Source organism: Isoptericola aurantiacus (genome assembly GCF_044769875.1).
GTDB classification, from domain to species: domain Bacteria; phylum Actinomycetota; class Actinomycetes; order Actinomycetales; family Cellulomonadaceae; genus Isoptericola; species Isoptericola aurantiacus.
Window position 1 is genome coordinate 910,104 of sequence record NZ_JBJBAE010000001.1, and the last position, 57,671, is coordinate 967,774.

The following is a 57,671-nucleotide window of genomic DNA, read 5'->3' on the forward strand; positions in this document are numbered from 1 at the left end:
CTTCTGCACCGCGCCGTCGACCTCGCCCCACATCGTCCAGTGGGCACGGGCCGGGTCGACGCGCACGCCGCCATGTGTTCTCTTGTCGTCCACAGTCACCTTCGCTACGCGCTGGATGGCCGCGGCTGCTTCACGACCGGTCATATGATGCCCGACCGGAGAGCGTGTCGCGACATCCGCCCTGCACGGGAGCGCGCGTCGCAGGCCGACACGGTGCCCGGCGTCGGCGCCGCGTCGAGGGTCGGGCCGCCGTCGCCCTCAGTCCGACGGCGCGTCGATCTCGGCGAGCAGGGCGTCGCGCCGGTCGGCGGGCAGGAACGACGCCTGGATCGAGTGGGCCGCCAGCCGACGGCGCTGCTCGTCGGTCATGCCGAGCGCCGTGGTCAGGGCCGCCAGGTTGTCGTCGAGGTACCCGCCGAAGTAGGCGGGGTCGTCGGAGTGCACCGAGACGTGGAGCCCGCAGTCCAGCATCGTCAGGACCGGGTGGTCCTCGATGCGGTCGACGGCGCGCAGCGCGACGTTCGACAGCGGGCAGACGGTCAGGGGTACCTGGTCGGCGACGAGCCGGGCCACGAGCGCGTCGTCGTCCAGCGACCGGATCCCGTGGTCGATCCGCTCGACCTGCAGCAGGTCCAGCGTGTCCACCACGTACGACGGCGGCCCCTCCTCCCCGGCGTGCGCCACCCGGTGCAGCCCGGCCGTCCGCGCCCGGTCGAACAGCCGCACGAACTTCGACGGCGGGTTCCCGACCTCGGCCGAGTCGAGCCCGATCCCGACGATCGGCGCGTCGAGGGCGAGCAGCCGGTCGAGCACGTCGAGCGCCTCGTCCTCGTCACGGTCCCGCAGGAACGCGGCGATCAGGAGCGTCGAGACCCCGTGGTCGCGCTCGCTGGTTGCCAGCACCGAGGCGATGCCGTCGACGACCGTCTCGAGCGGGACGCCGCGCGCCAGGTGCGCCTGCGGGTCGACCATGATCTCGGCGTGCCGCACGCCGGACGCGGCAGCCCGGGTCAGGTAGGCCCGGGTCATGTCGGCGAAGTCCTCCGGCCGCTGCAGCACGGCCATGTTCGCGTAGTAGAGGTCGAGGAAGGACTGCAGGTCGGCGAACGCGTAGGCACGCCGCAGGGAGTCGACGTCGCGGAACGGCAGGTCGACGGCGTTGCGCCGGGCGAGCTCCAGGACGAGCTCGGGCTCGAGCGTGCCCTCGAGGTGCAGGTGCAGCTCGGCGAACGGCAGGGTGGAGGTCATCTGCCGATCCTCACACCCCGACGAGCACCCAGGCCATCGCACCGATCAGCACCAGGCACACCGCCGCCACCGGGAGCGCCTGACGCAGCACCTGCCCCTCACGTCCGCCTAGACCCACCGTCGCGGCGGCCGCGACGACGTTGTGCGGGCAGATGATGTTGCCGATCGCGGCCCCGGCACCCTGGGCGCCCAGGAGCGGCACCGGGTCGAGGTCGGCGGCCAGGGCGGTCTGATCCTGGAACTCGGTGAACAGGATGTTCGACGCCGTGGCCGATCCGGTCATGAACGTGCCGAGCGCCCCGACGAACGGTGACAGCACGGGCCAGAGCACTCCCGCGCCGGCGGCCGCGACCGCGAGCTGCGTCGTCATCCCCGACTCCGACATCGTGAACGCGACCGTCACCATCGCCACCAGGGCGACGAACACCGGCACGACCTGCAGGGTCGCCCGGCGGAACGCGGCCCCCATGTCCGCGAGCGCCGCACGCTGCCAGACCGCGCCCGCGAGGAACGCGAGCGCCAGCAGCAGCCCGGGGTGGTACAACGGCTCGATGCTCTCGGAGAAGTGGCCGAACAGCTCCCACTGCCACACGACCGACCGCGCGGCGTCCCGGACCGGCACGATCAGCCGGGTGACGAGCACGAGCACGACGAGCACCAGGTAGGGCGCGGTCGCCGCGAGGAAGCTCATCCGCGGCGGGTGCTCGGCCACCGCGGCGTCGGTGACGGCGTCCTCGGCCGCCACCTCCGCCGGGGGCGGCGGGGGCCGCCGTCGCACGGCCCACCGGACGGCGAGCACGAAGACGACGGCGCCCCCGATCGCACCGACGAGCGAGGGCAGCTCCGGGCCCACGAACCGCGCGACGAGCAGGTTGGGCACGAAGAACGCCAGGTAGGCGACCGCCATCCAGCGCCACGGCGGCCCGGCCGTCGGCAGCAGCGTGCCCACCAGCCGCGCGACGACGAACGCCAGCACCAGGCCGGTCAGCGCCATGTACGGGGCCACGGCCCAGGACAGCTCGCGGGGCGCGTCGTCCACGATGGCGAGCTGGGCGAGGGTGGGCGTGCCGACCGCGGCGAACGGCACGGCCGAGGCGTGGCCGACCATGGCGGCGACGACGGCGGTGACGGGTCGGAAACCGGCCGCCACCAGGAACGGAGCGGCGAGCGCCACGGGGGTGCCGAACCCGGCGGCGCCCTCGATGAGCAGGCAGAAGAACCAGACGATGAGCAGCGCGGCGACGCGTGGGTCGGGGGTGATCCGCGCCAGGCCGGCCTCGAGGGCCTTCGTGGCTCCGGTGCGCTGCTGGAGGTGGTGGATGCCGAGCGCCGGGCCGATGATCAGCATCACGGTCAGGGCGACCCAGGCCGCGCGCGCCAGCACGCCGACCACGCCCTGGACGGGACCGAACGGGAAGTCCGGGCCGCCGAACCCGAAGGCGGTCAGCGCCAGCGCCATCGCTCCGACGGCGGCGGTGCCGCCCGCTGCGGCGGCAGACCACCTGACCGCGACCATCAGGACGAGGATCGCGGCGATCGGCAGCACCGCCAGCAGGGTCAGCACGCCGGGGCCGGACGGATGATCGGGGTGGACTCCCAGGTCATGGCGTCCAGCGTGTCACGGGAACCCGCCCACGGCGCGGCGACGATCAGTCGGAGAAGCGCTCCTTGGCGAGCGCCACGACGCGTCCGACGTTGACCGTCCAGCCGACGCCGAAGACGTGCGGGCTCAGGAGGTGCTCGCCCTCGGGGTCCCACACCCGCTCCTTGAAGCGGCTGATGGTGGGGATCCGGAACTCGTAGGGCACGAACCCGGCGACGGTGCCGTGCCACTCCCGGTCCTCGGGGTCCTTCTGCAGCTCCTTGGTGACGGCGGCCACGACCAGGGCGAACATGATCGCCTGGAACAGCTTCGGGGGGCCGGGCTTCTTCCGGGACTTCTGGGTGCTCATCTCGTCCTCCTCGTGGGATCACGACCATCCTGCCGCGCACCGGCGCCGCGGTCCACACCGGTGGACGAGCGGCGACTTCTGTCGGCGCCTTGCTGGCTTCTGTCGGCGGAGGGATGACTTCTGCTGGGATCCGGGTTAAGTTGAACGGGTCAACGAATGCACCATGCGCAAGGGAGCGTCATGAGCACCAGACCCACCACAGCCCGCCGCCTGGTCGCGGCCACCGCGACCACCGCCGTCACCCTCGCCCTGGCGGCCACCGCCGGCCCCGCCGTCGCCGGCGGTCACGACGACGGCGACGACTACGAGATCCTCGTGGTCGGCAAGACCCTCGGGTTCCGCCACTCCCACATCGACGACACGACCCACGCCCTCATCGACCTCGGCGCCGAGCACGGGTTCACCGTGGACGTCTGGGACCCGCCCAACGACTCGGGCGGCTGGTGGGGCCCCGGCTCGCCGGGCCAGCCGGACCTGACGATGGACTCCACGCCCTTCACCACCGCCGAGGATCTGGCGCAGTACGACTCGATCGTGTTCGTCTCCCCCGTCGACAACACCAACAACCTCGACCCGGCCCAGCCGCGGCTGCTCGACGACGCCGAGCTCGCCGCGCTGCAGGGCTACGTGCACGACGGCGGTGGCGTCGTCGGGATCCACGCGGCCACCGACACGATGCACACCTCGAGCTGGTTCACCCGGCTCATCGGCGGCGGCGCCCGGTTCGCGGGGCACCCGCAGCAGCAGACCGCCACCATGCGGGTCGAGAGCCCCGCCCACCCGTCGATGCGGGGCGTCCCGCTGGAGTGGGAACGGTGGGACGAGTGGTACAACTACACCCTCAACCCCCGCAGCGACGTGCACGTGCTCATGACGCTGGACGAGTCCACGTACTCCGGCGGCACCATGGGTGAGGACCACCCGATCGCCTGGTGCCAGAACTTCGAGGGCGGTCGCTCCTGGCACCAGGGTGCCGGGCACGTCGACGAGGCCTGGACCGACCCGACGTTCCTCACCTCCGTGCTCCGCGGCGTCCAGTGGACCGCGGGCAAGGTCTCCGGCGGCGGGAACTGCGTCACCTGGTCGGAGGTGGACGGACTGGTCGACGACCTGCCCTCCGACTCCGCCCGGGACCGCGCCGCCGTGCGCATCCTCGAGCGTCGCCTCGACCGCGCCCAGGTCGCGGCCGACGACGGCAGGCCCGTCAAGGCCGTGCTGAACCTGCGCGCGACCGCGGTCCTCGCCGACGTGCTCGTCCGCGGTGACGCCGGGGACGTGCTGCGGGACAAGGTCGACGACCTCGCCGACTGGCAGCGCGGGCTGGCCCGCGCCGGCCTCTGACAGCTGGTCGACCTCGCGGGTCCCGGGGCGTCGGGCCGTTCCGCCCGTCGCCCCGGGGCCCGCGACCTGCGTCGACGCGGCCCGTCGCGCGAACGCCCGCCGTCGTGCCTAGCGTGGGACGCCCGTGACGAGAGGAGCGCACCCATGCCTGACACGGACCTGACCGGACGGACCGTCCTGGCGATCGTGACCAGCTACGGCGTCGAGCAGGACGAGCTCGTCGTGCCCGCCGAGCACCTGCGCGAGCGCGGCGCGGTGGTGACCGTCGCCTCCCCGGGAGCCGAGGAGGTCACGACGCTCGTCGGCGACAAGGACCCGGGACGCACCGTGCCCGCGGACGTGGACCTCGCGGACGTCGACCCCGCCGACTTCGACCTGCTGCTGGTCCCCGGCGGCACCCTCAACGCCGACTCGCTGCGGCTGGAGGAGGCGACCGGCCGGATCGTACGGTCGTTCACCGGGTCGGGACGCCCCGTGGCGGCCATCTGCCACGGACCGTGGGCGCTCGTCGAGGCGGGCGTCGTCGCCGGCAAGACCCTCACCACGTACCCGTCCCTGCGGACCGACGTGCGCAACGCCGGCGCCGCCCACTGGCGCGACGAGCCCGTCGTCGTGGACGACGCCGAGGGCTGGACGCTGATCACCTCGCGCACCCCGGACGACCTCGAGGACTTCCTCGGCGCGATCGACACGGCGCTCGGCGCCGGCTGACCGGGGCGCGGACCGCTCACAGCGTGCCGGTCGGGTGGGGCCGGGGCGTCCGGTCAGGCCGGTGCCTCCGGGCGCAGGCGCAAGATCTCGGTCACCCCGAAGACCCGGGCGACCCGACGCTCCCCCGCGGAGAGCGCGGAGCCGGCACGTGCGACGTCGAGCACCTCCGGGGAGCCGACGCGGTGGGTCACCCCCGCGACGGTGACCTCGGCACGACCGGCGGCGAGCACGTTGCGGACCCAGTCGGCCCCGGAGCCGTACGGCAGGAGCGTGAGGAAGCCGTCCTTCGTGACCTCCACCCCGATCGGGGTGACGTACTCGCGGCCGGAGGTGCGGCCCACGTGGCGGATCGCCGCGGCGGAGGCCCCGGGCCGGCCGGCGGTGCGCAGGGCCCGGGGGTTGGTGAACCGTCGGTTCACCCGCCGCACGAACCGCAGGCCCGGCTCCCACCGGGTCCGCATCGTCACGACGAGCCCGGCGAGAAGCGCCGCCCCGACGGCCACGACGGCGCCCACGACGCCCAGCAGCTGTCTCATGACGCCCCTCCTTCGCACGACGGCCCGTTCCTTACAACGTAAGGTACCGCCGCCGCGCCGCCGCGGCAAGGGTCGTCAGGACTGCAGCCGGAGCTCGACGACGGGCACCACGCGCCGCCAGTCCTCCTCGCCCTGCTCGGCCGCGAGGGGTTCCGCCCACTCCGTGACGACCGGCTCCAGCGCCGACCACGGCGCCGGGTTGTCCTTCGCGTACCGGCGGAGCATCTCCGCGCCCTGGTCCGGCGGCAGCGGGTGCGCCGTCGCGCGCACGTCCCGCCGTCGTCCGGTCGAGACCAGGACGCGCGGCTCGGCCAGCACGTTGCGGTACCACTGCGAGCGCGGCCCCAGGCCCGCCACCACCCGGATCGTGCCCGGCGTCGGGCGCTCGCTCACCTCCAGGACGACGAACCGCGGCTCGCCGCTGCTGCGCCCCCGGTGCTGCAGCAGCAGCATGCGCGACCCGAGGAGGAACCCCAGGCCCGCGCGGTACAGCCGGATCGGTGCGCGGACGGCCCACCGGGTGTGCAGGATCCGCGAGAAGACGGTGCGCGCCATGGGCCGAGCGTAGCGACCGTCGCGGAGCGCGGCTCGGCCGCGACCTGGAGGCGCTAGCGACGCTCCGGCGTCGAACGCCGCAGGTACCCCCACGCGAGCACCACGCACACCGCGCCGTTGACCAGGCCGAACGTCACGTCCGCCGGCCCGTGCATCCCCCGGTACAGGCGGGACACGGCGACGGCGAAGGGGATCAGCACGCACACGACGGTGACGACGGCGCGCAGCACCGGGTGCGTGATGCGCTGGGCCAGCAGGGCGAGGGTGAACCACAGCGCGGTCGAGGCGCCGGTGTGCCCGCTGGGGAAGCTCGACGTCGGCGGCGCCTCGTCGAGGTGCTTCACGTCCGGGCGCTCCCGCGTGACCAGCGCCGACGCCGTGATGAACACCAGCGACTGGACGGAGACCGCCAGCGCCGGCACCGCGGCGAACCACCACTGGCGGGTGCGCCACCACACCAGCGCGACGGTCAGGACCGTCACGCCGATGACGACCTCGGTCATGCCGAGCCTGCCCACCCACTCGCTGACGGTGTTCATCGTGGGGGTCCGATGGTCCGCGAACCACTGCTCGACCGGGTTCCCGGCCGGCAGGTCGTTCAACGGCCCGACGATGAGGAACCCCACCCCGACCAGGGCGGCCCAGAGCGCGACGGCGGGCAGCAGCACCCGCATCGCGGCGTCCCGGGCGGCCTGCTTGACGGTGGGACGGGACGTGTCGAGCTCGTAGCGGTGCACGAACGTGCTCATCGGACCTCCTGGTCGTCGATGGTGGTGGTGGCGTTCCACCCGGAGTAGCCCAGGTAGGAGGCGCCGGCGACGGTCGCGCCGAGCAGCATGCCGGCGACGATGTCGGACGGGTAGTGGACGCCGAGGAAGACGCGGTGCGCCGCGGTGACCACGGCGAATACCCCGGCAGCCGCCGGGACGACGACGCGGCCCCGGCGGCCCAGGAGCGGCCAGACCAGCAGGGTCAGCGTCACCGCGGCGTTGGTCGAGGCCATGGCGTGCCCCGAGGGGAAGCTGTAGCCGGGCGCGGTGGTGATGGCGGCGTCGACGACGGGGCGGACGCGCCCCACGACCTCCTTGGTGAGCGTGGCCAGGCCCCACGAGGCGAGCATCGTGCCGAAGGCCCACAGGGAACGGGTCGCGAGACCGTGCCGCCGCCACGTCCACAGGCACACGGCACCACCGGCGAGGATCACCCAGCGAGGCTGCGTCAGCTCCTGCCACACCAGGAGGGCGCTCTGGAACCCGGGGTGCTCGCGCGTGAACGTGGTGGCCGCGGCGACGGCGGCCTGGTCGGCGTCCTGGAGGTCGCCGTTCGTGCGCACCAGCCAGGCCAGCACGAGCACCGGCACGAAGCCGGCCAGGCCGAAGGCTCCGGCGCGCATCAGGGCGCGGGTGCGGGTCGAGGTTCTGGGCATCAGCGGACACTAGCCCGGTGTCCGGCTGATCGCAGCCGGACGGATGCCGAGGTGTCCCGGACGAGACGGTTCGGCGGCCTCAGGATCCCCGGCGCGGTCCGGGGCGCCCGGGTCGCACGGCGCGGAGCGAGTTGAGGATCGCCAGCAGGTCGACCCCCTCCTGGCTCAGTGCTCCCAGCACCGCGGGGACGGCACCGGTCGCCGCCACGAGCATCAGCACCACCGACAGCCCGATGCCGAGCCAGATGCTCTGGAGCGCCACGGTCATCGTGCGCCGACCGACCTGGACGGCGGTGGCGACCTTGGTGAGGTCCTCGGTGAGCACGACGACGTCGGCGGACTCGCTCGCCGCCGTCGAGCCCCGCGCACCCATCGCCACCCCGACGTCCGCGGCCGCGAGGAACGGGGCGTCGTTCACCCCGTCCCCGACGGCGAGCACGGGCCGCACCGGGAGCGTGCGCACGATCCGGACCTTGTCCTCGGGAAGGCACTCCGCGTGCACCTGGGTGAGCCCCACGGACCGGGCGACGTGCTCCGCCGTCGAGCGGGCGTCACCCGTGACCATGAGCCGCTCGGAGACTCCCAGCCAGGCCAGCTCGGTCATCGTGGTCGGGGCGTCCGGCCGGGGCAGGTCGCTCATCACCAGCGCCCCCGCGAAGCCGCCGTCGATCCCCACGTACACGGCCAGCTCCCCCGGTCCCAACGCTTGCTCCTCGACGTCGCCGACGGCCCGGGCCACGCGGGCGCGCTTGCCGACGACGACGTCGTGGCCCCCGACCTTGGCCACCACACCGTGGGTCGCCTCCTCCTCGGCCTCCGAGGCGGTACCGAGGCGCAGCCCCCGGTCCTCGGCGGCCGCACGGACCGACGTCGCCAGCACGTGCGACGAGTACTGCTCGGCCGAGGCCGCGAGCCGCAGCACGTCGTCCGCGTCCCACGGCGCCCGGGGGTGCACGGCGCGAAGCTCGGGGCGTCCGGTGGTGATCGTCCCGGTCTTGTCGAAGGCGGCGGCGCGGACCGCGGACAGCCGCTCGAGGGTTCCGGCGTCCTTGACGATGACGCCGGCGTGGGCCGCCCTGCTCATCCCCCCGAGGAACGCCACGGGCGCCGCGATGAGCAGCGGACACGGGGTGGCGACCACCAGCACCTCCGCGACCACCGTGGCGTCGCCGTGGTACCACCAGGCCAGACCCGCCACCAGGAAGGCGAACGCGGTGAACGGCACCGCGTAGCGGTCGGCCAACCGCACCACGGGCGCCCGGGACTCGGCCGCCTCGGTGACCATGGCGACGATGCGGGTGTACTGGCTGTCCGCGGCGGCCGCGGCCGCCCGGACCACGACGGCGTGCTCGGTGTTCAGCGTCCCGGACAGCACCGGGTCGCCCGCGTAGCGCGTGACGGGGAGGCTCTCGCCGGTCAACGACGACTCGTCGAGGTCGACCTCGGCGCTCAGGAGCTCGCCGTCCACCGGGACGACCTCCGCCGGGCGGACCAGCAGACGGTCCCCGGGCAGCACCTCCTCCACCGGGACGTCGGTCACGAGGTCGTCGCGGTCGAGACGGTGCGCGCGGTTCGGGGCGCGCTCCAGCAGGGCGCGCAGCTCGTGCCGCGCACGGCGGGCGGCGTAGTCCTCGAGCGCCTGCCCACCCGTGAGCATGAGGACGACGACGAGCGCCGCGACGTACTCACCGACCACGACCGTGGCGACGATCGCCGTGACGGCGAGCAGGTCGACCCCCCACCGACCCGCCAGGAGGTCGCGGGCCATGCGAGTGGCGACCCGTGCTGCCACGAGGAGCGCCCAGCCGGATCCGAGCCACTGCATCGCCTCCTGCTGACCCGCGGCGAACAGCACGAGGACGACGGCGCCGACCGCGAGGGTCGCGAAGACCAGCGGGTAGCGGCGCAGCAGACGGCGGCCGCGCCGCGCGGAACCGGTCGCGACGAGCGTCTGCGACGGCGGCGGGTAAACCATGCTCCATCCTCGCGCCCTCCGCACCGACTGGCTCCCGGGACACCCTCTGCGACGGTCGGCGGGCACGTCGCGCCGGGCGACCGTGACCGAATCGTGACAACTCGAGGTCGCGGGGATAGGGTCCAGACATCTCACGTGCCGTGAGCCGTCCGGGCGGGCGCCGAGCCCTGTCACCGCCCCGGACCTCCGACGACATCGACGACAGGGACGGGGGACCCACTTCCGGGCACCAGAGGTGCCCTCGGGGTGAAGCCGTGCAGGCACCGCCTGCCGGCCGGGTCAGTCTCCGACCCGAACCCGACAGCTAACCCCGCAGGCGCCAGGAGATCCGACATGCCCACGCGAACGTACCGGCGCGGTACCGCGCACACCGGGCCCGAGGCCGCACCGCACGCCCTGCCCCGGGGACGTCGATGAGGCACGCGCGCGAGGCGAGCGACCCTCGCCCGCCGGCCCTGCCCGCCACGAGGTCCGCACGTCACGGCCGCGGCAGGCACGTCGCCGGCCCAGCCCGACGCCGCGGGCCGACCTGGTCCTCCCTCGCCCCCACGAGCTGGCCGCTGAGCCTCGGCATCGGGCTCGTGGTCACCATGGCCACCACCACGGGCCTCGCCGCGACCCCCGGTGCCACCGGCGCCGTCCCGGAGGCGCAGCGCGCGGACCCCGACCCGGCGGTGTCCGGCGTCCGCGCGCCCCACGACGTCGCGGCCGACGACGGCGTCGTCCAGCGCGCCGCCCTGATGGCCGATCGCGGTCAGGCCGCCTCGCGCAGCGGAGCCCGGACCGCACCCCGGTCGTCCGCCGTCGTCGTGCCGAAGGACGCCACCCTGCCGGCGGAGCAGCTCACGATCGACGTCGACGCCGCTCCCGAGCCGCCGGTGCTGCCCGGTTGCGACGGCCAGGCCACCGGCGCGGGCAGCAACGGGTACATCTCCTCGAGCGAGATGTGCTCCCTGTGGGACGGCGGACCGTCGGTCCGCGCGGACGCCGCGGTCGCCCTCGCCCGGCTCAACCAGGTCTTCCGCGCCACGTTCGGCGAGAACATGTGCGTCACCGACGGCTACCGCAGCTACAGCCAGCAGGTGGCGACCCGGGCGGCCAAGGGCAGCCTGGCGGCCCCTCCCGGCACGTCGAACCACGGCTGGGGCCTGGCCGTGGACCTGTGCCCGGAGACCTACTCCGGGAGCCGCTACGACTGGCTCCGCGCCAACGCCCCGGCCTTCGGCTGGGACAACCCGGCCTGGGCCCGCACCGGCGGGTCCAAGTACGAACCCTGGCACTGGGAGTTCACCGCCGCCGTCACGGCGATGGGCGGGGTGTCCTGACCGGAGGCCCTCGCCTCGACGCACGAGCGCCCGGACCCTCCGACGAGGGTCCGGGCGCTCGTGGCGCGGGGGCCGGATCAGCTCCGGCCGGCGTCGATCAGGCGCGGACGCGACGGCGCAGGAACAGGAAGCTCCCGCCGGCGGCGATCAGCAGCACGGCACCGAGGGCCAGCCAGGCCGTCGGGGCACCCGTCGTCGCCAGCTCCGACCCGGTGGCGGAGGCGTCCGCGGTGTCCGCGACCGGCTCGGCCGAGGTGTCGGTGTCGACGGCGACCGCCTGCTCGGCCACGGCGTCGTCCTCGGTCTCGACCGGCTCCAGCTCCTCGACGCCGTCGGTGACCTGGGGCCCGGCGTCGGTCGGGTAGGCGATCTCGACCTGCAGCTCCGGGTTGACCCGCAGGGTCGCGGAGACGTCGCCGAGCGTCCAGGCGTACTCGCCCTCGCTCCGCGTCCAGGTCCCGTCCACCAGGGCCCAGTCCGGGAAGGCCGACGGCGTGCCGTCCTCCTCCAGCTCGGCACCGGGCCACAGGACGCTGCCGGTGAGACGGCCGTCGACGAGCTCACCCAGCTCGATCTCCGTCGTGTTCGTGCCGTCGGTCAGCTCGAGGTAGGCCGTGTTGCCGGTGGACTCGTTCTGCGGGTCGGACAGGTAGACGTCGAAGAGGATCCACGGGACGCCGTCGACGCTCGTGGACGAGACGGTCGACCCCTCCAGCGAGAGCCCGTCACCGGTGTCCGTGCCGTCGGCGTCCTCACCCTCGGTGCCCTCGGACTCCTCGATCACGATGTCGACGTTCGCACCGCCCCAGTTGCCGGCGAGGTCGAACGCACCGACCCGGACGGTGTAGCTGCCGGCGGGCAGGTCGGTCGGGAGCGCCCAGCTGCCCGTCCACGACGCCTCGCCGATCGCGGTGGCGGCCGACGTCGACCCGATCGGCCCGTAGAACGTGCCGTCCTTGTAGAGGTTGGCGCCGATGCGGCGCAGCAGCGTGTTGTCGGTCGCGGTGAGGACGACGTCGCCCGCCTCGTCGGCCGACGTCGACGCCCCGGCGGTCGGCGCGGTGATCTCCACGACCGGGCGCTCGTTGTCGAGGACGAACTCGACGGTCGTCGTGTTCCCGAGGGCGTCGCTCACGACCAGCGTGTTCGTGCCCTCGACGGCGCCGAAAACGCCGGGCTTGACGAAGTTCAGGTCGGACCAGACGTCGTCCGTCAGGTCCTTCTCCACGCCGTTGAGCGTCAGGCCGGCGACCTTCGAGGCGTCGTGCAGCTTGAAGCTCACGGAGCGGTAGTGGCCGTCACCGCCGATGGTGTCGTCCTTGGTGGTGACCGTGGGACCGGTCGTGTCGAGCACGAACTCCATCGCGGTCGTGTTGCCGAGCACGTCGAAGGCGACGATCGTGTTGTCGCCCTCGACGCCGCCGAACGTGCCGGGCTTGACGCCGTTGACGTCCGACCAGACGTTGTCCGTGAGGTCCTTGACCACACCGTTGAGCTCGACCTTGTCGACCTTCGAGCCGTCGTGCAGCTTGAAGCTCACCTCGCGGAAGCGGCCGTCCGCACCCTGCGAGCCCGGCTTCACGGTGATCTCCGGGCCGGTCGTGTCGAGCACGAACTCCAGCGTGGTCTCGTTGCCGAGGGCGTCGCTCACGACCAGCGTGTTCGTGCCCTCGACGGCGCCGAAAGCCCCGGGCTTGACGAAGTTCAGGTCGGACCAGACGTTGTCCGTGAGGTCCTTGACCACACCGTTGAGCTCGACCTTGTCGACCTTCGAGCCGTCGTGCAGCTTGAAGCTCACCTCGCGGAAGCGGCCGTCCGCACCCTGCGAGCCCGGCTTCACGGTGATCTCCGGGCCGGTCGTGTCGAGCACGAACTCCAGCGTGGTCTCGTTGCCGAGGGCGTCGCTCACGACCAGCGTGTTCGTGCCCTCGACGGCGCCGAAAGCCCCGGGCTTGACGAAGTTCAGGTCGGACCAGACGTTGTCCGTCAGGTCCTTCTCCACGCCGTTGAGCGTCAGGCCGGCGACCTTCGAGGCGTCGTGCAGCTTGAAGCTCACCTCGCGGAAGCGGCCGTCCGCCCCGTCCGAGGAGTCCTTCACCGTGACCTGGGGCCCGGTGGTGTCGAGCACGAACTCCAGCGTCGTGGTGTTGCCGAGGGCGTCGTAGGCGACGAGCGTGTTCGCGCCCTCGACGCCGCCGAACCTGCCGGGCTTGACGCCGTTGACGTCCGACCAGGTGCTGTCCGTGAGGTCCTTGACCACACCGTTGAGCTCGACCTTGTCGACCTTGGAGGCGTCGTGCAGCTTGAAGCCGGCCGTGCGGTAGCGGCCGTCGGCGCCGACCGACGAGTCCTTGACGGTGATCTCCGGTCCGCTGGTGTCGACCGTGTCGGCGGACGCGGGGACCGCGACGGCCATGCCGAGCGCGACGAGGGACGTGGACAGCAGGGCGGCGAGCGGGGCGCGGCCTGATCTGGGTGTCATACGGGGCGTGTTCTCCGAGACGTGGCGGGTGCGCCCCTCGCGGTGCAGGAACGCTCTGTGTGCGGTGCAGCGGCCCGGCGGAGGATGGCGACGGCGCACGGCAGAGCCCGTGAAGAAGCAGCCCCCGACATGACGGATATAACCGATCATCCACCGCAGAACGCTACGGCGAGACGAGGCTATCCGGACGGCATTGTCCGCTCAAGGGTCGGTCAAGACCTTCACCCGCCCCGGGCAACCCGCCGCGCCTCGGCGGCAGCCGGGCATGCCTCAGGATCCGCGTGATTCCGCGGCAGAGGAAGCGTTATCCCACCGTGATGCAGCGGCAGATTTCACCCGGTCGAGCGGGCGGTGACCGGGGTCGACGGCGCGGTGGACCCCGGCAGGCGGCCTACCGGGCGTCGGGGTCGGGGCCGCCGGACGTCTCCGGGTCGGGGATCTCGTCGGGGGTGTAGCCGGGCAGCCGGCTCGCGGGCAGGATGGCCGTCGCGCTCACCCCGGCCAGGATCAGCAGCCCGAGCCGGAGCGTGTCGAGCCGCGTCTCCTCGTTGACCTGGACGGCCGCCTCGACCTGCTCGGGCGTGGCGTCGGTGCCCTCCAGGACCCCGCGCAGCTCGTCGTTGCTGACGAAGTTCACGGCGTCCAGGTCCACCTGCGCCACGAGCGACGGCGGGATCTCGACGTGCTCGACGACGGCGCGGCCCACGTTGAACGACAGCAGCGTCACCAGCAGGGCCCCGGCGATCGCCGTGCCGACCGCCGAGGCGAGGTTCTGCGTCGTGCCCCGGATCGAGCCGACGTCGCCGGCGCGCGACGTCGGTGCGGAGGTCACCAGCACGTTGAACACCAGGGTGACCAGCGCGCCCTGGCCGACGCCGAAGACGAACAGCCCCAGGATCGTCGGCAGCGTCTCCCAGTTGTTCGTCACGACGAACGAGAGCCAGAGCAGCGCGGCGGTGGTCAGCACGAAGCCGAACACCCCGATGGTCCGCGGCGGGTAGCGGCGGTAGAAGCGCACCACGAGCGTCGCGGTGACGAACACCGTGAGGTTGAACGGCATCATCGCGAGCGCCGTGTCGAACGGGGTGCGGCCCTGAACGATCTGGACGTACAGGGGCACCGTGAAGTTCAGGGCGCCCTCCAGGGCGACGATGATGAACATCGCGTACACCGCCGCCCGCTCCCGCGGCGATGCCAGCACGCTCAGGTCGACCAGCGGCACCCTGCCGGCCGCCATCCGCCGCCGGGTCCACCAGAAGAACGTCTGGCCGAGGACGACGCCGCACAGCACGAGCACCGGCGCCGGCGAGACGCCGCCGACGTCGAACGGTGCATCCGGCGTGGCGTAGAACAGGCCCCAGGTGTTGAGGTTGTTGAACCCGAGCGTGAGCAGCATGACCGCCACGCCGATGAGGACGGCGGCGACGACGTCGATGTGCACGTCCGCGTTGCCGCCGTCGGACCGCAGGGTGAAGCTGAACGCCAGCACCGCCACCGCCAGCAGCAGCACGATGCCGAACACGGGCCGCCACCCGACCAGCGTGCCGAGGGCGCCGCCGAGGAAGAACGCGGACACCCCGGAGATGGCGCGCGCCGACCCGAGCGCACCGATCGCCGTCGCCTGCTGCGCCCCGCGGTAGTTCTCCGCGATGAGCGCGACGAGCGCCGGCACGATGATCGCCGCCGAGGCCCCGGCGAGCGACTGCCCCGCGATCGCCCACCCGACCGTCGGGGAGAAGATCATCAGCAGCGCGGAGACGCCGAACGTGACCACCACGACGCGGAAGACGAGCACCCACCCGACCCGCTGGCCGATCTTGGCGCCGGTCATGACCAGCGCCGCCACGACCAGGCCGTAGACGACGATCGTGGAGCTCACGACGGTCGGCGGGACGCCGAAGTCCTCGACCATGCCGCCCAGCGAGACGGGCAGCGCCGCGACGTTGAAGGACATCAGGACCTGGGCCAGGAACAGCGACACCATGGGCAGCCAGGAGCGTCGCTCCACGGTGGCGGGCGTCGTCGCGACGGGATCCGGTGCGGTCATCGGTCGTCCTTCGTCAGCTCGGCGGGAGGGACGTCGCGCTCCGGCACCCGTGCGGCGGAGGCGAAGACGTTGAGACCCAGGGCGCGGGACAGGTAGCCGGTGGCCTGCTGGCCCCGGACGCTGTTGCCCGCCGGGTCGAGACGCGGGGAGAACGTGCCGATGGCGCCCTTGCCGGGGGCGACGGCGACGATGCCGCCCGACACCCCGGACTTGGCGGGCAGCCCGATCTCGAAGAGCCACTCCCCCGACCGCTCGTACATCCCCGTCGAGGCCAGGACCGCGAGGGTGTCCCGGCAGACCTGGCCCGAGACCACCCGCTCGCCGGTGAGCGGGTTGACCCCGCCGTCGGCGAGCGTGGCACCCATGACCGCGAGGTCGCGTGCCGTGACGAGGAGCGAGCACTGGCGGGTGTAGACGTCGACGACACCCAGCGGGTCGAGGTCGATGCGACCGTAGCTCTGCAGCAGCCGCGCGATCGCCTTGTTGCGCATGTTGGTCGCGGACTCCGAGCGGTACACCTCGCCGTCGAGCGTGAGCTGGCGCCCCGCGAACCGGGACAGCCCGGTGCGGACGTTCTCCCACTGCTCGGCGAACGAGCTGCCCGGCATCATCGCGGTGGTGGCGAGCGCCCCGGCGTTGACCATGGGGTTCATCGGGTGGCCCTCGTTCAGCTCGAGGGCCATCACCGAGCTGAATCCCAGCCCCGTGTTGTTCACCCCCACGCGCTCCCGCACGGCCTCGTGCCCCAGCGCCTCGCACACGAGAGCGTAGACGAACGCCTTCGAGATGGACTGCACGGAGAGCTCGACGGCGGTGTCCCCCGCCTCGTGGATGCCCCCGGAGGTCTCCGCGACGCACACCCCGAACGCGCCCGGGTCGGCGTCGGCCAGCGCGGGGATGTAGCTGGCGACGACGCCCTCGTCGAGCGACCGGTACCGGTCGTGGACGACGTGGACCAGCTCGTCCACCAGGTCCCAGCCCGGCAACGAACCGGTGGAGACCGCCTGCTCGACCTCGCCGATCACCGTCTTCACGTCGACCCCCACGCGCTCTGCACCCCGGCCAGTCGCGATGCTTCCACGCCTCGGCCCGGACCGCAGGCCGAACGTGCAGGCCAGAGCCCCGACGGCCCGGCCACGGCTGAGGCCCCCGCCGTCAGGGTGAACGGACGCAGGGTCAGAACAGGTCGCGCAGGTCGAACCCGTCCGCCAGGTCGGTCAGCGACTCCCCGGCGCCCGAGACCTGGTCGCCCAGTCCGGACACCTGGTCGCCGACGCCCTCGAGCCCGCCCAGGTCGACGCGCGAGGCGAGCTCGTCGAAGCTGACGCCGAGGCCGGCGGGCGCCACCCGACGACCGCGGCCACGATCGCCAGGCACAGCCAGGCGAGCCCCGCGACGAGCGCGTCGTGGGCGCCCACGAGCCGCTCGACCGCGAGCAGGTCGCCGCTCTCCGCGCCGCCGAACATCGTCGAGACGTACCAGCGGTTGCCCCACCGGAAGCCGTCGGCGATCGCCAGCCCGGCCGCCACGACGGCGGCGATCCGGGCGGTCCGCTGCAGGAGACCGAGACGCATCCCCGGACGATAGCGGCGTCACGGCCGAGTCGGGTCGCGGCGCGCCTCGATCAGGTGCCGCGTCGAGTGCGCGACGAACGGCCCCCCGGCCGCGATCAGGTCGTGCAGGTCCCGCAACCGGTCGCGGTAGGCCTCCACGGTGAAGCCCGGCACCCACCAGATCACCTTGCGCAACAGGTACACCACGGCGGCCACGTCGTCGATCTCGATACGCAGCCGCGCCGTGCGCAGATCCACCACCTCCAGACCGGCGGCCTCGGCCGCAGCCACCTCGTCGTCGGGGTGGCGCCCGCGCCGCGCCCCCGGCTGCGGACCCAGGAAGAACTCGACGAGCTCGAAGGCGCTGGCGGGCCCGACGTGCTGGGCGAGGTAGGTGCCGCCGGGTCGCAGGACCCTGGCGATCTCGTCCCACCAGATCGTCGCCGGGTGCCGGCTCGTGACCAGGTCGAACGCCGCGTCACCGAACGGCAGGGGCGGCTCGTCCGGGTCGGCGACCACCACCACACCGCGGGGGTGGAGCAGCCGGGTCGCGTGCGCCACGTTCGGCGGCCACGACTCGGTGGCCACCGCCGTCGGCGGGAAGACCGGTGCCTCGGCGAGCACCTCGCCCCCGCCGGTCTGGACGTCCAACGAGGCCGTCGCCGTGCCCAGTCGGTCGGCCAGCAGCCGGGCGTAGCCCCACGGCGGGCGCTCCTCGGTCGCGCGACCCTCCAGCCAGGCGAAGTCCCACCCGGACACGTCGGCGCGCGACCCGGCGTCGAGCAGGTCGTCGAATGTCTCGTTCACGTGACGACCCTGACAGACCGTCGGGTACCGGACCAGCACGATGCCGTCCGCACGGCTCCGGGAGGCCGGCTCACGGCGCACCGACGTCGCCGAGATCGTGCGGGACGAAGGTGCCGAGGTCGACCGTGGCCTCGGCACCCCCCGCGACGGACCAGGCCAGCGACGCCCCGCCGGTGGCCAGGTCCACCTCGAGGCGGGCGACGGCGTCGGGCTCCGCGGCGCCACGGCGCTCCAGGGTGAGGTGGGACCCGTCGAGGGAGGCGGCCACGTCGCCGTCGAACGCGGGGAACGTGCTGCGGAACCGGCACAGGGCGAGCAGGCGCTGCACCAGCGGGGTGGCCAGGGCGGCGTCGACCTCGGCGGCCGTGTAGTGGTGCCGGTTGACGTCCCGGCCCACGCCGGTGCGCTCCAGCAGCTCGACGTCGTTCTGGCCCGCGAGCAGCCCGACGTAGTAGACCTGCGCGATCCCCGGGGTGAAGAGCTGGATCGCCCGCGCCGCGAGGTACCGGGCGTCGTCGCGGCCGAGCGCATCGTAGAAGGTGGAGTTCACCTGGTACAGGTCCAGGTTCGACGCCGCGGCCCCGGTCGCGTGCGCCGACGCGCCACCGGTGCGTGCGTGGATCCCCTCCACGAGCGCGTCGATCTGCTCGGGCGTGAGGAGCCCCGGGCGCTCGGGCTCGCCCGGCGGGGTGGTCTGGTCCGGGCCGACGTCGATCACCCCGATGCCGTCATGGGTGTCGAGCACCGTGACCGCGTTGCGCGGCCGCTCGCGCAGCCAGTCCACCAGCGCCGTGCCGTCGCCGGTGTACAGGGCGTGCAGGACCAGCGGGGGCAGGGCGAAGTCGTAGACGAGATCGACCGCGCGGGCGATCTCGACCTGGCGCCGGTAGTACGAGTGCACCTCGACCAGCAGGTCGACACCGCGCTCGCGCGCCTGTGCGGCGAAGTCCGCGATGAAGTCGAACGTCTCGGGCGTCATGAAGCAGGTGGTGCCCGGCGTCTTGACCGCGTAGCCGACGGCGTCGAGACGGACCAGGCGGACGCCCGCGCGGGCCGTGGCGTCGAGGATCGAGGTCAGGTACTCGCGGCCGAGGGCGGAGGTGACGTCGACGTCGATCTGCTGCGGCGTGAACGTCGTCCACACGTAGCGCAGCCGGTCCCCGAGGCGGATCGCCGTGAACGGGAGCCCGGGCCGGGGCCGGTAGATGCGCGCGAGCTCCTCCTCCCGCGCGCCGTCCGGGAACACCGACGACATCGTCAGGAACATCGGCGCCCACGGCGAGGCGTCACCCCGGGCCACGACGTCGCGGAACGTGGCCGAGTCCGCGGACACGTGGTTCACGATGAGGTCGACCATCACGTCGTGCGTGCGCGCCAGCTCGCGCACGTCGTCCCACGTGCCCAGCCGGGGGTCGACGGCGGTGTGGTCGACCGGGTCGAAGCCCGCGTCCGCGCCGTCGAACGGCGTGTAGAACGGCAGCACGTGCACGCCGCCGAACGCGCCGGCGACCTCGTCACGACGCAGGAAGTCGGCGAGCCCACGCAGGTCACCGCCGAGGCGGTCCGCGTACGCGATGAGCTGGACCTGGTCCTGCGCGACCATGCGCTCGCCCTCCCCGGTCGACCCCCCGCTGTTCCCGCCATGATGCGACGGCGGCCGGGACCCTGCTCGGCGTGCAGCCCCCGTGCGGGTCACGCGCACGCTGCCAGACTGGAGGGGTCGACCCCCCTCCGGGACGGCCGGCAGCGAGCGCGACGGAGCCGCGCTGCACCCATGTCAGGAGATGTCCGATGAACTGCTTCGAATGTGCCACCGAGCACCAGGCCACCACCCCGGCGGTCACGGTCTGTTCGCAGTGCGGAGCCGCCTCGTGCACCCGGCACACCCGGGTCGCGCACGCGCACGAGGAGGTGGAGTACTCCCCCGGCGCGCCGAGCGAGACCGACCTGGGCCGGCGGATGTTCTGCACGACCTGCGCACCCCCGACGACGACGGCGGTCGCCACGTAGCCGCGGGCCTCACCGGCCCCGCGCCTCACCGGCCCCGCGGGCAGGCTGGGCTCCGCCTCGCTCGTTGCGTCCGCGTCGAGCAGCACGGCCGCCCGTGCGACCGAGGTCGACGAGGCACTGCTGGCCTTCGTCCAGTCCTGAACGGACACCTCTCGGGCCCACGACGAGTGCCGGCCGGGTGACGACCGGGCCGGTGCTCGTGCGTGCCTCGTCGCGGTCGCTCCCGCTCGTCGTCAGACGGACTCCGCCCGCTTCTGCCGGGCGAACTTCGCCGGCAGGTCGGGCCCGTCCCACACCTGGATCGCCCGCCAGATCGACGCGGCGATCGGCACGGCGAGCACGGCACCGGTGATGCCGGCGAGCACGGTGCCCGCGGTCAGCGCGAACAGGATGACCAGCGGGTGCAGGCGCAGCGTCCGCCCCATGACGACCGGCTGGAGGAACGTGCCCTCGAGCTGGTTCACGGCGATGACGATCCCGACGACGATCAGTGCCTCGACCGGCCCCACGGCGACCAGCGCCACCAGCGCGGCCAGGGCGCCGGCCAGCGTGGCGCCGACCAGCGGGATGAAGGCGAGCAGGAAGACCAGCACGGACAGCGGGACGGCCAGGGGCACGCCCACGATCGCGAGTCCGATCCCGATGCCGACCGCGTCGACGACCGCGATCATCGCCGTGCCACGGACGTAGCCACCCAGGGTGGACACCGCGGCGTCGCCGACCCGCTGCCCCCGCTCGTAGGCGCGCCCCTGGAACGGTCGCAGCAGGAACTCCCACATCGCCGGGCCGTCCTTGAGGAAGAAGAAGAGCACCACGACCATGATGAAGAAGCCGGTGACGAAGTCCGCCGTCTGCGAGACACCCGCCAGGGCGCCGGACCCGACGGCGCTGGACTGGAGCAGCCCCAGAGCGGAGTCGCGCACCGAGCTGATCTGCTCGGAGGAGATGTTGAACGGGAGGTCCTGGACGAGCGTCTGCAGGGAGTCGAAGCCGTCGAGCGCCTGCTGCTGCAGGTCGTCCCACTGCTCGACCACGGCCAGCACCACGAGCCACAGGACGGTCGCCAGGATGGCGACCAGCGCGAGGAGCGAGAGCCAGGTCGCGAGCATCGACCGCACGCCGTGACGGCGGAGCCACGACACGAGCGGAGAGATCGCCGCGGCCAGCACGAGCGCGATGAGGATCGGGATGACGACGAGCGTCAGCCGCGTGCCGACGAACACCGCGACCGCGACGAGAGCGACCACCGCGAGGGTCTGCACCGAGCGCGTCGCGACCCGACCGAAGCCGTCCGACCACAGACGCGACGCCCCGCGTCCGGGCGTGCTCTGCTCGACCTGCGGCGCCGCCTCGGTGCTCGGGCGGGCGCCGGCCGATGTACGACGGCCGAAGAGACCCATTCGCCTGTCCTCCTCAGAAATGTTCCGGCAGGGGGCCGGGTGCCCCGACCGTATGGTGCGAGTGCCTTCGGCGCGCGGCGACTCCCCGCGGACGCGCGCTACGGTCCGAGCAGTGCGGCCGGGACGACGCCGCGGGCCACCACCCGTGGACTCACCGCGTGCGGATACGCACCTTGTCGGCGTCGGCGGCCTTCTTCGGCGACCCGTCGAACTCGACGATCCACGTCCCGGACCGCTGCGGACGCACCGAGACGCTGTACGCCCCACCCTTGCCCGTCTTCACGGACTTGCGGTAACGCGGGCCGCCGGGGCCGTCCGGGTCGAACGACACCTTCACCGTCGCGCCGCGGACGCCGTGGTATCCCGCGACGCCGTACTCGGCGCGCGCCTCTTTCAAGCGGCCCGAGAGCACGACCTTGGTGTCCTTCGCGGCTCGCGCCTTCGAGGCGTGGACGCCGATCCGCGTGGTGTGCTTGAGCCGGAAGGTCGTCGCGGTCTGGTTGCCGGAGAAGTCGACGTCGGCCGCGTCGTTGGACCCGTAGACGCGATAGCCCCTCGACTCGAGAGTCACGGCGTAGTCGCCGGCCGGGGACGTCGCGTCGAGGTACAGCAGGGTGCGTTCCGTGTTGCCGTCCCAGATCTGCGAGAAGGTGCTGACGGTGCGACCGTCGCACACGCGCGGCTTGTGGTGGCACGCGGTCAGCCCCGAAGAGTTCGCGGTGTCGCGTGGGAACAGGTACGAGACGTCGGCGACGATCGTCTTCGGCCGGATGCCGACGGTGACGGAGCGCGGCACGGTCACTCGGGCACGGAGAGTCTCACCACGGACCTTCGTCGTGGCCACGCCCGACTTCGACGGGCCGTCGACCCGGCGGATCGACATCCACGCGTCTTCCCGCGCCGGTGCCGTCGTGTTCGTCCCTGCGTACTCGACACTCCACCGGCCCGAGGAGTCAGCCGTGAACTCTCGGCCGAAGTAACCGCCCTCGTCGGCCGTGAGGGTCGCTCGTAGCTCACGCGGAGCCGAGCCCGAAGGGTTGAAGTAGACCTCGACGGGTTCCCCGGCCCCAGGCTCCGGATGGGCCGAGGTTCGTCCGTCCAGCAAGCCCACGTCGAGCGAGCCGTGCACGTAGACCTTCTGCCCCCGGGCGACTGCTTCGGGCGCGACGTCGAGTCGCAGGTCCGACTCGGGCCGCGCGACGAAGGTCGCCACGGCGTCATGCTCCATCGCGAGCTGGCGCACCGTGCCGTCGGGCAGGGCCACGTCCACCGGGAGGGAGATGATGTCGACCGTGTAGGTTCCGGGATCCGCACCGCTGTACAGCCGCATGCGGGCACGCAGACGAGACTCGTCGACCCGGGCGGCGACTTTCGCGCCCACGGTGTCACCGTCCGGCCCTCGGAAGCCGACCCAACCGTTGGAGGCCGTGACGTCCCCCGCCTCTGACGACAGCTCGAGGTCGACGACGACGTCGGTCTCGTTGCCCGTCGCCACGTCGTCGACCCGCACGCTCGCCTCGACCTCGACCGTGCCGTCGGTGACGACGACGCGCTCAGGCGACGCCGACCCGGCGCCGGCCCCCGTCAGGACGAGAAGGAGTGCAAGGCCGCCACTGATCCACCGGTGCCCGCTCATCCGACACGCACCTTCCGGGCCGCCGTGCTGGACGGGTGGTCGGCGGTCGCGGCCATCTTGACGATCCACCTGCCGGTCTTCCGCTGCTGTCGCTCGATCCGATACGTACCGTCGGCCGCCGTGTGCGTCGTCGCCACGTGCCGACGCGTCGCTGCGCCGGCGGGGTCGAAGTAGACCGTGACCTTGGCGCCCGGGATCGGCCGGAATCCGGTGACGCCAGCGATTGTTCCTTCCTTCTCGGAGGCCGTGCCCGTGAGCACCGTGAGCCCGTCGTAGTGACCCGTCCACATGTCGATCTTCGACGGCCGCTTGACCCGGAAGGACGCGACCTTGGCCCGGTCGAACTCCACCCGGTCCCACGCCATCGCACCTGAGTCGAACGTGCTGCGTACCGACGCCCGGAGGAACACGTCCCACGAGCCGCGCGCGTCGGCGTCACCGCCGAGCGGCACGGTCGCGCGATACGTGGTACCGCCGACGAGCTCCAGGTCGCCCCCGGTCCAGCTGTGGTGGTCCTTCCGGGACCCCACGAGGAGGCTCGCCCCGTCCCTGACCTCCAACGCATCGCCCGTCGTCGAGAACGTCACCTCGATCCGCATGGTCGACCCGCCCGGCCGGAGCAGCACGGTGCGCGGCGCCGACGCCGAGGCCGTCACCTTCACGTCTCTCGTCGCCACCTTGCTGGACCCGCTGGTCGTACCGCTCCCCACGGCGACCTGCGCCGCCGTCAGGGAGAAGAGCAGTGCTGTACCCGCCAGGGCTGCCGTCGCGCGACGCACGACGCGGCCGAACCTCATCAGACCTCCATCAGACCCGCTCCGGCGTCGGGCGTCCGCTCACCCTGCCAGCCCGGTGTGACCCGATGGCCCGCTTCGCGGCTATCGTAATTAAATCGTAACTTACTTCCGCTTTCCCCGAACTTGCCTCACGACCTTCCGACACTGGGGCGAACATGACCGCACCGTCGTCGTCGTTCACGGGGCGTTGCCCGGGTCCAGCACCTCGGTCAGCACGCGGCCCTGCGCTCCGGCGGGCGGGTCGATGCCGAGCAGCGCGGCGACGGTCGGTGCGACGTCGACGTGTCGCGGTCCCGACGGCGTCCGACCCGGCAGCACCCCGGAACCTGCCAGCAGGAAGCCGACCTCGAGCTCCGTGGTCGCACCGTGCCGACCGGCCGGGCCTCGCGGCGTCGGACCGAACGACCAGCCGGGTTCCGGCTCGACCACGAGCTCGCCGTAGCGCGGGCTCATGCGCATCGCGGCCTGCTCGTGCCGGTCGTACACGGCGCGCACCTGCGGAAGCGGCTCGAGCGCAGCACGGATCGCCTCCACAGCCTTCCCGTCCCCGGCCGCGCTGCCCACGAGGTGCAGGCTCGCCACGCCACCGGCCACGACGACGACGTCGGTCCGACGGCGCGGCGAACGGCCGGGGCGCACGATCTCCGCCCGGTACCCGGCGCGGGCGATCGTCGTGCGTGCGGAGCGCCCGAACCCGCGGTCGAACGTCGTCATGCCGTGGTCCCCCAGCAGGACGAACGCCGTGCGGTCGCCGATCCCTGCCTCCTCGGTCGCCGCCACGAGCCGACCCACCTGTGCGTCGATCGCGCGCAGGGCTGCAGGGATCATCGGGTGGCCGCTGCCGCCCGCGTGTCCCAGCGCATCGAGGGTGTCGCAGTAGACGGCGAGGAACTGCGGCAGTCCGCTGAGAATGACCGGGCGACCGCCGCTGCGGACCGGCTCCCCCCGCAGCACCGCGACGGCGTCGTCCACCCGCCGTGAGCAGTCGCCGCCCGGCTGGGTGTACAGGCCCTCGGGATCGCCGAAGGCCGTGCCGTGATCCTGCACCACGGACCACTGCGCGGAGAACACCCGGCCGCCCTGCGCGCGCACCGCCTCGGCGATCGTCGGCACCGCCAGGTCGCGCTGCTGCCCGCGGGCGGTGCGCGAGTCCGGGTCGTACCAGTACGCCGAATTGAGGTGCCGCTCCGGCCAGGCGCCGGTGGCGATCGAGGACCAGGAGGGATTCGTGATGCTCGGCATCACCCCGGTCCCCGTCGTCAGGCTGCCGCGCTGCGCCAGTCCGTCGAGATGAGGCGTCGGCAGCTCGGCGAGGATCGGCAGGTAGCGGGCGTCGAACCCGTCCAGCGCGACGAGCACGACGTGGTCGGCCGGCGGACGCGCGGACCAGGTGTTCGCCATGACACCCATGGTCGCCCAGCGGGGCGCCGGGCGCGTGGCCGCGGCCCTGCAACGCGGCCCACCTCGACGCCGTGGTCGTCGCCTGTCGCCGACGTCGTCGTTCGGTCCGGAGCGCACGACGGCGGAACGCCCGCAGCCTTCAGCTGGGCATCGATTCTCGCGCGCGCCCGCGCCTCTGCGGGAAGTCGCTCATCACTGCTGGCCATCGTTTCGAGTCTAGGGAACTCCGCAGGTCAGGGACGCAAGGACTCGCAAAGTTCACCCGGTCAATCGTTCAGCCACGGCCGATCCAGCGGCTCTGACTCCATTGCCCGCTGTATCGTCGCCGCGTGGCAGCGAGTCTTCGAGTCAGAGACCAGCACATCGCCGTTTTTGGTGGTAGCGGCAGCGGAAAGACGGTTCTCGTCTCGTCGTTCTACGGAGCGACCCAGGAGCCGGCGTTCACCAAGGAGGGCCTGTTCCACGTCATCGCGGACGACACCGGCCAAGGACATCGCCTGCGTCAGATCTACCTGGGCATGAAGAACGACGCGAAGACACCAGCGGCGAACCGGTTCGCCGCTGTGCCCTACTCCTTCACTATCAAGCTGAAGGATCCGGGGGACGCCAAGGCTGCCAAATCCCGGCCCTTCGACGCGCTACGTCTGGTCTGGCACGACTACCCGGGCGAGTGGTTCGAGCAGGAACCCAGCAGCGAAACCGAAGCCACCCGCCGAGTCGACACGTTCCGGTCTCTGCTCCGCTCGGACGTTGCCATGGTCCTCGTCGATGGGCAGAAGCTCCTCGATTACGCCGGGGACGAGGAGAAGTACCTCAAGTCCCTGTTTGGGGACCTGCGCGACGGACTGCTCCGGCTCAAGGACGAACTCCTGGACGACGGCGAGCGGCTGAAGGAGTTCCCGCGGGTGTGGATCATCGCCTTGTCCAAGGCCGACCTCCACCCCGAGTTGCACGCCCACGGCTTCCAGGACCTTCTCATCCAAAAGGCCGCCGGCGACGTCGCCGCACTGCGCGACGTCATCACCGACCTGGTGCAGTTCCCCGAAGCCCTGTCGCTCGGGGAGGATTTCCTGCTCCTCTCGTCTGCCAAGTTCGAGCCCGAGAGGATCGAGGTGACCAAGCGCGTCGGCCTCGATCTCATCCTCCCGGTGGCCTCGATCCTGCCCCTGCAACGGCTGGTCCAGTGGTCGCAGCACTTCGAGGTCCCTCGCCGACTGCTCGACCACTTCGCCGACAACGCCGAGGCGATCGCGCTGGTTCTGGTGACTGCGAAGTCTTTCCGGGACGTCATCGGCAAGATCCCCAAGGTCGGTCCGCTGCTGGCGTCCGCGCTGCCCATGCTCGCCCAGGCGGCGCAGCTCAGCAGGTCCAGGATCGAAGCAGTGAACGCCACCGCACGGGCCAAGCACGACAACCTGGCAGCAGTCCTCTCGCAGTTCCAGCTCGATCTCGAGCGCGGCGAAGAGGACGGAACCTTTGTGAAGAGCAACAAGTGAACCTCATCTGGGCCACTCGCGGGCGCTCCTGGGGATTTCGGTTCCTCCTCGACGGCGGGTACGCCGACCCGCTGGACGCATACGAGCGAGCCTTTGCCGGAACCGGCGACACGGAATCGACGGTCCAGCGGCTCGACGGTCGCGTCGCACTGAGACTCCCCGACCCCGACGGCCGGCGCGACCACGCGGGACGAGTCATCCCCCATGACGTCGTCGTTCCGCCGCCGCTGGCCAACGATGTGCGCTCCGTCGAAGACGGTCTAACGGTGATCTGGCCGCTGCTGGCCGGAGCCTTCGCCGCCGTATGGGAACAGGAACGACCGCCCCGGCGAGAGGAGATCGCCGCGCTCCTCGGCGATGTGTCTCGGCAGACGCGCTGAAGTACTCAATCCTAGGAATGCCAGGCGCGACGGCCGATGAATCGACGTGGTTTTCCTGTCGACGTGCAGCGCAGACTGCGCGGACACGCCTGCCTACCTTGCGCGATCTCGCGCGTGTCGCGGTAGTCGCGCAAAGTAGGTTGCACCGGCGTCGCCGTGGTCGGCCACAACATGCCGTCGACTCCCGGCGACACGTTCCGCTCGAGCGCCGAGTCTTGGCCCGATCCGAGACGCGCTCGCGCCCGCAACGTGCGTCCGCTGTAGCGTCCGACCCGGACACTCGCCCTTGCGGGCGCCCCAGCATCCGGGGCATCCGACCTCCTTTGCTCCCGCTCACGGGTCCGATCTAGGTTCTTGGTCATGGATGACGAAGCACTGGTTCCGGCGCCCGGTTGCACGCTCGGGTACGCCGGGCGCGAGGATGTTGCCGAACTGCTCGTGCTTCAGCGGTGCTGCTGGGTCACCGAAGCGATCCTGAACGACACGCTCGCGATTCCCGCGCTGCACGAAGACCTCGGAGCCCTCCAGGACTGGGTCGCGCGCAGACATGTCTGGACCATCCGTCAAGGACCGAGGCTCGTGGCTGCAGTTCGGGCCCACCAGGACGGCCAACGCTGGGAAATCGGGCGCCTCATGGTCGCGCCCGATCTCCGCGGCATGGGCTTAGGGCGTTGGCTGCTCGCCTACGCGGAATCCCAAGCGCCGGACTCCGTGCAGCAGTTCACCCTCTTCACCGGGGGCCGCAGCGAACGCAACATCAAGATGTACACGTCCGCCGGATACGAACTGACGGAGCCAGCAAACGGACAGCTCGGCCAGCACATCCGCGGCGCGGTCTACCTGACCAAGCACCGGGCCGCGGCGTCGCAGAAGTGACTTTGAAAGGCTCGCGGCACGGGCCAATTCGAGCGGCAGGTGCCGTCGGACTCCCCCTATGCGGCGCACCACTCGGCCGTGGCCGCGACGTCGACATCGGCCGCGAGGATGGAAGGGTCTGTCGTCCACAGCAGGGCCGAAACCCCAAGTGCACCTTCGGCACCCCTATGGGTCTCCTGCGCCGCCTGCCTCACGTGCACGACCTTTTCAGAGCTCGTCGGTGGGGTGTTGCGGTACCGCTCGCCCGGCATCACAGGGACCCACACCCAGGCAGCCACCACGCCCGTGGGCTCGGGCTCCGGTATCGGCAGCCCTGCCTGGAGGGCGAGGTTGACCTCCTCCAGATTCGATCCGGCGTGCAGCCGGGCGAGCTCGGACACCAGCGCGCCGGGAGCGCGGGCAGCGACCTCGACGACCACCAGCTCGTCCTCGCCAATGACGGCGAACTCGGTGTGCACCACGAACGCGCCTTCACCCCCTAGCGCGTCCACCACGGCGCTGTTGAGCTCGTGGGCACGTCGGGCCAAGGGGCTGTCGTGCGCGACAGTCCACCCTCCCAGGCGGCGTCCGGCAGGCAGGTCGAGCAGCGGTCCGAGGTACCTCCCCGTTTGGACCGGAGCCGTTGCGCCCTCGGTCACCAAACCATTGACGTGATGAAAGGTCCCGTCGAGGAACTCCTCGGCCTGCCACCCCGACTCCCCGAGATGTTCGGCCAGCCAGTCACGCACCTCGGCCTCGGTGCGCAAGATACTCACCCCGCGGGAATTGGCCTCCCTGCGCGGCTTCACCACCACCGGCAGACCCAGGCGGGCCACGACCTCCTCGGCCACGGCGTGGGGCTCCGATGCCCCGTCGTCGGGCAGCGCCAGGAACCGCGGCACGCGCACCCCCGCCAAATCCAGGCACTCCTTCATGAGGACCTTGTCGATGTAGCGCTCAAGGCGGGCCGGGTGCCGCGCGGTCAGCGCGAACTCGCGGCGCAACTCCGCGCAGGTGAGCAGGCAGTACTCGTCGTTGGTGACGATCTGCACCGGCCGTGCGACGGCGGCGGCTCTGATCACGTCGGCCCACGCGGTGCGCGGAGCGGACTGCACCCGCGGGGACGTACCCGGTGCGTCCTCGCGCATCACGGCCTCGACGTCCCCGTCGGTGAGGACCATCGTGTCCCACAGCTCTAACGGGAAGACCCTCGCGAGGTCCGTCGTGAGGGGCTGACGAGAGTGCAGCACCACCACGAGGGGCCGCGTAGGGTCTGGTGCCGCCAACCGAGAAGCCTCGATACCTGTCATGCCCTACCCATCGTCGACGCCGCAAGCAGCGGGATGTGCGTACTGACCTGGGGATAGACGCTCCCCTGTCCTCCGCAACGAGGCAAGCGCATGGCCAGGGGGCCGCGCCATCCATCCGCGGCCAATCATCGCAGGCAGAGCCGGTCAAGCACCTACGCCGGCGAAGGCGGCCGCAGATCATCACCTGGATCGAACGCACCTACCACCGACGCCACAACCATCAGCGTCTCGGACGATTGACCCCCGTCGAGTACGAAGCACTCATGACCACTCGGGTCACACTCGGCGCCTGAGATCCGCTGTCACCCACCCGCGCAGCAGTCCCCCGCGATGCGGGGCGTTCAGATCCATGGGACCAGACTGGCAGGTGCAGCAACTCCTCCCAGTCGGAACGATCGGCGAGGGGCGCTCCCGCGACCGCGGGGTTCCTCATCGCGGCTGGATCACTGGCTCGATGAGCGTCGGCGTGCGTGCCGCCGGAGAAGTCTCAGCCGCTGCCCCATAGCATCGCTGCATGCCACAGCGAGAAGGCGACGTCGACACGGCCCGACCGCTCCCGTTCGAGCTAGACCTGTTGACCCCGCGGTACGAGCCAGAGCACCACGGGATCTACCTCGACCTCCTCGATGTCGCGCTTGACCGGGCGGAGGTGCGAAATGTCGCGCTGACAGGGGCCTACGGCACCGGCAAGAGCAGCGTCCTCGTCGAGCTCGCGAAGACCGAGAAGCACAAGACGCTGAACGTCTCGCTGTCGAGCATGGGCCTGGACCCGGACGCGGAGCTGACGAACCAGATCCAGAAGGAGGTCGTCAAGCAGATTCTCTATACGGTCGAGCCCGCGAAGGCGCCACGCTCTCGCTTCGACCGGACCTCGCGCGGGCGCTGGAGAGACGGCCTGCTGCTGGCGGCTCTTGTCGGGTTCGTGGGAGCGATGGCCGTGACGTTCGGGTGGAGCATCGCCTCGCAGGTCAGGCATGGGTTCCCCAATCCAGCGATCGCGTTCGTCGTCACGTTCCTCCTCGCCGGCACCGTCACCTATGTCGTCCGACAGATGATGCGTGGCCGCGTGTCCGTCGACCAGGTGGCTGCAGGCCCGGCGAACATCAGGTTGTCGCGGACGACGCCCACGACCTACTTCGACGAGTACCTTGACGAGATCGTCTATTTCTTCGAGGTCACCCGGTACGACCTCGTCATCTTCGAAGACATCGACAGGTTCGACGACACAGGCATCTTCGAGACGCTGCGTTCCCTAAACACGCTGCTCAACTCGGCGCCGCAGTTGGCCGCCAGGCCGGTGCGGTTCGTGTATGCGATGCGCGACTCGCTGTTCCAGAAGCTCGAGGACGATCTCCTGGAGCCGTCGAGTAGCAGCGAGGCCGGCGCCGACGACGACGGCACTCCGACGAACAGGCAATCGGACGTCGCCAGGCAAGACGTTCAGAGAGCGAACCGGACAAAGTTCTTCGACATCGTCATCCCGGTCGTACCGTTCATCACCCGGGAGAACGCGCGGGACGTCATGACGAGGGCGTTCCGGGAGGACGGGTATGGCGTCAGCGACCGCCTGCTGGACATCGTGGCTCGGCACATCGCAGACATGCGGCTCGTGACCAACGTCCGCAACGAGTTCAAGGTGTTCCACCACCACCTCGTCGACGGGCCGCACGCGGTTCCCGAACTCGACGCGGACGGCCTGCTGGCCGTCGTCGTCTACAAGAACGTCCACTTGCAAGACTTCGAGCGAATCCGTTTCGGCACCAGCAACCTCGACGACCTCTACCGGCTCGGCCGGGACCTGGTGACCAACAACGTCGAGGAGCGGACGGAGCGCATCCAGGAGCTGCGCGCCGCGCTCGTCAACCAGGACGCCGCGGCGTACCGAAGCAAGGCACTCGGGAACAGACTGCAGCTGATCCTGGCCGATCTTGGCGCGCAGATCACCGTGCCGCCACACAACCGTCCGGCCCCGCAGGAGATCCTTAAGTCGGCGAAGTTCTGGCTCGACATCGCCGCAGGACGAAGCAACGCGTCGATGAGAATGCCCAACGGATCGCAGTTTCCGCTGACACCACAGGTCGTGGGACGGCTACTGGACGAGCCGCTGACCGCCGAGCGCTGGGACGCGGAGGCTCGGCCCCAGATGGAGCGCGAGCTCGCGAAGCTCGAGCGGACCGTCACGATGCTCACCGGCGCGACCTGGAAACGCCTCTGCGCGGAGCCGACTAAACGGACCAAGTCAGGAGAGACATTCGCAAAGGCGACCAGACGCATCCTCGGGTCGGACCTCGCCGCCGACTTGGTGCAACACGGCTACCTGGACGAGTACTTCAGCCTGGACATCGCCCCGTTCTACGGCGAACAGATCTCACGCAACGCCATGAGGTTCGTTCAGCGGAACGTCGACCGTGGCGTTCCAGACCTGCTCTACAGGCTGTCCGACGCGGACGTCGACGCCGTGCTGAACGACCGACCGAACGCTCTCGAGGACGTCGGCATCTACAACGTCACGCTACTCGACCACCTGCTCGCCTCATACCCGCACCGGGCTCCCACGATCATTGCGAACATCCCGCGGATGGGCGCCCATGAAGTCCGGCTGCTCACCGCCTATACCGAGCACGGAGAGCACCCGGGCGCGTTCGTCGAGACCCTCGCCCCGATCTGGCCCGACATCATGGGCTACCTGACCGAGGACGCGCATGTCGACCTCGCCCGTCAGCGGGACATGGTCGACGCGGTGCTCACATCGTGGAGCGACGACCTCGCCTACAGTCTCGGTCCGAGAGCGCGTCGGTTCGTCGAGGACAACTACACCGAGCTGGCGTCCATCTGCGGCACCACGGCGAGCAAGCGTGCCGCCCAGCTTGCGCTGGAGACCGGGGCCGTCTTCGCTGACCTCGGACCGGTCGCAGACGAGGCCTTGCCCCCGATCAAGAAGGCAGGTTCCTACCCGATCACCGCGTCGAACCTCGCCCGTGCCACCTCGTGCAGCGACCGGCCCACAGGGCTGGCGTCGCTGAGCCTGGACAATCTCGCTGCCGAAGAACCCGTCGTGCACGCGAACGCCATCGCCCACCTGGGTGACTACCTGGACGCGACCGGGACCATGCCGACCGTCGACGACCCCGAGGCGTTCGCCGAGGTCCTGCATTCGGTGGGTGACCACGAGGCTGCGCTCATCAATTCGGTCGTAGCGCGCGCCCAAGCGGGATGCGTACTCGAAGACGTGACGGATGCGCCGCCGAGCACGTGGCCTCACGTGGCCGAGCACGGACGCTTCACCCCGAGCGTCGCCAACCTAAGCGCCTACCTCGAAGACCAGCCCGTCGACGCGCCACTGGCAACCCTGCTGGAGACATCAGGACCGGTCGTCGGCTGGGACACGTCCGCCACGTCTACGTCCGTGGTGGTCGCCATCATCAAGGCGCGCCAAGCCATTCCGGACCCGGCGACGCGGATCGCCCACGTGTTGGATGCACCGCTCGCACGACACCTCACCGCTGAGGAGATTCCGGACGAGCCCACCACAATGCTGAGGCTGCTGGTGGAGCATGGCCTCGTCGAGGACACCGCGGCGACCTTTGCACCGTCCGTCGCCTCCGACCCTGTCGCCTTCGCATCAGCCGTCGCGGTCTCCGCCCAGTTCGCCACCTTCATGTCACCGGCCGTGGTGACCGTCGAGCGTATCGCCGCTCTGATGAACGACGACGAGGTCGACGACGCGATCAAGAGCACCATCATCACGGACCTGAGCGCGTATCTTCCCGGAGCCCCTGGCGTCGCTTGTGTCGCAGTCGCTGAATACTGCCTGAGCCACGGGCTGACGCTCGACGGATCGCAGCTCGGGCTCCTGGCGGGCGGCGTCCCTGCCCCCCTGATGGTGCGCCTCCTCGCCAGGTCGGACCTCGCGGCGGACGAGCTGGTCCCGCATCTACGCGCTCTCGGCGGTTCGTACGCAGAACTGTGCGAACGTGACGGCCGCAAGCTACAGGTGCCCGACGACGGTGCGCACGCGAGCATTCTCGGACGGTTCAAGGATGCGAGCGTCATCAAGAGAACCCGGAGGGACGGCCGAGGGCACATCAACATCTGGCAGCACGGCTAGTGCTGTCACCAGCCACTACGGCCGGGCGGACCATACGGTGTCCATCCGTGAAGGTAGGGCTGTAGTTCCTGGTCGGTGTAGCGGTCGGGTGTGGTCATGCGTGGGCCTCGGCCGTTGGCTGGGTCGGTCGTGGTGGCGTGGGCTCGGATCCACGCGATCCATCCCCTCAGGTCGTCGCTCTGGTGGGGGTCCAGCCTGGCGGCTTGCGCTTCGAGGCTGTCGGCGTAGGCGCGCATACGCCGAGCGGCAGCCCAGCGATCGAGCTCGTCGGCCAGCTGCTCGGCGCGTTTGGCGTACCGGAGTTCCTCAGTAGCCTCAGCGCGGACCTGCTCCCATCGCTCGCGCGCCAGGCCCCGCCGGCGGTCATGCTCCGTCTTGCTCCATTGTTTCTCTGCGAGGGCGACGTCGAGCTCGTAGAAGAGGTCAGTGAGCTGTACTTCTACGGTCTTGCCTCGGCCGTCTTCCCACCGCCCGGTCACCGACGATTGGTGCGCGTCGCCCTGGTGGACCTCGAGGATGAGGTCGCCGGTCGCTGCGAACGCTCGGTTGCGGACCATCTTGGAGTCAGCGGGACGGATGTCCCGGTAGCTGTCCCAGTAGGTGGGCACGTACGCGCGGCGCTCACGCGTCTTGTTTCCGTTGCGCTCCCGGATGATCACGTGTCGGCGCATGTCTCCGGCGTCGATCGTGAGATCAAACTCGTCGGCCGGTTGCCCTTGGATCGTGTACCCGCGGTCGAAGGCGCCTGCAGTCCAGTCGCGTTCGTGCGCTCCATCGATGATGGCCTGAAGGATCCGAGCGGCGCGCGGTATCGACTCCTTGGTGACGCGCCTGCGACGGCTGCGGAACGCGGACACGGCGCCGGAGGGCTGACGCAACTGGGAGGGGACCAGCACGGTTGCCGGCTTGATCTGATCGCGGAAGTTCGGTGCGAAGTAGATCGTGTAGCCGAGCCGCTCGTCCATCATGGTCGGCTCGTACTCCAGTCGCTGCCCCTGCGGTAGGTCCCGGTTATTGCGCAGAGGGCCGACTATGCCACTGAGCTGGCGACGCTCGTAGCGGTTCCCGAGGTCGAGCCTGCCGCCGGCGGCAGCGAGCTCGGCGATCAGCTCGACGCCGAGCGCAAGGCGCTGGTCCTCCTCACGGCGCCTCTGTGCGGCATGTTCGGCCCGCTGTTGTTCCTGTTGCCGTTGCCACTCGACCTGCTTCTTCTGGCGGACCATCGCCTGGCGCCCGAGGTCTGTCACTGTGGCAGTCAGACTCGCGCCGCGGCCGGCAACGCGAAGTAGGCCACGGTTGTGCAACTGGCGCGCGGCGGCCCGGTAGGCGGTCGCGTCAGCGCCGAGTTCGGGAAGGCCCTCTTGGACCCAGGCCATCACGTCGTACTGCCGGGGCGAGATGGGCATGGCATGCGCGGGTGGCGTCGTGAGCCAGATGCGCAACGGGCCCCGCCTTGTGCCTGTGAAGCGAAGCACCCTGCCGCGCGGAGTCATCCCTGTGGCTTCCAAGGCACTGACACCTTGGCGGACCTCGGCGCGCTCCTGCTCTGACGGCTCAGCGATCTCCAGTGATCCACCGTGCTCCTCGAGCCGTTTGAGCAACGCGGTCGCCATCGCGCGCCGTCGTCGCTTGTCCGCATCGGTGGGCCGCGAAGTTCTTCCCACCGGACGGGGCGTCTTCTTGGCGGCCTTGTCTCTTGGTGGCCGGACGATTTCGTACGCCTCCCCAGCCAGCAACCGACGCCCAGCGTCCGTGATCTGCGCCGACCACACCCCGCCGCTCTTGCTCACACGCGCCAGCCCGCGACTCTGCAGCGCCAGCGCCGAGGTCTTATAGGTGAAGTCAGGCCAATCACGCTCTGGGCACCCCCGTCCGATCCAGGTCAGCACGTCCATCTGCCTAGCGTTCGGCGCGTCGTGTCCAGCCACGGTCCTCCCAGATCTGGATCCGCAAATCGAGTGGAGCCACTGCCCGCCGCCAGCGCGCAGCTGGCCTGCCGTGCTATGTCGACCTGTTCGGCGTCATTGCTTCGCGGCGCTGGCGTCGTGCCTCCACGTGCATGTTGACCGGAGTCGTGTCGAGAACGTGGTTGACCATCGTCGCCAGGAAGCGGGCAGGAGAGAGGTTCGGCGGTGTGCGGTCGTGGTCGATGCGCACTGCGGGTAATTGCGCCAGCGTCATGGAGACCTCTACCGCACTGACGTCGACGGGTTCGTCCTCGTCCTCGCTCTCTTCTTCCAGCCCAGCGGCGGCCAGACGGTCCTCGTCGTCCCCGCCGTCGTCCGGCACGGGAGCGACTCCAGGGCCGTACTCCATGAGGACGACGCATGTGGCGTGATAGGCATCGTCTTCCCTGCCGAGCTTTGCGAGGAGGTCCAGGAGCCAGTCGGCGGTATCGCCCTCCTTGTCGAAGACGTCGTTGCGTAGGCCGAAGGCGAACCCGAGGGCTGCGAGGGGGTGCCGCAGTCGGAGGTTCTTTGCGTCGCCGTAGGACTCTTCGACCCGGTTGGGTGCGTTCTTGCCGTAGGACGAGTCCATGCGTTTGGTCGAGATCATTAGCTCGGGGCCGGTGATCCAGTCGGCCATGATGACGTCGACCTGCTTGCGGTAGTTCTTGCCCAGGATGCTGGCGCTCGAGGCTGTCACGTCTCGCACGTTGCCTTCCTTGGTTAGCCGCTCCAGCAACTCCTTGGACTGCTTCTTCGGCAGCGCCTTCAGCAGCGCTGAGATCGTGCTCGGCAGGATGCGTGGGTGCTCCGCCCTCGGCCACACCGAGTCGGGCTCAAACCCGGCGCGGCGCAGTTCATATGCGAGCCAGACGTCGAGCGCCAGTGCCGGCACTCCCGTCGTTGTCGCGGCCTTGAGATGGAGCGGCACGCCCAGCAGTCGCTCCAGAGTTGCGTAGTCGGGCTCGTACTGGAGCGCGCCCTCAGCGTCTCGGCACCACGGGTTGCGGTACCTGCGTTCGTCGTTCAGTCCATCCGCCACGATGCGGTCGAAGAGTGGCCAGGCGAGCACCTTGGCCGACGGCTTCTTGGGCTTGTTCTCATCGGACACTCTGGGATCTCACCGTTCGTCTTCGGGCGAGCTCTGCCCGCGCCTGTCGTACCTGTTCAAGCTGGGCACCACGCACCTTGCGGGGGTTGACCAGCAACGCCTTGTCGACGATCGCGACTGCTTCCAGGAGCTTGCCCGCCCTGAGCTTGTGCGTGACCGTCATGCGGATCGCTCGCAGCGCCTTCGCGCGTGCCGCGACGAGTTTCGGCGAGGGCATCGCCCAGCCGTCAGCCTCCCGGGGTTCGATCTTCAGAATCCCTCCGCCGTAGGCCCGGCCGACCATCTCCGCGTTGAGCAGAGTCAGCGAGTTGAGGCTCGCCAACGGCAGCAACTCTCGCCCGAGTTCACGGTGCTGTTCGGCCAAGTAGACGCCGTGCACCGAATTGAGGTGGCGCGCACGGGCCTCGTTCGTCGTCAACCGTGGAGTGTCCGCATTCATGCAGGTCAGTAGCAGATCCGCTGGCGGCACAAGTGGCACCCGGTACCAGGGCTTGCGGACCCGGCACTTGTAGGCGTTGTCCACGCCAGTCTTGTGGCCTGCGTCGATGTAGGCCTGCGCCCTCGGCGACGGATCCTCACCCGGGTAGAACAAGTAGGTGGCCTTGCCCTTCGCGCCGAGCCTGCCGAGCATGCCCGCTGACAACGTCAGGCCACGCAGATGCGAGCTACCGGGGGGTGACAGTCGCAGGAGCTCGCCACGGGAGAGTCCGAGCTCGTCGACCTTGGCGGGCGAGAGCGTGAAGAAGTGGTTAGCCCCGGTCACCATGCCCAGGGTCGTCTCTCCCCACGTCTGCAGGCTCGTGAACGACCCGTCGTCCATGAGTGCGCGAAGAGGCGCGATGGCCGCAGGCGGCACCAAAGAGCCGGTCCACTTGCCGGCGGGGTCGAGTGGCGCCCACGGCTGCCCGTCGGCGAGGGTCGCCAAATCCGATGCGTTGCCGGCCTGACGGATGACCGCATGGTCGGTCGGTCCGTGCCGGTAGCCGTTGGCCAGAAGCAGCACCACATCAGCCTCTGCTTCGGGAAACACCTGCGAGTCGAACAGAACCAGCTCGACACTTGCGAAGCGGTCGAAGAGAAACCTGCGCACCGGTGCGGCGTAGTTGACGCTCAGCAGCTCAGCCGGCAGTACCAGCCCGAGGCGGCCACCGTCCTGGAGGAACTGCGCACTATGGATCGTGAAGGCAGCCCACGACGAAGCCAACCCCGTCAGCGTCACGCCGGCACGTAGAGCCGCAGCGCGAGACTTGGTCCGAGCTTCGCCCGTCCACCCCTGATAGCGCACGTACGGCGGGTTGCCGATCACGGCCGCATACGTAGGCGTCGGATCAACCTCGAAGAAGTCCTTGACCGTGACGTGTGCACGACCGCCCACGTCACGTACGCGCTGACGACCCACTTGGGCCGAGTAGTCATGGATCTCAACGCCGTGCACTTCAGGCACGACATCGGGGTCCGGTGAGAGCTTGCGCAACTTCTCTACTGCCGCAGTCAGGAAGGCTGCGTCACCCGCAGACGGCTCCAGCACCCGGTCGTCAGCCGACGTGATCGCCCACTCCGCGATGAACGCCGTGATCTCATCAGGCGTGAAGAACGCCCCCCGCGCCTTGCGCGCGTCAGGCGTGTCATCAGGAGCCAGAGCGAGGGAGGCAGCACGGGAGACCACGTGCCCATCATGGCGTACGACACCGACGCGCCCGACAAGACATGCGGGACCGTGAGCTGCTTGTACCGGTACCGCAACCCCAGAGCGCTCTTGCTGTGCCAAGATGGCGGGGCGGGCCGTGCTACCAACGCGACCCGCCCTCGGTGGCTTACTTCAGCCACCCACGTGAGATGGCAACCTCACTTGCGCCGCTCCGAGACCGTGGTCTTGGGGTGGCGCTTTGCCGTTCCGGCCTTCACGTATCGACCGGTGATGGCGCTGCGGTGGCTCTTCGAGCTGCGGGCCTTCGTCATGGTGATCACCTCCTCTTGCCTCCGTGAACTGGCCACCGCTCTGGTGGCTCACGACAAGTCTAGGACCGAGCAGCGCGAAAATCTCAGGCGTGTAACTACTACATATGGTTGTCCACAGTCGGATCGCCCCCTAGATGTGGTGTTCTGTCGGGATCGAACGACAATGTCCACAGGGCTATCCACAGGGAGCCCGCGTGTCGTCCACATGTTCGAGTAGGGCCCAACGTTCACGTACCCGTGCCGGCACGGAGCCTCCGGTAGAGGTCGAGGCGTCGGGCTCGCCAGAGTCGGCGGTAGAACTGGCCTCTCCGGCCGGTGTATCCGAGGGCATGGAGGGTGTCGGTGTAGGTCGCGCCGTCGTCGACGGCCTGGGTGACGGCCATCATGAAGGTGGTCTTCGACATGGCGGGCTGTCTCGATGGTGCCGGCGGGCGGTGGTGGGTACGGCGTCGTACATGGCGGAGGCGGTTTCGTTGTCGTGCCGTCAGGCCGCCGCGCATCTCGGTGGCGATGACGTAGCGGGAGTCCTCGGTCTGCAGTGCCTCACGCAGGCAGTCGGCGATGACCGGGCAGTCGGTGCAGACTTCCCGTTGGCCGTCGCGGTCCGCAGCCTCGTCTCGGGCGAGGAATCGCGGGTCGTCGGCGCACGCGGCGTGGTGGTGCCATCCGCGTTGGATCGGTGCCGGTGGGCCGAGGACGAGTTCGGCCCACAGCGCCGCGGTCAAGCTCTGAGTCGGCCGAGACGGGTGCGGGCTGGGTGCGGTGATCATTGCGCCGTCAGGAAGTTTCGGGCGATGTCCAGGTCATCGACGGTGAGGCCGGTGGTCACTGGCGGCCGCAGGAGGAGGCATGCCGGGCCGTAGGAGTTCGAAAGCTCACGTCGGTGGGTAGCGGTGATGTCGTCGTCGATCCACGCGAAACGTCGCCCTTCGGGCACACAGCGGCGGATGCTGGCGAGCTTCGGCGACACCGCTGGGGGCCGGTCCCGGTCGAGCGTGTCGAGGAGCGGGAAGTCGGCCAGGCCGAGTGTAGGTGCGACGTGGGTGCGGGCGTCGTTGCCCCAGCTGGTCAGCCATCGCAGGTCGATGACGCCGTCGAGGTGGATGTCGTTGAGGACCTCGACGACGGCGGGGCGGTAGAGCATGCGGTAGCCACCGACGCGGGCGAGCTGAAGCCCGCCGCGGGTTTGGGTGCCGTAGGGGCTGATGGCGCCGTCGAGGTCCAGGATGAGCAGTGGCCTGTCGTCGTCTGCACGGGCGTTGTCGCCCTGCCTCACAGTGCGGCTCCTGGATCGGCTGGTTCCGACACTGCAGTGGTCCGGCTTGCTGGACGGGATCCTCGAGGGCGTCGGGGTGGCCGAAGCCGTGGGTGGAGCTGTAGCGAGCGGTACCGCCCGGTGGTGTAGAGGATCTCGGCGCGGCGCAGGATGATGATCGCGGGCTCGAGCTGCTTGCGGGTCCAGCCCATGTGGTCGCCCAGCTCGCGCCAGGTGGGCCCGCGGCGGTAGCTGCGCCGGTAGGTGGCGACGAACTTCACGGCCCGGCGGGCGACCTCTTCGCGGATGTGGCCGTCGTCGTTGAGGACGAGCTTCTCCCCCGGCGTCTCGGGCTGGTCTGGCGGGTTCGGGTCGGAGTTGGCGGGTTCGCTCATAGGTTCTCCTCACGGTGGGTGCGATGGGCGACGTCGACGAGCGCCGTGGTGGCTGGGCGCCGCAGGGACGCTGCGAACTGGCGGTACAGGGCGCGCTGGTAGCGGTCGGGCGCGGTGGTCCATCCCGGGCTGGCGGCGGACAGAGCGTGGGCCCAGTGCTCCCAGAGCCAGGTGACGGCGTATCGGTGGGACGTGTGGCGGGTGCCGGGGCGATGCTCGGTGCACCAGTCGTCGAACCACGCCCGTCGAGTGGTGAGCCGGCCGACAGTGGCTGCTCGCGCGGTGTAGTCGACGTCGAGGCGGTTCGTGATTGCGTCCAGCGCCTCGATGAGCTGGGTGGCGTCGAGGTGGGTGCGGGCGCTGATGGCGCGGGCCGTCCGGGTGCCGATCTCGGGGTCGAGGCCGAGCAGGGTGGCGGCGTCGGCCCAGGTGGTGGCCCCGGCGCGGCGGGCCAGACACAGTGACAGGAAGAGGCGTGGGGTGTACTCGCGGGTGGTGAAGAGGGTCGCGGCGTGGTCGCGGTACAGGTCGTTCGGCAGGACCTGGGGTATCCAGCGGGCGTCGAGGTGGCGTGGCCGGGCGGCCAGGGCGTGGCTGGTGCGGCGGTGGGGGGCGAGGGCTGCCATGACCAGGCGGGTCAGGCCGGGGGTCATCCGGGTGTGGTCGGCGAGCCAGCCGAGACGGGACTCTGGCCCGGACGGTGCGAGTCCGAGCCAGGGGTGGAGGCGGTCGCAGGCAGCGTCGAGGTCGCCGGTGGTGAGGATGTGGTCCGCGCACGTCAGGACCGTGGACCGGAGTGCGGCGGCGGCCGGTGGGTGCAGGTGCCATCGCGTCGCAGGTTCGGTCGCGGGGCGGACTTCGCCAGCCCAGTCGGCGAGGGTCTCGGCGCCGGGCTGCCTGGCGAGATGGAGCAGCAGGACTGCCAGGGCGCGGGTGTCGGTCAGGTACTGCCGGCCGGGTGTCGGGCTGCCGAACATGGCGACCGGCTCCCCGGCCAGTGCCCGGTCGTGGCGGTGCTGGCGTTCGATGGCGTCGTCGGGAGCGGCCTGCGCGGCGAGGGCGGTGACGTCTTGCTCGCACGTGTCGCGGTGGCCGATGGGGTTGAGGCAGTGCACGCCTGGTGCGGCGCGCAGGGCAGTGTGCGGGTGGTCGAGGAAGCGGCGTCGGCAGTTCGGGCAGGCGTCGATCAGGTAGTTGCCGTGTCGGGCGCAGACGGTGGTGGTAGCCAGGCGCCAGGCGAGGTTCCAGGCGCCGTCGGTGACCAGGCATCGGGGGCACGCGGTGGTGCCGGTGGCGCTGATCCAGCCGCGGACCGCGACGCGACGCCAGGTGGACCACCGGTGAGTGTCGAGGCCGTGCAGGTCGAGGGCGCCGGTGCCGTCGAAGCGCTGCAGCGTCGCCCGTCGCGTTCGCTCCGGTCGACTGGTGGTGAGGTCGGTGATGGCTGTCGTGGTCGCTGCGTCGAGCAGGACGGGCAGGAAGCGGGTGGTGCCACCGCCGTCTCGCAGCAGCGTGCACAGTGCGGAGCTGGTCAGGCTGTTGTCGCTGGCCAGGTGTTCGAGCCAGTCGTCGATCGGTTGGTGCGGACCGGGTCCGTAGCGCACGGGCAGGGGTGTCATGCGCCCTCCCGGAGCACCGTGGGGCTCAGGGGTAGCGGGCAGCTCTCGGTCGCGCCGGTCTCGGTGATCTGCGTCAGGTGGTCGAGTGCCGCATCGCGCAGGGCAAGCCGTTGTTCCGGGTCGAGCCGGGCATCGGTCTCGACGGCCAGATCCGTCTCGGCGCGCGTGCTGGCGGGACCGTGGGTGAGCATCACCCAGACCCAGGCGCGCAACGCGTGGTCGCCCAGGTCAAGACCGGGGGCTGCGTTCCGCAGACGTCCGAGCAGATGGTGGGACGCGGCGAGGTACTGGCGGCGCTCGGCGTAGTCGATCAGGCCGTCGTCGACGAGGGCGCGCACCTGGTCGCTGATGGCCTGCGCGAGGCCGGGACGGATCCCTCGGTCTTCGGCGACCCACCGGGAGAACGGCATCCGGTATCGGCCACCCGGTACTTTCAGGACACCGTTGCGGTCACCGTCGAGCACGTGGCGGGTGACGCGGGCGAGCTCGGTACGCAGCGGCCACTGCCCCGGGGATGGGGCGAAGCGCTCGTCAGGCAGCAGGACCCAGTCGGGGACGTGTCGAGGCTGCAGGCCGTGCGCCATCGCGAGTTGCCGCAGTTCGGACCGCAGCCTCGTGAGCGTCTGGAGTGAGGGCCGCTCGGGTCGCTCAGCCGTGAGCCGTTCGGTGATCGGCGGCTTGGGGAGCAGGCGATACCAGCGGTCCTCGAGACTGCGCACCTCAGCGTCGGGGTGAGTGCGGATACGGTCCCAGCCGTCGTGGACGAGGCGTTCCGCGCGGGCGGGTGACTCGATGGCGCGCCAGGCCTCGAGCACCACGACCGCCGCCCGCGCCGGCTGTGTGGGGGGCCGGCAGGTCCAGGTGCGATGGGCGAGGGTCCCTCGGCGCAGCTCGTGCTCCCACCCAGCAAGGCGTGGCCAGTGTTCGTCGCTGGTGACCGCGATCAGGCTGGTCAGTTCGTACAGGCGGCGTAGGGTGCCGTCCGAACGGCGAGAACTTCGTAGCTTGTCGAGGTGGGCGGTGATGCGGCGCTGTGTTGCGACGGCGCGCTCGTCCGGTGGCGCAGCCAGAGGTCGGTCGACGTCGTCGTGGACCCGCAGCAGTGCGGGACAGCGTGTGCACAGAGGGTGCAGGGCGAGCTGCCAGTCCCGGTCGTAGATGCCCGTCGCTGGGGTGCAGCGTGGGCAGGACCAACGCACGGCGGGCAGCCGCCAGGTGCGGTGCGTGGCCGCGAGCCGGTGGCGCCGTCCGATGGCGCCCGTGGGGTAGGCGTCCAGTGTCATCGGGGCCAGTTCGCGTGCGGGGACCGCGACGGCGCGGCTGAGCCTGTCGACGACGGTGGCATCGACATGCTCGCGGGCGATGGTCGCCGCGCGTAGTCCGAATGCGCGCGGTGAGATGTTGTTCGCGACGGCGGTGCGTTCCAGCAGCGAGGTGAGGTGCTCTCCGGTGGCGTGTTGGGGTCGCATCGGCAGCAGGTTCATCGCGCCGCCTGCTTCGCCGCCGACTTCTTGGCGTTCTTCGCCATGGCCTGGGCGACCTGTTCCTTGTGCCGCTGTTCGGCCATCGCGTGCCGCTTCGCGCGCTCCTTGAGGTCGGCGTTCTCGAGATGATCGACCGTGATGGTCCACCGATCGTCCTCGGCGGCGGCTCGTGCGGCACGGCGCACGAGCTCGGCGACGTCGCCGACGTAGCCCTGGGTGCGTCGCCAGATCCTCGGTGCGTGCTGGCCGGCGAGGAGACCGGGCTGAGCGCGTGGCAGGTAGGGCAGGATGCGCTGCTCGATGCCGTAGAGGAAGTGCTGCCACTGACTTCGCTCAGTAGCGGTGTCGATTCCCATTGGTCCGATGGGCACGTAGCGCAGGCGGGCGCCGATCTGCGGGTCCTCGAGGATGGGGTGGCCGTCGAGCTGGGCGCCGACCAGGATCATCGTGCCGTCGCGTTCACCGAGCTCGGTGTTGATGTGCTTGATGTGGTCCAGCACGTCGTGGCCCTGCATGGGTCGGGTGTTGAGCAGGTGTGCGTCGTCGATGATCAGCAGGCGGATGCGGTGCCGGTCCAGGGCGTCGGCAACGCGCAGGTTCATCGACCGGATGGTGCCGCTGACCGGGTAGCCGAGGTACTCCAGGATCGCCGTGTTGAACTCCTTGATGTTGGCTGCAGAGGCCAGGTTCACCCACACCAGGGGCACGTGATGCGCATGCACTCCGGGTCTCGGCTCCCACACCGGGATCTGAGGTGAGTCGATCGCCTCGCCGACGGCTTCCCGATACAGGCGGATGGCCCACTGGCGTACCAGGGTCGACTTGCCCACCCCGTACTCGGCATCGACGGCGAAGATCTCCTTGGCGCCGTGGCCGAGGACCTCGTTGTCCTCGACGCACTCGGTGAGCATCTGGTGCAGCCGGTGCTGCTGGGGCCAGTCGAACTGCAGGCTCGTCATCCACAGCCGCTGCGCACGGAGCACGCGCATTCGTGCCGCGGGGCTCATCGCCCGCAGCTCCTCCAGCGTGTGGATCCCCGGCTGCGGGTACGGCTCCTCGCGGGCATGGCTGTGCCACAGCTCGGCCTTCATGCGTCGTCCCGTGGTGGTTCGAACGGCCAGGAGTCCGCCCAGATCGAGTACTCGCCCTCGTCGGCCTGCCCGGGAGGCGGCGCGCCGGGCTGCTGGCGTCCCTCGGCGGCCTCCACGGCATCGGCCACCGTCATCGCCACCGCGGCCTCGGTGTGGTCGCGGGTCGCGGCGTCGTGCCGCAGGCGCGCCGCGCCGATGCGTTTGCGCCAGTCCTTGGGCACCACTCCGTCGAGCAGGCTGCCGAGCTCAGCGATGATCTCGTCCTCGGCCGCCGTGCGGCGCAGCCGCGGAGTCGATCGACGTGCGATCTTGCCTCGCAGTTCACGCACCAGTGTCTGCGTCAGGGGTGCGTCGATCAGGTGGCTCTTGCGCCATGGCACCTCCACGATGTGCCCGGTGTCCGGGTGCCGGAACCAGACCCGGCTCATGTCGTGCGGGTCGTAGTGGAACGGCATCGCGGCATCCTTGGCGCGGAACATCCCGACCGGGACGTTGCGCAGACCGTCGAGCCCTCGGCAGTCGTAGGTCAGGTCCTCGAACTCCACGCCCGTGCTCTTCACACTCCCCCACCGCACCGGCAGGAAGTCGTAGATCATGTCCGGGCGCTGCGGCACATGCAGGCGGCCGGTGAGCTTGAGCATCGCGTCGAACATCTCCACCGGGCACATGTCGATCGCCTCCATGCCCGGCATACGCAGCCCGCTGTGCGGAGTGCGGTGGTAGTCCAGCACGATCCAGCGGCGCAAGAACTTCTCCAGCTCCTGCGCCGTCAGCAACGGCTCGTCCCGATGCGCCTGAGGTGTGCCAACGATGCGGCCCCGCTCGGCGACGTTGCGGCCCTTGTAGCCCGGCAGCTGCTGCAGGCCGCGCTGCAACGTCTCGTGGTACCGCTCCAAGATGCCGTTGTCGACCGGCCGGCGCGTGCGCGACAGCGGCAGATCTATGCCGAAGCGATTCAGCAGGTCGCGGAAGACCTGCGAGACGAAGATCGATCCGTGATCGGCCCGGACAGCCGAAGGCTGTACCCCCGGGATCACGTGCGTGCCCTGCAAGCTCCGGGCCGTGTGCAGGCGCCGGCACGTGCGCGGGCAGGACACCTCCACGCCCGAGCAGTCGTCGTCGGCTGCCGGCTCGTCGGCATAGAACTCGATCTGCTCCGGGACGCCGGCCCAGGCCCAGTCCGACACGCTCGTGCCCTCGACCACCTGGGAGAACGGCCGCATCACGTCGTACAGCAGCATCGCCGCGTCATGGGAGTCAGCACTCATCGGCACCACCCGCAGCGCCAGGATCATCCGCGTCGCCACGTCCATCGCCGAGATGATCTCCACACTGCACGAGCCGCCCCGCGTCGGGCACCACACCATCGCATCCGAGCGCGTGACATCAATCGCGACCATCTGGCCCGGCAAGATCGCCGGGTACGACTCCACACCGGCGACGCCACGCAGCTTGTTGGACCGCTGCGCCCTGGTCGTCTTGCCGCGGCTGCGCTTCAGGTGACTGACGTAGCGTCCTGCGGCCCGCTCGGGCGGACGAATATCAAGCCCCGACTCCTTCAGCCGGGCCTTGACCCGGCGATGGATCTCACCCAGGTTGACCGTCGAAAGGTCACCGTCGAGTTCGGCCACCACATCCGATGCCGCTAACCGCCACTCCAACGGGATCGTCGCGAACACCTCCACCTGCTTGCTCCGGCGCCCGTCCACGAGACCCAGCAGGCCGCCGTCCTGCCACTTGCTCATCCATAGGTGCAGGCTCCGAGAGGTGATCGCGGCCGGAGTGTTTGACGAGCGGGAGGTTCGTGCCTCATGACTGAGTCGTTCGGCCATGCGCGCGCACCGTTGTGAGAGCGTCGCCCCGAGCGCCGGATCGAAGAGGTCCGACGGTTCGCCGGGAAGCGCGAGCTCGGCATGTCCATGCCTGTACCCGGTAGCGATCTCCTGCACGATCCCGAGCCGCTGCAGTGTCTCCGTACGGGCTTCGTCGTCGAGCCGGTTCCACACCTCGGCGAGGCTGCGCAGCGCGGGAGGATCGCTCGCCGTCGGCTCACCGCCGTCGATGGGCTGCGCGGTGCGCAGATCCGGCCACTCGACGAAGGACACCGCGCCACGGACGTCCTTCAGCTCGACGCCGGCGCGATCGACGTGGACGACGACGGCGGTGCCGTCGTCGGTCAAGACCATGGACCCCGCCGAGAGCTCGCCGCGGTTCTCACGCATCGGAGCCGTCCCCCAGCGTGATCGGTGAGTCCCCCGTGATCGGCACGTCCAGATCGACAATCAGGTAGCCCGTCCAGACCAGGTGCCACAGCATCGCGATCGTGTGCCCGTCACCGTCGTCGAGGGCCAGGACGTCCCCGACCTTGGCCCCAGCGCGCACCGCATTCGCGACATGGCGGGTGACCTGCGAATGCGGCCAACGAGGCAGCCTGCGGTGCGAGGCGAGCCACAGCATGTTCAAGCGCCGAGCCGTCGGCTGGGTACCGAACACGTCGTAGCCCCAACCGACGGCCGCGCACGCCGACCTCGTCAGCGCAACGATCCGATGGAACTCCTCGTCCTGGCGGTCATCCGGGCGCACATCCCACAGCACGACGGTGCCATCGCCATGCTCCGCCAGCAGGTCCACCACGTGCTTCGAGCCGTCGTCGAACTCGAGCTTCACCGGCTGGGCGACGATCCACTCCACCTCCGGGTCCCGGTCCAGGCGACGAGCGGCCTCGTACTCCAAGGACGACTCGATCAGAAGCGTCGTGCCGGTCGTCTGGCACGCCATCCGCACCGGGGTGTGCCGCGACATCGCATCGGCCGTCGGCCGGCGCACATGTCGCAGAAAACGCACCGGAGGTGGGCCCACCGACCAGTCCCACGTCGCCTCACCCTCGATCTGGAACTTCCACGTCGCCGTCATCGCGCGACCCTCCTGCCGGCCACCGGGCAGCGCGAGCAGCATGGCAAGAAGCCGCGCGTACTCCATGTACGGCGGGGACCACGCCCTCTAGACTGGCCATCGACGGCCCTTCGTCTTCCTTGGACACATCAGAGCCGTCACCGGGGTGTCGCTGTTACAGCAGCGGCACCCCTCTTTGCGTTCTCACGCAGGCTCTACCACCACCATGGTGGTCCTCCCGAGCGTAGACCTGATCGAGCAAGAGTGGAAGAGTTACGTGCGCAGGCGGATGCGGCACCCGTCTCTTGTATGGCTCAACCTTGCTGATATGTTCAGTCTAACGGGGTAGTTTCGTGTTCCCGATGTCACCTTGTTAGCTGTGGCCAGGGACGATGCCCGGCAAGACTCGAGAACAACGGGGCCCAGATGATCGATGACGAAGAACTCCGGAAGCCTCTGCGGTGCATGGACCCCACCTGCGCCAACCTCTGCGAGCTCCCTGCAACCGGGCGGCCAGGAGCTTTCTGCAGTTCGGCGTGCAGGTATCGGTATCACCGACGGCGATCGTCCCTGCTTGAGCAGATTGAGGTCACCGAGGAGGCGATCCTCAAGGCGTCCAAGTGGGACCGGCCCTTGCTCCAGCGACGACGCACGGCGCTGCGCTTCCATCTCTTCCGCTATCCCGAGATTCCCACCGTGAACGGCGGAACTCGGTAGCCGCCGCGGCAAGGTCAGCCGACGAGGTGCGCGGTCTCCCCCACCGCCGTCACGGCTCGGTTGTGGAAGAAGGGGTCCTCGCGCAGCGTCGTGATGCTCCCCGAGCAGACAGGAAAGGCCACGTGGCCGGCTGCCTCGATCGGCATCCCGATCCACGCGGCGACGACGAACGTCGCCGCGTAGCCGTGGGTCACGACCACCAAGTCGTCCACATCGCGGGCCAGGACGTCGGTCATCGCCTCGTAGACCCGGCACGCCACCTCCAAGCGTGTCTCGGCGCCGTCGACTCCCTCGTGATGGCGCAGCCGATCGCCAACGGCCGGAGGCGGGACGAACCGTTCATCCAACCAGGACTGCGCACGGCCACCGGCGACGCCGTACGACTTCTCCCGCAGACGCCCGTCGAGGTCCGGTTCGACACCCAGGACGTCACCGATCACCGCTGCGGTCTGGGCGGTCCGGCGAAGATCCGACGAGATCACCGCACGGCTGCCCTCGACGCCGACCCTTCCCGCTAGGACCGCAGCGATCCGTTCCGCGTCGTCGCGGCCCTCCGCTGTCAGCTCCGAGTCGAACTGACCACCGACCACCCCGTCGACGTGATGCGCCGCCTCCGGATGCGTCACCACAAGGACGGTGCGCGCACGCGCAGGCACAACACCGGGAACCGGCGGCACTGGAAAGGACGAGGCAGAGTCAGCCATCGCAGGATCCTTGCACAGCCGCACGCCCCGGCCTGGAGTCAACTCACTGCATCAACGCCAACACGACTCACAGCACGCGCACGTCGACACACGACGGACGAAGCGCGAGGACCTTCGAGCACGTTGCCGAGATGACCGATCTAACGACCCCGGGTGGAGGTTTCGATCGATTTCAGAGGGGGCTACGCTGGCGATCGACCGACGGAGTCGCAGCGGAGCCAGCGTAGCCCCCTCTGAGATCCCCTGATCTTCCTGTTGCGTTGTCACAACGAGCCCTCGTGAACCGCCACCCGATCAGCCCTCGCTCCATACATCACGCCACGTGGGCCAGGGCCGCCGAACTCGGGGGCGAAGTCCGCGTGGCCCACGCTCGCCCACGCCCTCGCGGAAACCTAGTCAAGCCAGCAGCCTGAGCCCGGCCAGCGATCGCGCGCCTTCGATGCCGAGGATCGATCCGGCTGCACGTCAAGACTTCCCACACCAGCCACGAGGACGACCGAGACAGTCCTGGAACGGTCACACCCGAGTCAAGAGGCGACCATGTTACATAGGTGAGGGTTTGTGAAATCTAGGCTGCACGTCGACATTTCCGCAAGTAGTCAGACCTGCATGTCGACGAACCGTGAATAGTGGCCCTGGAACGCCACGGTGATCGTATCTGTCGGGCCATTACGGTGCTTTGCGACAATCAAGTCAGCTTCACCCGCCCGAGGAGATTCTTTCTCGTAAGCATCTTCGCGATGCAGAAGAATGACCATGTCAGCATCTTGTTCGATAGAACCCGACTCGCGAAGGTCCGACATCGCGGGCTTCTTATCCTGCCGCTGTTCCGGACCACGGTTCAGCTGCGACAGCGCGATGACCGGGACCTCGATCTCCTTCGCGAGCAGCTTGAGCGCACGGGAGAACTCGGAGACCTCCTGCTGGCGCGACTCGACCTTCTTTCCGGACGTCATGAGCTGGAGGTAGTCGATGACGACGAGCTGCAGATCGTGCTTCTGCTTGAGCCGCCGGCACTTCGCCCGGATCTCGGTGAGCGACATGTTCGGCGAGTCGTCGATGAACAGCGGCGCCTCGGACACCTTGCCCATGATCTTCGCGAGCTTCTGCCAGTCCTCGTCGCCCATCGAACCGTTGCGCAGCTTCTGCAGGTGGACCCGCCCCTCGGCGGCCAGCAGGCGCATCGTGATCTCGTTCCGGCTCATCTCGAGCGAGAAGACGACGGACGTCTTCTGGTGCTTGATCGACGCCGACCGCGCGATGTCGATGGCCAGGGTCGACTTGCCCATGGCGGGGCGCGCCGCCACGACGATCATCTGTCCCGGGTGCAGTCCGTTGGTGAGCCGGTCGAGGTCCGCGAACCCGGTCGGCACGCCGACCATGCCCTCGCCGCGGTTGCCCGCCGCCTCGATCTCGTCCATCGTGCCGCCGATGATGTCGGCGAGCGGCGCGTAGTCCTCCGACGTCTTGCGCTCGGTGACGGCGTAGATCTCGGCCTGCGCGTTGTTGACGACGGCCTCGACCTCGCCGCCGTCCGTGGCGTACCCGAGCTGGACGATCTTGGTGCCGGCCTCCACGAGCCGCCGCAGCACGGCCCGCTCCTGCACGATCCGGGCGTAGTACCCGGCGTTGGCGGCCGTCGGCACCCCGGCCATGAGGTCGTGGATGTAGGAGGCGCCGCCGATCCGGCCGATCTCGCCGCGCTTGGTGAGCTCCGCGACGACGGTGATCGCGTCGGCGGGCTCCCCGCGGCCGTAGAGGTCGATGATCGCGTCGTAGATCGCCTCGTGCGCCGGGCGGTAGAAGTCGACACCACGGATCTGCTCGACGACGTCGGCGATCGCGTCCTTGGACAGCAGCATGCCGCCGAGCACACTCATCTCGGCATCGATGTCCTGCGGCGGGGTGCGGTCGAACGCGGGAGTCGATGCTCCGTACCCCGCCTCGAGCTCCTCGATCGACATGCGTCCCCCTCTCCGGTTCCCACCGGAGTCCTCGCCCTGTCCGGGCTGTTCCCGCCGGTCGTCAGGGCTCTGTTCTACCGTGCCCCACCGACACTCCGGATGACGCTAGGCGCGCCATGGACCGACCGCAACGCAGCCTGTGGACGAAGGTGTGGACCAGGGTGTGGAAGACTGCCGACATCCTGTGCACAGCCGGTGGACAACGCTGTGCACAACTGGGGAAATCTCCTGTGTACAAGTCGAGAAGTCGGTCTGACCTGGGGTGACGTCGTCCGCAGGCTGTGGAGGAAAAGAAATGCGTGAGGTGCGTCGCCTCGACCGCGAGATCCTCGCGCTCGCCTGGCCGGCCCTCGGCGCCCTCGTCGCCGAGCCGCTGTTCGTGCTCGTCGACAGCGCCGTCGTCGGGCACCTCGGTACCGCCCAGCTCGCCGGCCTCTCCCTCGCCTCCACCCTCCTGGTGACCCTCGTCGGGCTGTGCGTCTTCCTCGCCTACGCCACCACCGCCGCCGTCGCCCGCCGCCTCGGCGCCGGGGCCGAGCGCGAGGCCCTCCAGTCCGGCGTCGACGGCATGTGGCTCGCCCTCCTCCTCGGCGTGGTCCTCGCCGCCGCGCTGTTCCTCGCCGCACCCTGGGCCGTGGTCGCGATGGGAGCGTCCGACGACGTCGCCACGCACGCCGTCACCTACCTCCGGTGGTCCGCACCCGGCCTGCCCGGCATGCTGCTCGTGCTCGCGAGCACCGGCGTCCTGCGCGGCCTGCAGGACACGCGCACCCCGCTGTGGGTCGCCTCCTGTGGCGCTGTGCTCAACGCCGTCGGCTCGGTCGGCCTGGTCTACGGCGCCGGGATGGGGATCGCCGGGTCCGCCCTGGCGACGACGACGGCGCAGCTGCTGATGGCCGCCGTGCTCGCCGCCGTCGTGGTCACCGGGGCGCGCCACCGTGGCGCCTCGCTGCGTCCGCACCGGGCGGGGATCTGGGCCAACGCTGTCGCCGGCGCCCCCCTGTTCGTCCGCACCGTCTCGCTCCGCCTGGCGATCCTGCTGACCGTCTGGACGGCGACGTCGCTCGGTGCCGTCGCACTGGCCGGCCACCAGGTGGTCAACAGCCTGTGGGGGCTCGCGGCGTTCGCCCTCGACGCCCTCGCGATCGCCGCGCAGGCGCTGGTCGGGTTCGGCCTGGGCACCGGCGACGTCGCGCGCGTGCGGGCCGTGCTGCGGCGCTGCCTGCGGTGGGGCGTCGGCGCGGGGTGGCGATCGGCGTCGTCCTGGCGGCCGCGGGGTGGTGGATCGCTCCCCTGTTCTCCCCCGACCCGGACGTGCGGGTGGCGATCACCCTCGGACTGGTCGTGACCGGCCTGCTCATGCCGATGGCCGGGTGGGTGTTCGTGCTCGACGGGGTGCTCATCGGCGCCGGCGACGGCCGCTACCTGGCGTGGGCCGGCATGCTGACCCTCGTGCTGTACGCGCCGTGCGCCCTGGCGGTGCGCACCTGGGCCCCGGACGGTGCGGTCGGCCTCGCGTGGTTGTGGACGGCGTTCGCCGGGGTGTTCATGCTGGCCCGTGCACTGACCACCGGGCTGCGGGCGCGGGGTGAGCGCTGGATGGTCACCGGCGTCTGATTCCAAGATTCGATCGGCAGTCCCGGCTTCGATCGGCACCTCCGGAGTGCCGATCGAGACCCGGAGTGCCGAGCGAGGTTCGCAAGCCACCGGTCAGCGAGGCCGAGCCAGCAGCGGATCTCGCCGCGCGCCACGCCGCACCTCGGGAGGAAACCGCGCCACCAGCCGGTCCGCCACCGACTGCGGGTCCCGCGCGTCCATCGAGGTCACGCGCAGCAGCCGGACGCCTGTCGCCTCGGTGATCGCGTCCTCGCGGCGCTTCTCGGCGATGCGGGCCGCATCCGGATCGTGGTCGGGGCCCAGCGCGCCGCGGCGGTACTTCACCAGGCCGTCGAACTCGACGAGCACCTGGTGCTCCGGCCAGCCGAGGTCGACGCGGAAGCTCCCCAGTCGGGTCCGCACCGGGTGCTGCGTCCGGGGCCGCGGGAGGCCGGCCCACCAGCCGACGTATCGCAGCCACGACTCCCACGCGCTCTCGGCTCCGGCGTCGGCGAGCTCGAGCACGCGGCTCCCTCGAGCGCCTCCCCGGTATCGGGACTCGACGAGGCGGCGCGTCGCCTCCAGGTCCAGCCCGGATCGCAGTGCCGCGTCGGCGATCACCAGTCCGTCGAGCGCGGGCAGCGTCGTCACGCAGTCGGCGACGGTGCGCTCCAGGGTGGTCACGGGCAGTCCGAGGGCCAGGTCCCGGTGGTGGTCCGCGACCGGGAGGACGTGACGTCGCAGGTCTCGCGCTGCGCGGGAGGAGGCGCGATAGTGCTGCGTCAGATGCACCGGGTCCGGGAGCCGCCACACGGGCAGCCCGAGCAGCACCGCGGCGGTGTCGTGGCTGAACCAGTGCGGTCGTCGCAGCTGGGCGTGCGCCGCACGGGCCCTGTCGACGTGCCGCCGTCGGGCGGACGACCACCGGTCGGTGGACGAGACGCCGGCGTCCGGCACCCGGCGGTAGGCGCCCCGACGGAGGCGCTCGACCTCGCCCCGGCGCTCGGCGGATCGCAGCATGGAACGGGCGTGGTCGCCGGCGAGGAGGATCTCGGACTCGGACATCCCGAGAGCATGACCGCAGGGCCGGCCGGCTCGCTGGCGTCATCCACAGGCGGCTGTCTCGCTCGGCACTCCCGGCTTCGTTCGGCACTCCGGGACTGCCGAACGAAGCCGGGAGTGCCGAGCGAAGCCGCGGAGGAGCACAGCAGAAAGCCCCGGCCCCGCTCGCGATGCGAACGGGACCGGGGCCCTCACGTCACGACGGGCGTTCAGCCCGCGACGACGTCCAGCTCGATCTTGGCCGACACCTCGGGGTGCAGGCGGATCGACACGGTGTGCTCACCGATCGCCTTGATCGGCTGACCGATCTCGATCTTGCGCTTGTCGACCGACGGGCCGCCGGCGGCCGAGACGGCCTGGGCGATGTCCGCCGTGGTGACCGCACCGAAGAGACGGCCGGACTCGCCGGCGTGCGCCTCCACCGTGTAGGTCCGCGACTGGATCGACTCGGCCGCGGCCTGAGCGTCCTCGCGCGTGGCGATCTCGCGGGACTTGCGAGCCTTGCGGATCGCGGAGACCTGCGACTCGGCACCCTTGGTCCACGGGGTGGCCAGCGAGCGCGGGATGAGGAAGTTACGGGCGTACCCGTCCTTGACCTCGACCACGTCGCCGGGCTCACCGAGACCGGTCACCTCGTGGGTCAGGATCAGCTTTGCCATGATCTGGATCCTTTCCGGTCAGCGGGCCGACGACGAGTACGGCAGGAGTGCCATCTCGCGGGCGTTCTTGACGGCCTTGGCGATCTGGCGCTGCTCCTGGACGGAGACGCCGGTGACCCGACGCGCGCGGATCTTGCCGCGGTCGGAGATGAACTTCCGCAGCAGGGCGGTGTCCTTGTAGTCGACCGACTCGACCTTCGCGGTCTTGAGCGGGTTCGCCTTCTTCTTGGGCTTGCGCACCACAGGCTTGGCCATGGTGAGTGCTCCTAACTCAGGGGTGCCCCACGCAGGGGCACGGGTGATCGTGGATGTGGACGACGATCAGAACGGGGGCTCGTCCGAGAACCCGCCGCCGGACGACGCCGGGCCTGCCGTGGCCCAGGGGTCGTTCTGCTGACCGCCGCCGGAGGAACCGAATCCACCGCCGCCACCTTGGGACTGGCCGCCGGCGTTGCCGCCGTAGCCACCGCCCCCACCGAATCCGCCACCGCCGCCACCGCTGCGCTGGGCACGAGTGACCTTCGCCGAGGCGAACCTCAGCGACGGGCCGATCTCGTCGACCTGCAGCTCGACGACGGTGCGCTTCTCACCCTCGCGGGTCTCGAACGAACGCTGCTGAAGACGGCCCTGCGCGATGACGCGCATGCCCTTCGTCAGCGACTCGGCCACGTTCTCCGCGGCCTCGCGCCAGATGGAGCAGCGCAGGAAGAGCGCCTCTCCGTCCTTCCACTCGTTCGACTGCCGGTCGAACGTGCGGGGGGTGGACGCGATCGTGAAGTTGGCAACGGCAGCACCCGACGGGGTGAAGCGCAGCTCCGGGTCCGCAGTCAGGTTTCCGACCACCGTGATGACGGTCTCACCAGCCATGCCAAGCTCCTTCGTTCGTCCGCGAGATTCGGCTGTACTCGATGTTCAGGTGGCATCCCATCACGGGGCACCGACAGGTGCCCAGCCGGGATGCGGAGTGTCTCGGTCCAGCGGGTCTCAGCGAGCGTCGGCGCGCAGGATCTTGGTCCGCAGCACGCCCTCGTTGAGGCCGAGCTGGCGGTCCAGCTCCTTCGCGGTGTCCGGCGTCGACGTGAAGTTGACGACGGCGTAGATGCCCTCGGAGCGCTTGTCGATGTCGTACGCCATGCGGCGACGACCCCAGATGTCCGTGTTCTCGACGGAACCGCCCTCGGTCGTGATGACCTTCAGCAGCTTCTCGAGCGACGGGGCAACGGTGCGCTCCTCGACCTCCGGGTCCAGGATCACCATCAGTTCATACTGACGCATGTGTTCAACCCACCTCCTCTGGTCTCAGCGGCCACGGTCGTTCCGTGGCAGGAGGGTTCTTGCGTGCGTCGGCCGTGACGCCGCCCTCCCGAGGGGGACGACGGCGGTACGGCCAGTCGACCAGGATACCCGCTCAGGGCGTCCCGGACGAAGTGCGGTGACGGGTGGCGTCGGTCACCCGCCACTCCCGTTACCGGTGCCGCTGCCGTTGGAGACCACCATCGTCACCGTGGAACCGGCCTCGACGGAGGATCCGCCACCGGGGTCGGTGGACAGCACCTGGCCGCGCGGCTGGTCGCTGTCCTGCTCGGAGACGGACACGTCCAGCCCGGCCGCACGGATCTGGGCCTCGGCGGCCACGCGCTGCTGACCCTCCACGGACGGCACCGTCGTCGTCTCGGGCTCCGGCTCCTGCGTCTCCTCGGGCCCCGAGGACAGCACCAACGTGACCGTCGATCCCGGCTCGACCTCGGTCCCGGCGCCCGGGTCCATGCCGATCACCTCACCGGCCGGCCGGTCGCTGCTCTGCTCGGTGAAGCTCACGCTCAGGCCGACCCGGCGGAGCTGCTGCTCGGCCGCGGTCCGGGACTGACCCGTCACGTCCGGCACCGCCACGCCCTGTTCCTCCTCGGTCTGGCCCGTGGAGACCCACAGCGTGATGGTCGACCCTGCGGGCACCTTCGCGCCCGCGTTGGAGGCGTTGACGACGGTGCCCTTGGCAGCCTCGTCGTCGGTGGCCTGGGTCGAGACCTTCAGACCCATGCCCTCGAGCAGGGTGGTGGCCTGCGCCACGTCCATCCCCACGAGGTTGCCCGGCACCTCCACCCACTCCGGGGTGGACTCGCTCGGGGTCGGCGACGGCGAGAAGGTGGGCCGCGGCGGCGTGTAGTCCGGGAACTCCGCGATGTCCTTGCCCTCGAGGGCGACCTGCATGAAGTCGGTCCACGCCTCGGCGGGCCACGTGGAGCCGGTGATCTCCGGGTATCCCCCGAAGGTGTCGATCGCTTCCTTCCCGCCGAGGATGCCCTCCTTCAGGTCGACGTTCGCGTACTGGCGCACGTTGACCACCGTGGCGAGCTGCGGGGTGAACCCGGCGAACCACGCCGTCTCGTTGTCGTTGGCGGTACCCGTCTTGCCCGCGACGGGGCGCCGGGTGCCGTCGGGACCGGTGAGCTCCAGGGCGGCCCGGCCGGAACCCTCTTCGACGACCTGCGTCATCGCGTACGTCGCCGCGTTGATGACGTCGGTCTCGAACCGCTTGTCCGGAGCGGTGTCGGGCTCGTAGCGGACGGTGCCGTCCATGTGCTCGACGCGGTCGACGACGTGCGGCGTGACGTAGTTGCCGCCGTCGGCGATGGTCGCGTACGCCGAGGCGAGGTCGACCGGGTAGACCGACGCCGTGCCGAGCACGTTGCTGTTGTTGGCCGTGATCTCCGTGGAGTCACGGATCCCGAGCCGGTGCGCCACCTCGACCGTCTTCTGCGGCCCGACCTCCATGTTCAGCGCGGCGTACGCGGTGTTCACCGAGTGCGCCGTCGCCTGGACGAGGTCGATCGAGCTGCCGAGGCTCTCCCCGCCGAAGTTGTTGACCTCCCAGTCCACGCCGTCGTCGGCGTCCGGGAAGACCTTCGGCGAGTTCCCGTCGAACGTCTCGGTGAGCTGGTGCCCCTCCTCGAGCGCTCCGATGAGCGTGAACGGCTTGAACGTCGAACCGGCCTGGACGACGTCCTGGGTCGCGGTGTTCAGCGACTGCTTGATGTAGTCCGGGCCGCCGTACAGCGCCCACACGGCGCCGTCGTGGGGGTTGATGGACACGATGGACGGCCGGATCTTCTTGTTCGCGTCGTCCGGCATGTCCTTGACGATCTGCGCCGCGGTGCGCTGCAGCTTCGGCTTGATCGTGGTGTAGATCTGCAGGCCGCGGGACTCCAGGTCCTCCTCGGTGAACCCGTGGGCCAGGAGCTCCTTCTTGACCGCAGCCATGATGTAGCCCTTCTGGCCACCGAGGCTGTTGCTCGAGGTGTCCTTGGCCACGAACTTCGGGAACTTCGCCGAGGTCGCCTCCTCGGTCGTGATGTAGCCCTGGTCCGCCATCCGCGTGAGGCTCCGCTCCCAGCGGTCCTTGGCGATGTCCTTGTTGACCGAGGGGTCGTAGTTCACCGGTGAGGGGATGATCCCCGAGAGCAGCGCGGCCTCGGAGTAGGTGAGGTCGGCGGCGTCCTTGTCGAAGTACGCCGTCGCGGCGGCCTGCACGCCGTAGGCGCCCCGACCGAAGTAGATCGTGTTGAGGTAGCGCTCGAGCACGAGCTCCTTGGGCTGCTGGCGACCGATCTTCAGCGCGATGATCGCTTCCTTGGCCTTGCCCACCAGGTCGGTGGTGGTGCCCAGGTAGTACCGCTCCACGTACTGCTGGGTGAGCGTGGAGCCGCCCTGGGTGCCCCCCGAGCTCGTCAGGTTGTTCCACACCGCGCGCACCAGCCCCTTGGCGTCGACGCCCGGGTCCTCCCAGAAGGTGGCGTTCTCCGAGGCCACGACGGCGTCCCCGACGTAGGAGGGCAGGTCCTCGTAGTCGACCAGCTCACGTTTGATCG

Annotated in this window: 48 protein-coding genes, 1 pseudogene and 1 riboswitch (2 of these 50 cut by a window edge); of the genes and pseudogenes, 9 read left to right on the forward strand and 40 right to left on the reverse strand. The window is 70.3% G+C overall.

The genetic code is table 11. From position 1 onward, the window contains the following. The 4 genes from ACIQLL_RS04190 to ACIQLL_RS04205 all read right to left on the reverse strand — a co-directional run. A protein-coding gene (locus ACIQLL_RS04190) for an STAS domain-containing protein (RefSeq protein ID WP_402463662.1) crosses the window boundary here: on the reverse strand, positions 1 to 99 show its 5' end (the start). Its footprint begins 222 nt before the window's first position; 99 of the gene's 321 nt are visible here — the first part of the coding sequence; it begins with the start codon at positions 97 to 99; the stop codon falls past the left edge of the window. Between the two features lie 159 nt (positions 100 to 258). Beyond that, positions 259 to 1,248 (reverse strand): adenosine deaminase, encoded by a 990-nt coding sequence (locus tag ACIQLL_RS04195; protein WP_402463664.1) that lies wholly within the window; start codon positions 1,246 to 1,248, stop codon positions 259 to 261. A gap of 10 nt (positions 1,249 to 1,258) precedes the next feature. Next, a complete protein-coding gene (locus ACIQLL_RS04200; protein WP_402463666.1) occupies positions 1,259 to 2,812 on the reverse strand; it encodes an L-lactate permease in 1,554 nt (517 codons plus the stop codon). A gap of 85 nt (positions 2,813 to 2,897) precedes the next feature. Further along, a complete protein-coding gene (locus ACIQLL_RS04205) occupies positions 2,898 to 3,200 on the reverse strand; it encodes a DUF5808 domain-containing protein (protein WP_402463668.1) in 303 nt (100 codons plus the stop codon). Positions 3,201 to 3,380: 180 nt separating this feature from the next. Between ACIQLL_RS04205 and ACIQLL_RS04210 the strand changes: the two genes are divergently transcribed. Together ACIQLL_RS04210 and ACIQLL_RS04215 are read left to right on the forward strand one after the other, a co-directional pair. Continuing rightward, positions 3,381 to 4,541, forward strand: a complete 1,161-nt coding sequence (locus tag ACIQLL_RS04210; protein WP_402463670.1) for a ThuA domain-containing protein — start codon at positions 3,381 to 3,383, stop codon at positions 4,539 to 4,541. A gap of 144 nt (positions 4,542 to 4,685) precedes the next feature. Continuing rightward, positions 4,686 to 5,252 carry a type 1 glutamine amidotransferase domain-containing protein gene (locus ACIQLL_RS04215; RefSeq protein ID WP_402463672.1) on the forward strand — a complete coding sequence of 189 codons (567 nt, stop codon included), beginning with the start codon at positions 4,686 to 4,688 and terminating at the stop codon, positions 5,250 to 5,252. A 53-nt stretch (positions 5,253 to 5,305) separates the two neighbouring features. On the opposite strand, the gene ACIQLL_RS04220 is transcribed toward ACIQLL_RS04215, so the two are convergent. The 5 genes from ACIQLL_RS04220 to ACIQLL_RS04240 form a co-directional block, all read right to left on the reverse strand. Then, positions 5,306 to 5,788, reverse strand: coding sequence for a nitroreductase family deazaflavin-dependent oxidoreductase (locus tag ACIQLL_RS04220; RefSeq protein ID WP_402463674.1), 483 nt, complete (start codon positions 5,786 to 5,788; stop codon positions 5,306 to 5,308). Positions 5,789 to 5,863: 75 nt separating this feature from the next. Then, positions 5,864 to 6,343, reverse strand: coding sequence for a nitroreductase family deazaflavin-dependent oxidoreductase (locus ACIQLL_RS04225; protein WP_402463676.1), 480 nt, complete (start codon positions 6,341 to 6,343; stop codon positions 5,864 to 5,866). Positions 6,344 to 6,396: 53 nt separating this feature from the next. Further along, the gene (locus ACIQLL_RS04230) at positions 6,397 to 7,092 is read right to left on the reverse strand and encodes a phosphatase PAP2 family protein (protein ID WP_402463678.1); all 696 of its coding nucleotides are present in this window, start codon (positions 7,090 to 7,092) and stop codon (positions 6,397 to 6,399) included. After that, positions 7,089 to 7,769, reverse strand: coding sequence for a phosphatase PAP2 family protein (locus ACIQLL_RS04235; RefSeq protein ID WP_402463680.1), 681 nt, complete (start codon positions 7,767 to 7,769; stop codon positions 7,089 to 7,091). Before ACIQLL_RS04235 ends, ACIQLL_RS04230 begins: the two co-directional genes overlap by 4 nt. 79 nt (positions 7,770 to 7,848) lie before the next feature. After that, positions 7,849 to 9,744 carry a heavy metal translocating P-type ATPase gene (locus ACIQLL_RS04240; RefSeq protein ID WP_402463682.1) on the reverse strand — a complete coding sequence of 632 codons (1,896 nt, stop codon included), beginning with the start codon at positions 9,742 to 9,744 and terminating at the stop codon, positions 7,849 to 7,851. Between the two features lie 208 nt (positions 9,745 to 9,952). After that, positions 9,953 to 10,057: riboswitch (cyclic di-AMP (ydaO/yuaA leader) on the forward strand. 277 nt (positions 10,058 to 10,334) lie between these two features. Between ACIQLL_RS04240 and ACIQLL_RS04245 the strand changes: the two genes are divergently transcribed. Next, on the forward strand, positions 10,335 to 11,069 hold the full coding sequence (locus ACIQLL_RS04245; RefSeq protein WP_402463684.1) for a M15 family metallopeptidase: 735 nt from the start codon (positions 10,335 to 10,337) through the stop codon (positions 11,067 to 11,069). Between the two features lie 97 nt (positions 11,070 to 11,166). Here ACIQLL_RS04245 and ACIQLL_RS04250 read toward each other — a convergent pair whose 3' ends face one another. The 6 genes from ACIQLL_RS04250 to gtfA form a co-directional block, all read right to left on the reverse strand. Continuing rightward, positions 11,167 to 13,551, reverse strand: coding sequence for an Ig-like domain-containing protein (locus tag ACIQLL_RS04250; protein ID WP_402463686.1), 2,385 nt, complete (start codon positions 13,549 to 13,551; stop codon positions 11,167 to 11,169). Positions 13,552 to 13,942: 391 nt separating this feature from the next. Next, positions 13,943 to 15,598 (reverse strand): MFS transporter, encoded by a 1,656-nt coding sequence (locus ACIQLL_RS04255; RefSeq protein ID WP_402463688.1) that lies wholly within the window; start codon positions 15,596 to 15,598, stop codon positions 13,943 to 13,945. Continuing rightward, positions 15,595 to 16,623 carry a glutaminase A gene (gene glsA / locus ACIQLL_RS04260; RefSeq protein ID WP_402464622.1) on the reverse strand — a complete coding sequence of 343 codons (1,029 nt, stop codon included), beginning with the start codon at positions 16,621 to 16,623 and terminating at the stop codon, positions 15,595 to 15,597. The genes ACIQLL_RS04255 and glsA overlap by 4 nt, the downstream gene beginning before the upstream one ends. A 151-nt stretch (positions 16,624 to 16,774) precedes the next feature. After that, positions 16,775 to 16,945 (reverse strand): hypothetical protein, encoded by a 171-nt coding sequence (locus ACIQLL_RS04265; protein ID WP_402463690.1) that lies wholly within the window; start codon positions 16,943 to 16,945, stop codon positions 16,775 to 16,777. Between the two features lie 245 nt (positions 16,946 to 17,190). Continuing rightward, positions 17,191 to 17,958, reverse strand: a complete 768-nt coding sequence (locus ACIQLL_RS04270; RefSeq protein ID WP_402463692.1) for a class I SAM-dependent methyltransferase — start codon at positions 17,956 to 17,958, stop codon at positions 17,191 to 17,193. Between the two features lie 70 nt (positions 17,959 to 18,028). Beyond that, the gene (gene gtfA / locus ACIQLL_RS04275) at positions 18,029 to 19,561 is read right to left on the reverse strand and encodes a sucrose phosphorylase (protein ID WP_402463694.1); all 1,533 of its coding nucleotides are present in this window, start codon (positions 19,559 to 19,561) and stop codon (positions 18,029 to 18,031) included. 188 nt (positions 19,562 to 19,749) lie between these two features. Here gtfA and ACIQLL_RS04280 point away from each other — a divergent pair, with 188 nt between their 5' ends. Beyond that, positions 19,750 to 19,968: a DUF2180 family protein gene (locus ACIQLL_RS04280; RefSeq protein ID WP_402463696.1), complete on the forward strand. Its 219-nt coding sequence runs from the start codon at positions 19,750 to 19,752 to the stop codon at positions 19,966 to 19,968. Between the two features lie 233 nt (positions 19,969 to 20,201). On the opposite strand, the gene ACIQLL_RS04285 is transcribed toward ACIQLL_RS04280, so the two are convergent. The 4 genes from ACIQLL_RS04285 to ACIQLL_RS04300 all read right to left on the reverse strand — a co-directional run bounded on the left by ACIQLL_RS04285 (position 20,202) and on the right by ACIQLL_RS04300 (position 25,202). Then, on the reverse strand, positions 20,202 to 21,368 hold the full coding sequence (locus ACIQLL_RS04285) for an AI-2E family transporter (protein WP_402463698.1): 1,167 nt from the start codon (positions 21,366 to 21,368) through the stop codon (positions 20,202 to 20,204). Positions 21,369 to 21,519: 151 nt separating this feature from the next. After that, positions 21,520 to 23,004: a hypothetical protein gene (locus tag ACIQLL_RS04290; protein WP_402463700.1), complete on the reverse strand. Its 1,485-nt coding sequence runs from the start codon at positions 23,002 to 23,004 to the stop codon at positions 21,520 to 21,522. Next, a complete protein-coding gene (locus ACIQLL_RS04295; protein ID WP_402463702.1) occupies positions 23,001 to 23,801 on the reverse strand; it encodes a hypothetical protein in 801 nt (266 codons plus the stop codon). Before ACIQLL_RS04295 ends, ACIQLL_RS04290 begins: the two co-directional genes overlap by 4 nt. A gap of 177 nt (positions 23,802 to 23,978) precedes the next feature. Further along, positions 23,979 to 25,202, reverse strand: coding sequence for an alkaline phosphatase family protein (locus tag ACIQLL_RS04300; RefSeq protein ID WP_402463704.1), 1,224 nt, complete (start codon positions 25,200 to 25,202; stop codon positions 23,979 to 23,981). A gap of 329 nt (positions 25,203 to 25,531) precedes the next feature. Here ACIQLL_RS04300 and ACIQLL_RS04305 point away from each other — a divergent pair, with 329 nt between their 5' ends. The 3 genes from ACIQLL_RS04305 (at position 25,532) to ACIQLL_RS04315 (ending at position 27,954) form a co-directional block, all read left to right on the forward strand. Then, complete coding sequence (locus ACIQLL_RS04305; protein ID WP_402463706.1) at positions 25,532 to 26,698, forward strand: TRAFAC clade GTPase domain-containing protein; 1,167 nt, start codon at positions 25,532 to 25,534, stop codon at positions 26,696 to 26,698. Then, entirely contained in the window at positions 26,695 to 27,078 is a 384-nt protein-coding gene (locus ACIQLL_RS04310) for a hypothetical protein (protein WP_402463708.1), read from the forward strand. Before ACIQLL_RS04305 ends, ACIQLL_RS04310 begins: the two co-directional genes overlap by 4 nt. 360 nt (positions 27,079 to 27,438) lie before the next feature. After that, positions 27,439 to 27,954, forward strand: a complete 516-nt coding sequence (locus tag ACIQLL_RS04315; RefSeq protein ID WP_402463710.1) for a GNAT family N-acetyltransferase — start codon at positions 27,439 to 27,441, stop codon at positions 27,952 to 27,954. 56 nt (positions 27,955 to 28,010) lie between these two features. Here the strand turns inward: ACIQLL_RS04315 and ACIQLL_RS04320 are convergent, their stop codons facing one another. Continuing rightward, entirely contained in the window at positions 28,011 to 29,189 is a 1,179-nt protein-coding gene (locus tag ACIQLL_RS04320) for an ATP-grasp domain-containing protein (RefSeq protein WP_402463712.1), read from the reverse strand. A 568-nt stretch (positions 29,190 to 29,757) separates the two neighbouring features. Between ACIQLL_RS04320 and ACIQLL_RS04325 the strand changes: the two genes are divergently transcribed. After that, positions 29,758 to 33,351 carry a YobI family P-loop NTPase gene (locus ACIQLL_RS04325; protein WP_402463714.1) on the forward strand — a complete coding sequence of 1,198 codons (3,594 nt, stop codon included), beginning with the start codon at positions 29,758 to 29,760 and terminating at the stop codon, positions 33,349 to 33,351. 5 nt (positions 33,352 to 33,356) lie between these two features. On the opposite strand, the gene ACIQLL_RS04330 is transcribed toward ACIQLL_RS04325, so the two are convergent. The 14 genes from ACIQLL_RS04330 to dnaB form a co-directional block, all read right to left on the reverse strand. Next, positions 33,357 to 35,246 carry a hypothetical protein gene (locus tag ACIQLL_RS04330; protein WP_402463716.1) on the reverse strand — a complete coding sequence of 630 codons (1,890 nt, stop codon included), beginning with the start codon at positions 35,244 to 35,246 and terminating at the stop codon, positions 33,357 to 33,359. Positions 35,247 to 35,352: 106 nt separating this feature from the next. Next, positions 35,353 to 36,408 carry a hypothetical protein gene (locus tag ACIQLL_RS04335; protein WP_402463718.1) on the reverse strand — a complete coding sequence of 352 codons (1,056 nt, stop codon included), beginning with the start codon at positions 36,406 to 36,408 and terminating at the stop codon, positions 35,353 to 35,355. Continuing rightward, positions 36,398 to 38,074, reverse strand: coding sequence for an N-6 DNA methylase (locus ACIQLL_RS04340; RefSeq protein WP_402463720.1), 1,677 nt, complete (start codon positions 38,072 to 38,074; stop codon positions 36,398 to 36,400). The genes ACIQLL_RS04335 and ACIQLL_RS04340 overlap by 11 nt, the downstream gene beginning before the upstream one ends. 179 nt (positions 38,075 to 38,253) lie before the next feature. Beyond that, positions 38,254 to 38,376 (reverse strand): hypothetical protein, encoded by a 123-nt coding sequence (locus tag ACIQLL_RS04345; protein WP_402464648.1) that lies wholly within the window; start codon positions 38,374 to 38,376, stop codon positions 38,254 to 38,256. Between the two features lie 218 nt (positions 38,377 to 38,594). Then, entirely contained in the window at positions 38,595 to 39,092 is a 498-nt protein-coding gene (locus tag ACIQLL_RS04350) for a WhiB family transcriptional regulator (protein WP_402463722.1), read from the reverse strand. Between the two features lie 41 nt (positions 39,093 to 39,133). Next, complete coding sequence (locus ACIQLL_RS04355) at positions 39,134 to 39,643, reverse strand: hypothetical protein (protein ID WP_402463724.1); 510 nt, start codon at positions 39,641 to 39,643, stop codon at positions 39,134 to 39,136. Next, complete coding sequence (locus tag ACIQLL_RS04360) at positions 39,640 to 40,017, reverse strand: hypothetical protein (protein ID WP_402463726.1); 378 nt, start codon at positions 40,015 to 40,017, stop codon at positions 39,640 to 39,642. Before ACIQLL_RS04360 ends, ACIQLL_RS04355 begins: the two co-directional genes overlap by 4 nt. Next, positions 40,014 to 41,636, reverse strand: coding sequence for a TniQ family protein (locus tag ACIQLL_RS04365; protein ID WP_402463728.1), 1,623 nt, complete (start codon positions 41,634 to 41,636; stop codon positions 40,014 to 40,016). The genes ACIQLL_RS04360 and ACIQLL_RS04365 overlap by 4 nt, the downstream gene beginning before the upstream one ends. Continuing rightward, complete coding sequence (locus ACIQLL_RS04370; RefSeq protein WP_402463730.1) at positions 41,633 to 43,120, reverse strand: TniQ family protein; 1,488 nt, start codon at positions 43,118 to 43,120, stop codon at positions 41,633 to 41,635. The genes ACIQLL_RS04365 and ACIQLL_RS04370 overlap by 4 nt, the downstream gene beginning before the upstream one ends. Then, a complete protein-coding gene (locus ACIQLL_RS04375; RefSeq protein WP_402463732.1) occupies positions 43,117 to 44,211 on the reverse strand; it encodes a TniB family NTP-binding protein in 1,095 nt (364 codons plus the stop codon). Before ACIQLL_RS04375 ends, ACIQLL_RS04370 begins: the two co-directional genes overlap by 4 nt. Beyond that, on the reverse strand, positions 44,208 to 46,433 hold the full coding sequence (locus ACIQLL_RS04380) for a hypothetical protein (RefSeq protein ID WP_402463734.1): 2,226 nt from the start codon (positions 46,431 to 46,433) through the stop codon (positions 44,208 to 44,210). The genes ACIQLL_RS04375 and ACIQLL_RS04380 overlap by 4 nt, the downstream gene beginning before the upstream one ends. Next, positions 46,426 to 47,166: a TnsA-like heteromeric transposase endonuclease subunit gene (locus ACIQLL_RS04385; RefSeq protein WP_402463736.1), complete on the reverse strand. Its 741-nt coding sequence runs from the start codon at positions 47,164 to 47,166 to the stop codon at positions 46,426 to 46,428. The genes ACIQLL_RS04380 and ACIQLL_RS04385 overlap by 8 nt, the downstream gene beginning before the upstream one ends. Positions 47,167 to 47,834: 668 nt before the next feature. Then, complete coding sequence (locus ACIQLL_RS04390) at positions 47,835 to 48,524, reverse strand: histidine phosphatase family protein (RefSeq protein ID WP_402463738.1); 690 nt, start codon at positions 48,522 to 48,524, stop codon at positions 47,835 to 47,837. Positions 48,525 to 49,123: 599 nt separating this feature from the next. Next, the gene (gene dnaB / locus ACIQLL_RS04395) at positions 49,124 to 50,488 is read right to left on the reverse strand and encodes a replicative DNA helicase (protein WP_402463740.1); all 1,365 of its coding nucleotides are present in this window, start codon (positions 50,486 to 50,488) and stop codon (positions 49,124 to 49,126) included. Between the two features lie 295 nt (positions 50,489 to 50,783). Here dnaB and ACIQLL_RS04400 point away from each other — a divergent pair. After that, positions 50,784 to 52,105 (forward strand): annotated as a pseudogene (locus ACIQLL_RS04400) (MATE family efflux transporter). Positions 52,106 to 52,198: 93 nt separating this feature from the next. On the opposite strand, the gene ACIQLL_RS04405 reads toward ACIQLL_RS04400, so the two are convergent. The 6 genes from ACIQLL_RS04405 to ACIQLL_RS04430 all read right to left on the reverse strand — a co-directional run. Next, positions 52,199 to 53,149 carry a hypothetical protein gene (locus ACIQLL_RS04405; protein ID WP_402463742.1) on the reverse strand — a complete coding sequence of 317 codons (951 nt, stop codon included), beginning with the start codon at positions 53,147 to 53,149 and terminating at the stop codon, positions 52,199 to 52,201. A 206-nt stretch (positions 53,150 to 53,355) separates the two neighbouring features. Beyond that, positions 53,356 to 53,805, reverse strand: coding sequence for a 50S ribosomal protein L9 (gene rplI / locus ACIQLL_RS04410; protein WP_402463744.1), 450 nt, complete (start codon positions 53,803 to 53,805; stop codon positions 53,356 to 53,358). Between the two features lie 18 nt (positions 53,806 to 53,823). Continuing rightward, positions 53,824 to 54,060 (reverse strand): 30S ribosomal protein S18, encoded by a 237-nt coding sequence (gene rpsR, locus ACIQLL_RS04415; RefSeq protein ID WP_402463746.1) that lies wholly within the window; start codon positions 54,058 to 54,060, stop codon positions 53,824 to 53,826. Positions 54,061 to 54,126: 66 nt separating this feature from the next. After that, positions 54,127 to 54,672, reverse strand: a complete 546-nt coding sequence (locus ACIQLL_RS04420) for a single-stranded DNA-binding protein (RefSeq protein WP_402463748.1) — start codon at positions 54,670 to 54,672, stop codon at positions 54,127 to 54,129. A 117-nt stretch (positions 54,673 to 54,789) separates the two neighbouring features. Then, positions 54,790 to 55,080, reverse strand: coding sequence for a 30S ribosomal protein S6 (gene rpsF, locus ACIQLL_RS04425; RefSeq protein WP_402463750.1), 291 nt, complete (start codon positions 55,078 to 55,080; stop codon positions 54,790 to 54,792). A 174-nt stretch (positions 55,081 to 55,254) separates the two neighbouring features. Continuing rightward, positions 55,255 to 57,671, reverse strand: partial view of a transglycosylase domain-containing protein gene (locus ACIQLL_RS04430; protein WP_402463752.1) — the 3' portion only. Its footprint extends 241 nt past the window's final position; 2,417 of the gene's 2,658 nt are visible here — the last part of the coding sequence; the start codon falls outside the window, past its right edge — the gene reads right to left on this strand; its stop codon occupies positions 55,255 to 55,257.

Coding starts and splice junctions, on each gene's coding strand:
- ACIQLL_RS04195 (WP_402463664.1), bottom strand. CDS start 1,248: ATGACCTCCACCCTGCCGTTCGCCGAGCTGCACCTGCACCTCGAGGGC.
- ACIQLL_RS04205 (WP_402463668.1), bottom strand. CDS start 3,200: ATGAGCACCCAGAAGTCCCGGAAGAAGCCCGGCCCCCCGAAGCTGTTC.
- ACIQLL_RS04210 (WP_402463670.1), top strand. CDS start 3,381: ATGAGCACCAGACCCACCACAGCCCGCCGCCTGGTCGCGGCCACCGCG.
- ACIQLL_RS04215 (WP_402463672.1), top strand. CDS start 4,686: ATGCCTGACACGGACCTGACCGGACGGACCGTCCTGGCGATCGTGACC.
- ACIQLL_RS04220 (WP_402463674.1), bottom strand. CDS start 5,788: ATGAGACAGCTGCTGGGCGTCGTGGGCGCCGTCGTGGCCGTCGGGGCG.
- ACIQLL_RS04225 (WP_402463676.1), bottom strand. CDS start 6,343: ATGGCGCGCACCGTCTTCTCGCGGATCCTGCACACCCGGTGGGCCGTC.
- ACIQLL_RS04230 (WP_402463678.1), bottom strand. CDS start 7,092: ATGAGCACGTTCGTGCACCGCTACGAGCTCGACACGTCCCGTCCCACC.
- ACIQLL_RS04235 (WP_402463680.1), bottom strand. CDS start 7,769: ATGCCCAGAACCTCGACCCGCACCCGCGCCCTGATGCGCGCCGGAGCC.
- ACIQLL_RS04240 (WP_402463682.1), bottom strand. CDS start 9,744: ATGGTTTACCCGCCGCCGTCGCAGACGCTCGTCGCGACCGGTTCCGCG.
- ACIQLL_RS04245 (WP_402463684.1), top strand. CDS start 10,335: ATGGCCACCACCACGGGCCTCGCCGCGACCCCCGGTGCCACCGGCGCC.
- ACIQLL_RS04250 (WP_402463686.1), bottom strand. CDS start 13,551: ATGACACCCAGATCAGGCCGCGCCCCGCTCGCCGCCCTGCTGTCCACG.
- ACIQLL_RS04255 (WP_402463688.1), bottom strand. CDS start 15,598: ATGACCGCACCGGATCCCGTCGCGACGACGCCCGCCACCGTGGAGCGA.
- gtfA (WP_402463694.1), bottom strand. CDS start 19,561: ATGGTCGCGCAGGACCAGGTCCAGCTCATCGCGTACGCGGACCGCCTC.
- ACIQLL_RS04280 (WP_402463696.1), top strand. CDS start 19,750: ATGAACTGCTTCGAATGTGCCACCGAGCACCAGGCCACCACCCCGGCG.
- ACIQLL_RS04285 (WP_402463698.1), bottom strand. CDS start 21,368: ATGGGTCTCTTCGGCCGTCGTACATCGGCCGGCGCCCGCCCGAGCACC.
- ACIQLL_RS04290 (WP_402463700.1), bottom strand. CDS start 23,004: ATGAGCGGGCACCGGTGGATCAGTGGCGGCCTTGCACTCCTTCTCGTC.
- ACIQLL_RS04295 (WP_402463702.1), bottom strand. CDS start 23,801: ATGAGGTTCGGCCGCGTCGTGCGTCGCGCGACGGCAGCCCTGGCGGGT.
- ACIQLL_RS04300 (WP_402463704.1), bottom strand. CDS start 25,202: ATGGCGAACACCTGGTCCGCGCGTCCGCCGGCCGACCACGTCGTGCTC.
- ACIQLL_RS04315 (WP_402463710.1), top strand. CDS start 27,439: ATGGATGACGAAGCACTGGTTCCGGCGCCCGGTTGCACGCTCGGGTAC.
- ACIQLL_RS04325 (WP_402463714.1), top strand. CDS start 29,758: ATGCCACAGCGAGAAGGCGACGTCGACACGGCCCGACCGCTCCCGTTC.
- ACIQLL_RS04330 (WP_402463716.1), bottom strand. CDS start 35,246: ATGGACGTGCTGACCTGGATCGGACGGGGGTGCCCAGAGCGTGATTGG.
- ACIQLL_RS04360 (WP_402463726.1), bottom strand. CDS start 40,017: ATGAGCGAACCCGCCAACTCCGACCCGAACCCGCCAGACCAGCCCGAG.
- ACIQLL_RS04365 (WP_402463728.1), bottom strand. CDS start 41,636: ATGACACCCCTGCCCGTGCGCTACGGACCCGGTCCGCACCAACCGATC.
- ACIQLL_RS04370 (WP_402463730.1), bottom strand. CDS start 43,120: ATGAACCTGCTGCCGATGCGACCCCAACACGCCACCGGAGAGCACCTC.
- ACIQLL_RS04375 (WP_402463732.1), bottom strand. CDS start 44,211: ATGAAGGCCGAGCTGTGGCACAGCCATGCCCGCGAGGAGCCGTACCCG.
- ACIQLL_RS04380 (WP_402463734.1), bottom strand. CDS start 46,433: ATGCGTGAGAACCGCGGCGAGCTCTCGGCGGGGTCCATGGTCTTGACC.
- ACIQLL_RS04385 (WP_402463736.1), bottom strand. CDS start 47,166: ATGCTGCTCGCGCTGCCCGGTGGCCGGCAGGAGGGTCGCGCGATGACG.
- ACIQLL_RS04390 (WP_402463738.1), bottom strand. CDS start 48,524: ATGGCTGACTCTGCCTCGTCCTTTCCAGTGCCGCCGGTTCCCGGTGTT.
- dnaB (WP_402463740.1), bottom strand. CDS start 50,488: ATGTCGATCGAGGAGCTCGAGGCGGGGTACGGAGCATCGACTCCCGCG.
- ACIQLL_RS04405 (WP_402463742.1), bottom strand. CDS start 53,149: ATGTCCGAGTCCGAGATCCTCCTCGCCGGCGACCACGCCCGTTCCATG.
- rplI (WP_402463744.1), bottom strand. CDS start 53,805: ATGGCAAAGCTGATCCTGACCCACGAGGTGACCGGTCTCGGTGAGCCC.
- rpsR (WP_402463746.1), bottom strand. CDS start 54,060: ATGGCCAAGCCTGTGGTGCGCAAGCCCAAGAAGAAGGCGAACCCGCTC.
- ACIQLL_RS04420 (WP_402463748.1), bottom strand. CDS start 54,672: ATGGCTGGTGAGACCGTCATCACGGTGGTCGGAAACCTGACTGCGGAC.
- rpsF (WP_402463750.1), bottom strand. CDS start 55,080: ATGCGTCAGTATGAACTGATGGTGATCCTGGACCCGGAGGTCGAGGAG.